Source organism: Demequina rhizosphaerae, from assembly GCF_000971255.1.
Classification (GTDB): Bacteria; Actinomycetota; Actinomycetes; order Actinomycetales; family Demequinaceae; genus Demequina; species Demequina rhizosphaerae.
In genome coordinates this window covers 170,329-226,717 of the sequence record NZ_BBMC01000004.1, presented here as the reverse complement: position 1 = coordinate 226,717, position 56,389 = coordinate 170,329, and the positions used below count along the sequence as shown (strand labels likewise).

General features: G+C 72.4%; 55 protein-coding genes and 1 tRNA gene (2 of these 56 running past the window's edge). 12 read left to right on the top strand and 44 right to left on the bottom strand.

Annotated elements, in window-relative coordinates; all coding sequences use genetic code 11:
* The 3 genes from AOM07_RS07255 to AOM07_RS07245 all read right to left on the bottom strand — a co-directional run.
* Positions 1-1,083: the 5' portion of an ABC transporter permease subunit gene (locus tag AOM07_RS07255; protein WP_062312302.1), read on the bottom strand. It extends 516 nt beyond the left edge of the window; 1,083 of the gene's 1,599 nt are visible here — the first part of the coding sequence; it begins with the start codon at positions 1,081-1,083; its stop codon lies off the left edge, out of view.
* 96 nt (positions 1,084-1,179) lie between these two features.
* Positions 1,180-2,439 (bottom strand): sugar ABC transporter substrate-binding protein, encoded by a 1,260-nt coding sequence (locus AOM07_RS07250; RefSeq protein WP_062312300.1) that lies wholly within the window; start codon positions 2,437-2,439, stop codon positions 1,180-1,182.
* Positions 2,440-2,603: 164 nt separating this feature from the next.
* Positions 2,604-4,637 carry a beta-galactosidase gene (locus AOM07_RS07245; protein ID WP_062312298.1) on the bottom strand — a complete coding sequence of 678 codons (2,034 nt, stop codon included), beginning with the start codon at positions 4,635-4,637 and terminating at the stop codon, positions 2,604-2,606.
* Between the two features lie 325 nt (positions 4,638-4,962).
* Here AOM07_RS07245 and AOM07_RS07240 point away from each other — a divergent pair, with 325 nt between their 5' ends.
* Both AOM07_RS07240 and glgB read left to right on the top strand, forming a co-directional pair.
* Positions 4,963-6,963 carry an alpha-1,4-glucan--maltose-1-phosphate maltosyltransferase gene (locus AOM07_RS07240; protein WP_062312295.1) on the top strand — a complete coding sequence of 667 codons (2,001 nt, stop codon included), beginning with the start codon at positions 4,963-4,965 and terminating at the stop codon, positions 6,961-6,963.
* A 34-nt stretch (positions 6,964-6,997) separates the two neighbouring features.
* Complete coding sequence (gene glgB, locus AOM07_RS07235) at positions 6,998-9,163, top strand: 1,4-alpha-glucan branching protein GlgB (protein ID WP_062312608.1); 2,166 nt, start codon at positions 6,998-7,000, stop codon at positions 9,161-9,163.
* Between the two features lie 129 nt (positions 9,164-9,292).
* Here glgB and AOM07_RS07230 read toward each other — a convergent pair whose 3' ends face one another.
* Genes AOM07_RS07230 through AOM07_RS07220 form a run of 3 tightly spaced genes read right to left on the bottom strand, consistent with a single transcriptional unit; the run spans position 9,293 to position 12,124 of the window.
* Positions 9,293-10,171, bottom strand: coding sequence for a tetratricopeptide repeat protein (locus AOM07_RS07230; RefSeq protein ID WP_062312293.1), 879 nt, complete (start codon positions 10,169-10,171; stop codon positions 9,293-9,295).
* A 25-nt stretch (positions 10,172-10,196) separates the two neighbouring features.
* Complete coding sequence (locus AOM07_RS07225) at positions 10,197-11,174, bottom strand: DUF8094 domain-containing protein (protein WP_062312291.1); 978 nt, start codon at positions 11,172-11,174, stop codon at positions 10,197-10,199.
* On the bottom strand, positions 11,171-12,124 hold the full coding sequence (locus tag AOM07_RS07220; protein ID WP_156171857.1) for a hypothetical protein: 954 nt from the start codon (positions 12,122-12,124) through the stop codon (positions 11,171-11,173). The genes AOM07_RS07225 and AOM07_RS07220 overlap by 4 nt, the downstream gene beginning before the upstream one ends.
* A gap of 147 nt (positions 12,125-12,271) precedes the next feature.
* On the opposite strand from AOM07_RS07220, the gene AOM07_RS07215 reads away from it, so the two are divergent.
* Positions 12,272-15,415, top strand: a complete 3,144-nt coding sequence (locus AOM07_RS07215) for a hypothetical protein (RefSeq protein ID WP_062312288.1) — start codon at positions 12,272-12,274, stop codon at positions 15,413-15,415.
* Positions 15,412-15,822 (top strand): hypothetical protein, encoded by a 411-nt coding sequence (locus AOM07_RS07210; RefSeq protein WP_062312286.1) that lies wholly within the window; start codon positions 15,412-15,414, stop codon positions 15,820-15,822. Before AOM07_RS07215 ends, AOM07_RS07210 begins: the two co-directional genes overlap by 4 nt.
* 264 nt (positions 15,823-16,086) lie before the next feature.
* Here AOM07_RS07210 and AOM07_RS07205 read toward each other — a convergent pair whose 3' ends face one another.
* The 4 genes from AOM07_RS07205 to AOM07_RS07190 form a co-directional block, all read right to left on the bottom strand.
* Positions 16,087-16,854: an alpha/beta fold hydrolase gene (locus AOM07_RS07205; RefSeq protein ID WP_062312284.1), complete on the bottom strand. Its 768-nt coding sequence runs from the start codon at positions 16,852-16,854 to the stop codon at positions 16,087-16,089.
* 39 nt (positions 16,855-16,893) lie between these two features.
* Positions 16,894-17,601 carry an alpha/beta hydrolase gene (locus AOM07_RS07200; protein ID WP_169748142.1) on the bottom strand — a complete coding sequence of 236 codons (708 nt, stop codon included), beginning with the start codon at positions 17,599-17,601 and terminating at the stop codon, positions 16,894-16,896.
* Between the two features lie 19 nt (positions 17,602-17,620).
* Positions 17,621-17,932 carry an Rv1322 family protein gene (locus tag AOM07_RS07195; RefSeq protein WP_062312280.1) on the bottom strand — a complete coding sequence of 104 codons (312 nt, stop codon included), beginning with the start codon at positions 17,930-17,932 and terminating at the stop codon, positions 17,621-17,623.
* Between the two features lie 125 nt (positions 17,933-18,057).
* Positions 18,058-19,509, bottom strand: a complete 1,452-nt coding sequence (locus tag AOM07_RS07190) for a glycoside hydrolase family 1 protein (RefSeq protein ID WP_062312278.1) — start codon at positions 19,507-19,509, stop codon at positions 18,058-18,060.
* A 107-nt stretch (positions 19,510-19,616) separates the two neighbouring features.
* On the opposite strand from AOM07_RS07190, the gene AOM07_RS07185 reads away from it, so the two are divergent.
* The gene (locus tag AOM07_RS07185; RefSeq protein WP_062312276.1) at positions 19,617-20,192 is read left to right on the top strand and encodes a GNAT family N-acetyltransferase; all 576 of its coding nucleotides are present in this window, start codon (positions 19,617-19,619) and stop codon (positions 20,190-20,192) included.
* Here the strand turns inward: AOM07_RS07185 and nucS are convergent.
* The 15 genes from nucS to rpmE form a co-directional block, all read right to left on the bottom strand.
* Positions 20,189-20,884: an endonuclease NucS gene (gene nucS, locus AOM07_RS07180; protein WP_062312275.1), complete on the bottom strand. Its 696-nt coding sequence runs from the start codon at positions 20,882-20,884 to the stop codon at positions 20,189-20,191. The two genes, AOM07_RS07185 and nucS, sit on opposite strands and share 4 nt — an antisense overlap.
* Positions 20,884-21,183 carry a F0F1 ATP synthase subunit epsilon gene (locus AOM07_RS07175; RefSeq protein ID WP_062312274.1) on the bottom strand — a complete coding sequence of 100 codons (300 nt, stop codon included), beginning with the start codon at positions 21,181-21,183 and terminating at the stop codon, positions 20,884-20,886. Before AOM07_RS07175 ends, nucS begins: the two co-directional genes overlap by 1 nt.
* A gap of 2 nt (positions 21,184-21,185) precedes the next feature.
* Complete coding sequence (atpD, locus tag AOM07_RS07170; RefSeq protein WP_062312273.1) at positions 21,186-22,664, bottom strand: F0F1 ATP synthase subunit beta; 1,479 nt, start codon at positions 22,662-22,664, stop codon at positions 21,186-21,188.
* Positions 22,665-22,681: 17 nt separating this feature from the next.
* A complete protein-coding gene (locus AOM07_RS07165) occupies positions 22,682-23,578 on the bottom strand; it encodes a F0F1 ATP synthase subunit gamma (RefSeq protein WP_062312271.1) in 897 nt (298 codons plus the stop codon).
* 3 nt (positions 23,579-23,581) lie between these two features.
* Positions 23,582-25,213, bottom strand: a complete 1,632-nt coding sequence (gene atpA / locus AOM07_RS07160) for a F0F1 ATP synthase subunit alpha (RefSeq protein WP_062312269.1) — start codon at positions 25,211-25,213, stop codon at positions 23,582-23,584.
* A 48-nt stretch (positions 25,214-25,261) separates the two neighbouring features.
* Entirely contained in the window at positions 25,262-26,074 is an 813-nt protein-coding gene (locus AOM07_RS07155; protein WP_084830168.1) for a F0F1 ATP synthase subunit delta, read from the bottom strand.
* 4 nt (positions 26,075-26,078) lie between these two features.
* Complete coding sequence (locus AOM07_RS07150) at positions 26,079-26,642, bottom strand: F0F1 ATP synthase subunit B (RefSeq protein ID WP_062312264.1); 564 nt, start codon at positions 26,640-26,642, stop codon at positions 26,079-26,081.
* Positions 26,642-26,872, bottom strand: coding sequence for an ATP synthase F0 subunit C (locus AOM07_RS07145; RefSeq protein ID WP_062312262.1), 231 nt, complete (start codon positions 26,870-26,872; stop codon positions 26,642-26,644). Before AOM07_RS07145 ends, AOM07_RS07150 begins: the two co-directional genes overlap by 1 nt.
* Positions 26,873-26,922: 50 nt before the next feature.
* Positions 26,923-27,699, bottom strand: coding sequence for a F0F1 ATP synthase subunit A (gene atpB / locus AOM07_RS07140; RefSeq protein WP_062312606.1), 777 nt, complete (start codon positions 27,697-27,699; stop codon positions 26,923-26,925).
* 162 nt (positions 27,700-27,861) lie between these two features.
* On the bottom strand, positions 27,862-28,269 hold the full coding sequence (locus AOM07_RS07135) for a Cg1360 family ATP-synthase-associated protein (protein ID WP_062312259.1): 408 nt from the start codon (positions 28,267-28,269) through the stop codon (positions 27,862-27,864).
* Positions 28,266-29,522 (bottom strand): MraY family glycosyltransferase, encoded by a 1,257-nt coding sequence (locus AOM07_RS07130; protein ID WP_062312255.1) that lies wholly within the window; start codon positions 29,520-29,522, stop codon positions 28,266-28,268. Before AOM07_RS07130 ends, AOM07_RS07135 begins: the two co-directional genes overlap by 4 nt.
* Positions 29,519-30,166, bottom strand: a complete 648-nt coding sequence (locus tag AOM07_RS07125) for an L-threonylcarbamoyladenylate synthase (protein WP_084830189.1) — start codon at positions 30,164-30,166, stop codon at positions 29,519-29,521. Before AOM07_RS07125 ends, AOM07_RS07130 begins: the two co-directional genes overlap by 4 nt.
* A gap of 16 nt (positions 30,167-30,182) precedes the next feature.
* Positions 30,183-31,073, bottom strand: coding sequence for a peptide chain release factor N(5)-glutamine methyltransferase (gene prmC, locus AOM07_RS07120; RefSeq protein WP_062312249.1), 891 nt, complete (start codon positions 31,071-31,073; stop codon positions 30,183-30,185).
* Positions 31,074-31,089: 16 nt separating this feature from the next.
* Positions 31,090-32,172 carry a peptide chain release factor 1 gene (gene prfA / locus AOM07_RS07115; protein ID WP_062312246.1) on the bottom strand — a complete coding sequence of 361 codons (1,083 nt, stop codon included), beginning with the start codon at positions 32,170-32,172 and terminating at the stop codon, positions 31,090-31,092.
* Between the two features lie 13 nt (positions 32,173-32,185).
* Positions 32,186-32,395: a 50S ribosomal protein L31 gene (rpmE, locus tag AOM07_RS07110; RefSeq protein ID WP_042213950.1), complete on the bottom strand. Its 210-nt coding sequence runs from the start codon at positions 32,393-32,395 to the stop codon at positions 32,186-32,188.
* 405 nt (positions 32,396-32,800) lie between these two features.
* Between rpmE and AOM07_RS07105 the strand changes: the two genes are divergently transcribed.
* A complete protein-coding gene (locus tag AOM07_RS07105) occupies positions 32,801-33,733 on the top strand; it encodes a DUF559 domain-containing protein (RefSeq protein WP_062312243.1) in 933 nt (310 codons plus the stop codon).
* Between the two features lie 186 nt (positions 33,734-33,919).
* On the opposite strand, the gene rho is transcribed toward AOM07_RS07105, so the two are convergent.
* Positions 33,920-35,704: a transcription termination factor Rho gene (rho, locus tag AOM07_RS07100; protein WP_228374410.1), complete on the bottom strand. Its 1,785-nt coding sequence runs from the start codon at positions 35,702-35,704 to the stop codon at positions 33,920-33,922.
* Between the two features lie 380 nt (positions 35,705-36,084).
* Between rho and AOM07_RS07095 the strand changes: the two genes are divergently transcribed.
* The 3 genes from AOM07_RS07095 to AOM07_RS07085 are packed head-to-tail and all read left to right on the top strand — an operon-like array spanning position 36,085 to position 37,948.
* Positions 36,085-36,513 carry a DUF6325 family protein gene (locus tag AOM07_RS07095; RefSeq protein ID WP_062312238.1) on the top strand — a complete coding sequence of 143 codons (429 nt, stop codon included), beginning with the start codon at positions 36,085-36,087 and terminating at the stop codon, positions 36,511-36,513.
* Between the two features lie 14 nt (positions 36,514-36,527).
* Entirely contained in the window at positions 36,528-36,908 is a 381-nt protein-coding gene (locus AOM07_RS07090; protein WP_369401204.1) for an SHOCT domain-containing protein, read from the top strand.
* Entirely contained in the window at positions 36,905-37,948 is a 1,044-nt protein-coding gene (locus AOM07_RS07085; RefSeq protein WP_062524809.1) for a TIGR00341 family protein, read from the top strand. The genes AOM07_RS07090 and AOM07_RS07085 overlap by 4 nt, the downstream gene beginning before the upstream one ends.
* A 27-nt stretch (positions 37,949-37,975) precedes the next feature.
* Here AOM07_RS07085 and AOM07_RS07080 read toward each other — a convergent pair whose 3' ends face one another.
* The 6 genes from AOM07_RS07080 to AOM07_RS07055 form a co-directional block, all read right to left on the bottom strand.
* Positions 37,976-38,437, bottom strand: coding sequence for a GyrI-like domain-containing protein (locus AOM07_RS07080; RefSeq protein ID WP_062312229.1), 462 nt, complete (start codon positions 38,435-38,437; stop codon positions 37,976-37,978).
* An 82-nt stretch (positions 38,438-38,519) separates the two neighbouring features.
* Positions 38,520-40,505 carry an ABC transporter ATP-binding protein gene (locus AOM07_RS07075; protein ID WP_084830166.1) on the bottom strand — a complete coding sequence of 662 codons (1,986 nt, stop codon included), beginning with the start codon at positions 40,503-40,505 and terminating at the stop codon, positions 38,520-38,522.
* On the bottom strand, positions 40,505-42,235 hold the full coding sequence (locus tag AOM07_RS07070) for an ABC transporter ATP-binding protein (protein ID WP_062312227.1): 1,731 nt from the start codon (positions 42,233-42,235) through the stop codon (positions 40,505-40,507). The genes AOM07_RS07075 and AOM07_RS07070 overlap by 1 nt, the downstream gene beginning before the upstream one ends.
* Before the next feature lie 4 nt (positions 42,236-42,239).
* A complete protein-coding gene (locus AOM07_RS07065; protein WP_156171856.1) occupies positions 42,240-42,839 on the bottom strand; it encodes a TetR/AcrR family transcriptional regulator in 600 nt (199 codons plus the stop codon).
* Positions 42,840-42,864: 25 nt separating this feature from the next.
* Positions 42,865-43,509, bottom strand: coding sequence for a GNAT family N-acetyltransferase (locus tag AOM07_RS07060; protein WP_062312221.1), 645 nt, complete (start codon positions 43,507-43,509; stop codon positions 42,865-42,867).
* Positions 43,506-44,459 (bottom strand): FUSC family protein, encoded by a 954-nt coding sequence (locus AOM07_RS07055; RefSeq protein ID WP_156171855.1) that lies wholly within the window; start codon positions 44,457-44,459, stop codon positions 43,506-43,508. The genes AOM07_RS07060 and AOM07_RS07055 overlap by 4 nt, the downstream gene beginning before the upstream one ends.
* A 36-nt stretch (positions 44,460-44,495) precedes the next feature.
* Between AOM07_RS07055 and AOM07_RS07050 the strand changes: the two genes are divergently transcribed.
* A complete protein-coding gene (locus AOM07_RS07050) occupies positions 44,496-45,434 on the top strand; it encodes a trimeric intracellular cation channel family protein (protein ID WP_156171854.1) in 939 nt (312 codons plus the stop codon).
* Here AOM07_RS07050 and thrB read toward each other — a convergent pair whose 3' ends face one another.
* From thrB to AOM07_RS07030, 4 genes are all read right to left on the bottom strand, one after another.
* The gene (thrB, locus tag AOM07_RS07045; protein WP_062312213.1) at positions 45,435-46,367 is read right to left on the bottom strand and encodes a homoserine kinase; all 933 of its coding nucleotides are present in this window, start codon (positions 46,365-46,367) and stop codon (positions 45,435-45,437) included.
* A gap of 5 nt (positions 46,368-46,372) precedes the next feature.
* Complete coding sequence (thrC, locus tag AOM07_RS07040) at positions 46,373-47,431, bottom strand: threonine synthase (protein WP_062312209.1); 1,059 nt, start codon at positions 47,429-47,431, stop codon at positions 46,373-46,375.
* Positions 47,431-48,726 carry a homoserine dehydrogenase gene (locus AOM07_RS07035; protein ID WP_439644916.1) on the bottom strand — a complete coding sequence of 432 codons (1,296 nt, stop codon included), beginning with the start codon at positions 48,724-48,726 and terminating at the stop codon, positions 47,431-47,433. Before AOM07_RS07035 ends, thrC begins: the two co-directional genes overlap by 1 nt.
* Before the next feature lie 75 nt (positions 48,727-48,801).
* A complete protein-coding gene (locus AOM07_RS07030; protein WP_062312203.1) occupies positions 48,802-49,191 on the bottom strand; it encodes a winged helix-turn-helix transcriptional regulator in 390 nt (129 codons plus the stop codon).
* A gap of 116 nt (positions 49,192-49,307) precedes the next feature.
* Here AOM07_RS07030 and AOM07_RS07025 point away from each other — a divergent pair, with 116 nt between their 5' ends.
* Complete coding sequence (locus tag AOM07_RS07025) at positions 49,308-50,165, top strand: NAD(P)H-binding protein (RefSeq protein WP_062312200.1); 858 nt, start codon at positions 49,308-49,310, stop codon at positions 50,163-50,165.
* Between the two features lie 37 nt (positions 50,166-50,202).
* On the opposite strand, the gene AOM07_RS14695 is transcribed toward AOM07_RS07025, so the two are convergent.
* From AOM07_RS14695 to AOM07_RS14685, 6 genes are all read right to left on the bottom strand, one after another.
* Positions 50,203-50,409, bottom strand: a complete 207-nt coding sequence (locus tag AOM07_RS14695; RefSeq protein WP_062312197.1) for a hypothetical protein — start codon at positions 50,407-50,409, stop codon at positions 50,203-50,205.
* Positions 50,410-50,527: 118 nt separating this feature from the next.
* The gene (locus AOM07_RS14690; RefSeq protein ID WP_156165240.1) at positions 50,528-50,683 is read right to left on the bottom strand and encodes a hypothetical protein; all 156 of its coding nucleotides are present in this window, start codon (positions 50,681-50,683) and stop codon (positions 50,528-50,530) included.
* Positions 50,684-50,769: 86 nt separating this feature from the next.
* Entirely contained in the window at positions 50,770-52,113 is a 1,344-nt protein-coding gene (lysA, locus tag AOM07_RS07015) for a diaminopimelate decarboxylase (RefSeq protein WP_156171853.1), read from the bottom strand.
* Entirely contained in the window at positions 52,113-53,786 is a 1,674-nt protein-coding gene (gene argS / locus AOM07_RS07010) for an arginine--tRNA ligase (RefSeq protein ID WP_062312191.1), read from the bottom strand. The genes lysA and argS overlap by 1 nt, the downstream gene beginning before the upstream one ends.
* A 9-nt stretch (positions 53,787-53,795) precedes the next feature.
* The gene (locus AOM07_RS07005) at positions 53,796-54,578 is read right to left on the bottom strand and encodes an MBL fold metallo-hydrolase (protein ID WP_062312188.1); all 783 of its coding nucleotides are present in this window, start codon (positions 54,576-54,578) and stop codon (positions 53,796-53,798) included.
* A gap of 32 nt (positions 54,579-54,610) precedes the next feature.
* On the bottom strand, positions 54,611-54,976 hold the full coding sequence (locus tag AOM07_RS14685; RefSeq protein ID WP_062312186.1) for a hypothetical protein: 366 nt from the start codon (positions 54,974-54,976) through the stop codon (positions 54,611-54,613).
* Between the two features lie 114 nt (positions 54,977-55,090).
* Here AOM07_RS14685 and AOM07_RS06995 point away from each other — a divergent pair.
* Positions 55,091-55,163 (top strand) — tRNA-Arg (locus AOM07_RS06995).
* Between the two features lie 48 nt (positions 55,164-55,211).
* On the opposite strand, the gene AOM07_RS06990 is transcribed toward AOM07_RS06995, so the two are convergent.
* Both AOM07_RS06990 and AOM07_RS06985 read right to left on the bottom strand, forming a co-directional pair.
* Positions 55,212-55,646, bottom strand: a complete 435-nt coding sequence (locus AOM07_RS06990; RefSeq protein ID WP_084830164.1) for an integrase core domain-containing protein — start codon at positions 55,644-55,646, stop codon at positions 55,212-55,214.
* A 45-nt stretch (positions 55,647-55,691) separates the two neighbouring features.
* A protein-coding gene (locus tag AOM07_RS06985) for an IS3 family transposase (RefSeq protein WP_062312181.1) crosses the window boundary here: on the bottom strand, positions 55,692-56,389 show its 3' portion. Its footprint extends 127 nt past the window's final position; 698 of the gene's 825 nt are visible here — the last part of the coding sequence; the start codon falls outside the window, past its right edge — the gene reads right to left on this strand; it ends in the stop codon at positions 55,692-55,694.

Here is a 56,389-nt window from a genome sequence, read left to right as displayed (position 1 = left end):
GGCGTTGAGCATGCCTCGCCACACCAGCGCGGTGAGGAACGAGATGAACGTGTACGGGAGGATGAACAGCGTCCTCAGCGTCTTCTGCCCGCGCACGCGGTCGTCGTTGAAGATCAGCGCGAAGAACAGGCCGAGCAGGAAGCTGGTCGCGACCGTGAGGAAGGCGAAGGCGAACGTCCACGCGGTGATGCGCAGCAGCGGCTTCGCGTAGTTGGGGTCGGTGACCGCCTTGGTGAAGTTCTCGAAGCCCACGCTCACGTACCACCCGGTGGGGAGGCTCGAGCCGTCGTCGCCGACGAAGGTGCCGCGGTCGTTGGGGCTGTACACGACGCCCGAGTCGGTGTCGGTGAGCGTATCCGCGTCGGGGTCCCACACCATCGAGGAGCGGTAGATCTTGGCGGTCGAGCCCTCGCGCGTGCGGAGGGAGCCCTCGTTCGCGTCGTCGGAGACGGGCACGCGGAGGTCCGTCACCTGCTTGGCGAGCGCCTGGTCGGACAGGAGGTCCCCGCGCGGGACGATCTCCCAGCCGTCGACCGCGGTGGGCCTGCCGCTGTCGTCGAGCGTGCCGCCGGTCTCCTCGAGCGGCTGGTCCTCGGTGCCGACCATGACCGCGCCGTCGTCGCCGATCGCGAAGCCGAGCGTCTCCCCGTCGCGGACCACCGCGAGGGGGTAGGTGGCCGAGCCCGAGACCTCGCGCTCGGCCTGGATGAGCGCGGCGTCGACGGCCTGCTGCTTGCTGCCGTTGTGGCCGGCGCCGTAGTTGGTGGTCGCCACGTAGGCCGTGTAGCCCATCGCGAAGACCTGGAAGATGAGGAGGAACACGAGGCCCGGGTAGACGTACTTCAGCGGCAGCAGCCGCCGCGAGAAGTACACCCAGTCCGCCGCGACGAGGAACAGGACCAGCACGCCGAGGATCACCCACGCCCGCGCATTCCAGGCGGACATGATGGCCGCGACGCCGAAGGCGTTGACCACCATCATGAGCAGCAGCTTCACGATGAAGCCCCAGCCCAGGCCCTTCCAGTTGCGCGCGTGCGCCTCCTTGTGCGGAGCCGGAGCCTGCGCGGCGGTGTCGGTCGACATCTGCTCTCCCCTTCCCATCAGCTATGCGGATCCTTGCGGGATCCGCCGGTGCGGGGCGGGACGCGCGTGGCGCCCCGCCCCACGAGGCGGAACCTCTTAGCCCTCCAGGGCCGCGGTGAGGTCGGTGATCATCTTGTTCCAGGTCTTGACGGGGTCAGCGCCCTTGATGATCTTGGACTCGGCAGCGTTCCAGTAGTCCCACACCGAGCCCATCTCGGGGATCGACGGCATCGGGACGCCCTGGTCGGCCGAGGCCTGGAAGCCCTCGATCGCCTCGGGGAAGGCGGCCGAGGAGGTGTCGACGCCCTCGTACGCGGGGAGGCGCGGGTCGGCGTCGTAGAGCGCCTGCATGGCCTCCGGGGTCGCGATGTAGTTGGTGAGGAACTCGTTGGCGAGCAGCGCGTTCTCCGACTGCGACGAGACGTAGAACGTCTGGACGCCCACGAACGGCGCGGCGGTCTCGCCGCCGGCCGACGGCACCGGGTTCACCTTGAAGTTGACGTCCGCGAAGTCACCGAGAGCCCAGGGACCCTGGATGGTGTACGCGCACTTGCCCGAGTTGAAGAGCTCGTTGTTGGTCGCGTAGTCGATCGTGGTCGAGAGGTAGCCCTCGCCCTTCTCGCCGTTGTCGGACAGCCACTGCGCGAAGGCCTCGCCGGCCTCGCCGCCCATGCCGACCTCGGAGGTGTACGAGCCGCCCTCCTGGACGAAGACCGGGGCGCCGAAGGAGGTCTGCAGCGGGTACATGGTGTAGCCGTCGCCGGTCTCGCCCGCGGTGTTGATGCAGAACGGACGGTCCGCGCCGGAGTCGAGACCCGCCTGGATCATGTCGTCCCACGTCGCGGGGGCGTCCTCGCCCACGAGGTCCGTGTTCTGGATGAGGGCGATGGCCTCGGTCGAGTACGGCATGCCGTAGATCTGGCCGTCGTAGGTGACCGCGTCCACGGCGACCTGCGAGAAGCTCGAGGCGTTCGCGCCGAGGTCGACGGTGTTGACCACGCCGTCGGTGACGAAGGCACCCAGCCAGTCGTGCGCGCCGATGGTGATGTCCGGGCCCTCGCCGGTGGGGACCTGGGAGAGGAAGTCGGACCGCAGGTCGTCGAAGTTCTTCTGGACGAGCTCGACGGTCGCGCCGGTCTCCTCCTCGAACGACGCGGCCGCGGCCTCGACGGCGGGCTGACGGTTCTCGTCGACCCAGACGGTGAGGCTGAGGCCGGTCGCGTCGATGCCGGCCGCGGCGGTCTCGGAGGCCGAGGCCTCGGGGCTGGTGGTCTCCTCCGTCGTGCCCGACGAGCACGCGGCGAGGAGTGCGACGGAGGTCGCGACAACGGCGACCTTGCCGATGGTGTTACGCATGGATATTCCTTCCAGAGTGGAGCCACATTGCGCGCCTCTGGTGAGATCGCGTCTCTGCGACAGGTTACTTCCGAGTGGGGGCCCCCGCCCGGGAGCCCTGGGTCTTCAGTTGGTATGTCTCGGTCTGGGTTCGGGACCGGCGCAGCCCGGTCCGTCCCCGCGGGTCAGACCTCTTCACCTCCGGACTCACGCGAGGTGCGGACGACGGCGACGCCGCCCCCCGGCACCTCGAGCTCGCCTTCGGTCTCGGCACCGGTGAGCAGGTCTGTTCCTGCCACCGGGAGCCGAGCTGCGTCGTCGCCGTGGTTGACGGCGACGACGAAGTCCTCAGCAGCGCCGTGACGCGTCACGACCTCGAGCGTCTCGGGAAGGCCCGAGGGCTCGACGCCGGCGTCGGCGTAGACCGCGTCGAACACGGTCTTCAGCGCATGCACGTCGAGGCGCGTGCCGACGTACCAGCCCACGCCCTCCCCGTGCTCGTTGCGGGTCACGGCCGGCTTGCCGGCGCCCGGGCCGGTCGCGTTCTCCGCGACCACCTCGGCGCCCGCGAGCGCGATGTCCTCCTGCCACACGTCGGACGGCAGCACCGCCTCGGCGCCGCGCGTCCAGCGCACCTCGGCGGTCTCGCCCTCGCGCAGCGGCAGGAACTCCTCGACGGTCAGCCCGAGCGCGTCGCGCAGCGGGGCGACGAAGCCGCCCTCGTGCACGGCGTCGTGCTCGTCGACGATCGCGGAGAAGAAGTTGACGAGCAGCGTGCCGCCGTTCTCGACGTAGCGCGTGAGGTTCGCGGCGGACGATGCGGTGAGCAGGTACGAGGCCGGCGCCACGACGAGCCTGTAGCGCGACAGGTCCTGGTCCGGGTGGGCGAAGTCGACGGTCACGCCGTCGCGCCACAGGCGCTCGTAGAAGGCGCGCATGCGCTCGCGGAACTGGACGTCGTCGGAGGGGCGCCACTCGAGGTCCTGGGCCCACAGGGACTCCCAGTCGTAGAGCACCGCGACGTCGGCCTCGACGACCGAGCCGCGGACCTGCGCGGCGTCCTGGAGGTGCCCGCCGAGCTCGACGACCTCGCGGAAGACGCGGGACGATGCGCCGGCGTGCGGGAGCATCGCCGAGTGGAACTTCTCCGCGCCGGAGCGGGAGGCGCGCCACTGGAAGAACATGATGGCGTCGGCGCCGCGGCCCAGGTGGGTGAGCGCGTTGCGGCGCATCTCGCCGGGACGCTTGGCGGTGTTGCGTCCCTGCCAGTTGACCGCGGACGTGGAGTGCTCCATGAGGATCCACGGCTTGCCGCCGGCGACCGAGCGCGTGAGGTCCGCGGACAGCGCAAGCCCCACGTGCGCGTCGGGGTCGGGCGACCACAGGTAGTGGTCGTCGGACACGACGTCGACGAGCTCGGCCCACTTCCACAGGTCGGTGTTCCACGACTGGTGGGCCATGAAGTTGGTGGTGATCGGCTGGTCCGCGTGCGCGCGGATCGCGTCGCGCTCGACCACGAAGCACTCGCGCAGCTGGTCGTCGGTGAACCGCGCCCAGTCGAGCTTCATCGCGGGGTTGACGATCGTGGGCGTCGCGGCGGGGGCGACCACGTGCTCCCACGCGCCGTAGCGCTGGCCCCAGAAGGCCGTGCCCCACGCGGCGTTGAGCGCGTCGAGCGAGCCGTAGCGCTCCTCGAGCCAGCGTCGCCACGAGGCGACGGCGCGCGGGCCGAAGTCCTCGGCGACGGGCACGCCGTACTCGTTGTGGATGTGCCACATCACGACGGCGGGGTGGTCGCCGTAGCGCTCCGCGAGCGCGCCCGCCATGCGCGCGATCGCCTCGCGGTACTCGGGCGAGGCGTGCGAGGCCATGCCGCGCGAGCCGAAGCCCATCACGGTGCCGTCCTTGTCGGTGACGCGGGCGTCCGGGTAGCGGTGGAAGAACCAGGCCGGCGGCGAGACGGAGGGCGTGCCGAGGTCCGCGGCGATGCCGTTCGCGTGGAGCAGGTCGAGCAGGTCGTCCATCCACGCGAAGTCGTAGACGCCCTCCTCGGGCTCGAGCATGGCCCACGAGAAGATGCCGACGGACACGATGTTCACGCCGGCCTCGCGCATGAGACGCACGTCGTCGTCCCACGTCTCGCGCGGCCACTGCTCGGGGTTGTAGTCGCCGCCGTAGGCGAGACCCTCGAGCCGGGGCCAGCTTGCTGCTGCCGTCATGACACTCCTCCGGCCCCCGGAGGGGCCTCGCAAAACCGTGGCGGCCGTCCTTGGCCGCCCATACTGGGACCGATCACAGTCTATGACCCGAGAACCGTGTCCCTACAAATCGAGCGCTGCGTCGTGACCCATTCGAGACACGTCGTTATCGATCCGTAACCGCGCACAACCTCCTTTGGATGCAAGCGGTTACATCAACCGCGTGCCACACATTACATGGTGTTCGGACGGGCGCACGACACCACAGGTCCCGGGGCGGGGACACCCCTGGCACGCGATGCCCTCCTGGTACCCATCGCCGCCCATTGCGAGTAGGTTCGGGGGCATGGCCCGCTCCCCTGAGACGTCCATCGGTCGCATCCCCGTCGTGGGGGTCCAGCCCTCGCTGGAGGAAGGACGGTGGCCGGCGCGCGCCGTCGTGGGCGAGGCCGTGCCGATCACCGCCACGATCTTCCGCGAGGGGCACGACTCCGAGGGCGCGACGGTCGTGGTGACGCGGCCGGACGGCCGCCACGAGCGCCTCCCCATGCCGCTGCACGACTGGGGCACGAGCCTCTACCGTGCGATCCTCACGCCGCGCCACGAGGGCCTGCACCGCTTCCGCGTCGAGGCGTGGTCCGACCCGGTGTCGACCTGGCGTCACGCCGCCGAGGTGAAGATCCACGCCGGCGTCGACGTGCAGCTCATGCTCGACGAGGGCGTCGCGGTCCTCACCCGCGCGCTGACCGAGGTCCGTCACACGCCGTCCCGCAAGGCGCTGCTCGAGGAGGCGATCGCCTCCCTCCAGGACGGCTCGCTCGCGCCCGAGGCGCGGCTCGCGCCCGCATCGTCCCCCGAGCTCAAGGCGGCACTCACCGCCGCGCCGCTGCGCGACTGGGTCACCACCTCGCCCGAGTACCCGCTGCTCGTCCAGCGCGAGAAGGCGCTCGTGTCGGCCTGGTACGAGATCTTCCCGCGCTCCGAGGGCGCGCGCATCGTCAAGCGCACCGGCGAGTGGACCTCGGGGACGTTCACCACGGCCGCGAAGCGCCTGCCCGCGATCGCCGAGATGGGCTTCGACGTCGTCTACCTCACGCCCATCCACCCCATCGGCCTCACGCACCGCAAGGGCCGCAACAACTCGCTCAAGGCCGAGCCGAGCGACCCCGGCAGCCCGTACGCGATCGGCGCCGCCGAGGGCGGCCACGACGCCATCCACCCGGACCTGGGGACGATGCGCGGGTTCAAGCAGTTCGTCAAGGCCGCCGGCAGCGTGGGCCTCGAGGTCGCGCTCGACGTCGCGCTGCAGTGCTCCCCCGATCACCCGTGGGTGACGGAGCACCCCGAGTGGTTCACGCAGCGGCTGGACGGCACCATCGCGTACGCGGAGAACCCGCCCAAGAAGTACCAGGACATCTACCCGCTCAACTTCGACAACGATCCCGAGGGCATCTACCACGCGATCCGCGACATGCTGCAGGTCTGGATCGACGCCGGCGTCACGCTGTTCCGCGTCGACAACCCCCACACCAAGCCGCTGACGTTCTGGGAGCGGCTGCTGCGCGACATCGCCGCGGACCACCCCGAGGTGATCTTCCTGTCGGAGGCGTTCACGCGCCCCGCGATGATGCACACGCTCGCGAAGATCGGCTTCCACCAGAGCTACACGTACTTCACGTGGCGCCAGAACGCCGAGGAGATGGGCGAGTACCTCGAGGAGGTGTCGGGCGACGCGTCGTTCTACATGCGCCCGAACTTCTGGCCCACCACGCACGACATCCTCACGCCGGACATGCAGCATGGCGGGCCGGCGATCTACCGGATGCGCGCGGTGCTCGCCGCGACGGGCTCCCCCTCGTACGGGATCTACACGGGTTACGAGTTCGTCGAGAACGTGCCCCGCCCCGGCGTCGAGGAGCAGATCGACAACGAGAAGTACGAGTTCAAGCAGCGCGACTGGGCCGACGCCGACCGCTACGGGATCCGGACGCTGCTCACGACCCTCAACCAGACGCGCGCCAAGCACCCCGCGCTGCGACGGCTGCGGGGCCTGCGGGTCCACCCCACGACGAACCCCGAGATCCTGTGCTTCTCGCGCCACCTGCCCGCGGAGGAGTCGCCCACCGGCAAGGCCGACACGGTCATCGTGGTCGCGAGCTTCGACCCCCACCACGTCCAGTCCGGGGTCGTCACGCTCGACCTGCCGTCGCTCGGCCTCGCGGACGACGCGCGGCTGGTCGTCGACGACGTCGTCGGCGGCGCCACGTACACGTGGGGCCGCGACTTCTACGTCAGGCTCGACCCCGCGGTCACCCTCGCCCACGTCGCCGTGGTGAGGCCCGCATGATGCCCACGCCCGCCCACCAGCAGAGAGGGTGCTGATGCCCCGCCGACTTGACCAGGCCGTGCTCGCCGACATCGCACGCGGCACGCACCACGACCCGCACGCCGTCCTGGGCCCGCACCCGGAGGCGGGCTCGGTGGTGATCCGCGTGCTGCGCCCGCTGGCCGACGCGGTCGAGATCGAGACGCTCGAGGGGAGGTTCGCCGCCGAGCACGAGCACCACGGCATCTGGTCCGTGGAGCTGCCGGGCGAGGAGATCCCCGACTACCGGATCCATACGACGTACGGCGAGGACACCTCGGCCGCGGACGACCCGTACCGCTTCATGCCGATGCTCGGCGAGCTCGACCTCCACCTCGTCCGCGAGGGCCGCCACGAGCGGCTGTGGGGCGTCCTGGGCGCCAACGTCCACCGCCTCGAGTCCGTGCTGGGAGAGGTGGTCGGCACCGACTTCGCGGTGTGGGCGCCCAACGCTCGCGCGGTCCGCGTCGTGGGCGACTTCAACCACTGGCAGGGCGCGACGCACGCGATGCGCACGCTGGGCGCGTCCGGCATCTGGGAGCTCTTCATCCCCGGGATCGCGGCGGGCACCGCCTACAAGTTCGAGATCCTCGACAAGAACGGCCACTGGCGCCAGAAGGCGGACCCGATGGCCCGCCGCACCGAGCTGCCGCCCGCGACCGCGTCGGTGGTCGAGGAGTCGTCCTACGAGTGGGGCGACGCCGCGTGGATCGAGCACCGCGCATCGTCCCAGCCGCACCGCAGCGCCATGAGCGTGTACGAGGTGCACCTCGGGTCGTGGCGCCAGGGCCTCGGCTACGTCGAGCTCGCGGACCAGCTCACCTCGTACGTCACCGAGATGGGCTTCACGCACGTCGAGTTCCTGCCCGTGATGGAGCACCCGTTCGGCGGCTCGTGGGGCTACCAGGTGTCGGGCTACTACGCCCCGACGTCGCGCTTCGGCTCCCCCGACGAGCTCCGCTACCTCATCGACACCCTCCACCGCGCCGGCATCGGCGTGCTGCTCGACTGGGTGCCCGGCCACTTCCCCAAGGACGAGTGGGCGCTCGGCCGCTTCGACGGCACCCCGCTGTACGAGCACCCGGACCCGCTGCGCGGCGAGCAGCCCGACTGGGGCACGTTCATCTTCGACTTCGGCCGCGCCGAGGTGCGCAACTTCCTCGTCGCGAACGCCGTCTACTGGCTCCAGGAGTTCCACGCGGACGGCCTGCGCGTCGACGCCGTCGCGTCGATGCTGTACCTCGACTACTCGCGCGAGGCCGGCCAGTGGCGCCCCAACGTCCACGGCGGCCGCGAGAACCTCGACGCGATCGCGTTCCTCCAGGAGACGAACGCGACGGCGTACCGCAGCGCCCCGGGCATCGTCATGATCGCCGAGGAGTCGACCGCGTGGCCCGGCGTCACCGCGCCCACGAGCGCGGGCGGCCTGGGCTTCGGGCTCAAGTGGAACATGGGCTGGATGAACGACACCCTGCGGTACGTGAGCGAGGAGCCCGTGCACCGCTCGTACCACCACCACACGGTGACGTTCTCGCTCATGTACGCCTTCTCGGAGCACTACATGCTGCCGCTGTCGCACGACGAGGTGGTGCACGGCAAGGGCTCGCTCGTCGACCGCTTCCCCGGCGACCACTGGCAGAAGATGGCGACGCTGCGCGCGCTGCTCGCGTACCAGTGGACGCACCCGGGCAAGACGCTCGTGTTCATGGGCTGCGAGTTCGGCCAGTACGCCGAGTGGTCCGAGGGCCGCTCGCTCGACTGGTGGCACCTCGAGGACCGCCTGCACGACGGCGTGCGCCGCATGCTCGGCGACCTCAACCGCCTCTACCGCGACACTCCCGCGCTGTTCGAGCGCGACTCCGACCCGGCGGGCTTCCGCTGGATCGACGCCGACGACACGCGCCGCAACACGCTCGCCTTCCTGCGCGTGGACGATGCGGGCGAGCCGGTCGCGGTGGTGGTGAACTTCGCGGGCGTGCCCCACGAGAACTACGCGCTGCCGCTCCCGCAGGCCGGGGGCTGGGACGAGGTCTTCAACACGGACTCCGAGACGTACGGCGGCTCGGGCGTGGGCAACCTCGGCCATGTCGACGCGGTCGCGCGCGAGATGCACGGGTTCCCGGCGGTCGCGCAGATCCGCGTGCCCCCGATGGGCGCGGTCATCCTGCGTCCGTCCGCCTAGCCGCTTCCCGCGAGCACCCCTCCACGCGGGCGGGGCACGGGGCCACCACGCGCGGCCCTCCACGCACCCGGAACGCCTCGAGAGACGTTCGCGTCCCGGGCGATGCGTGGAGGAGTGCTCGCGGGTCCGCTAGTACAGCGCGGAGGCGAGCGCCTGGCGCGCGCGCAGCACCCGCTGGTCCGCGGGGTCCACCACCTCGAACAGCTCGAGCAGCCGCGCGCGCACGCGCTCCCGCTCGTCGCCGGCGGTCGCGCGCACGAGGTCGACGAGGCGACCGAACGCGTCGTCGAGCTGGCCGCCGAGCACGTCCATGTCCGCGACGGCGAGCTGCGCGTCGACGTCGTCAGGTGCGGCGGCCGCGGCGGCGCGCACCGCGCCGAGGTCGGCCGTACGCGAGCGCGACATCAGCCGCACCTGGGCGCGGCCGGCACGGGCCTCGGCGTCCTTGGGGTTCTCCCGCAGCGCCTTGTCGAAGGCGGCCTCGGCCGCGTCGAGGTCACCGCGGTCGATCGCGTCGTGGGCCTCCTGGTGCAGCGGCGGCAACGGCTCGGGCGCGTCCTCCTGCGGGGCGGCGCCGGCGGGCATGTCCGCGGCCGCGCCCATCTGGCGCGCGGCCTCGACCACCTGGCCGATGACCTCGACCAGCTGCTCGCGGGTCGCGGCGCCCTGGAACAGCGGCGCGGGGCGGCCGCCGATGAGCGCCACGGCGGCCGGCACCGCGCGGATCTGGAACGCCTGCGCGATCGCCGGCTGCGCGTCGATGTCGCACGCCGCGGCGTTGACGCCGGCGTCGGCCGCGACCTGCTCGATCTCGCGTGCGAGCTCCTCGCTCTGCGGCGAGGAAGCGGAGACGAAGGCGATGACGACCGGGCGCTGCAGCGACTGCTGCGCGAGCTCCTGGAAGGCGGCCTCGTCGATGGTCGCGAGCCCCGAGTCGGCGCGGCGCGAGCGCGCCGCGAGCGCGCCCAGGTCGACGGCGCCGCGGAGGGCGGCGGGGGTGTCGGTCATGGGTGTCTGTCTCCTCCTGGCCCGGCTACTTGGCCGCGACCTTGATCAGGTGGTGGTCCGCCGCGACGACGGTGGGCTTGCCCTCGCCGTCCGCCGGCACGTGGATGACGACGAGGTCGTTGTACGTGTGCGTGACGCGGTCCTTGAGCTTGCCCTTGACGAGCGCCTTGTCCGCATCGGAGATCGACACGGTGGCGCCGCCCTTGACCCGCAACGACGACGTCACCACGAGGGGCGCGAACACGAGCGCGCCGCCGTCGGCCGTCGCCATCGCGTAGGTGTCGTCGAGCTGGGGCTGCACGGTGTCGACGTAGTCGCCGTCGCCCTTCTTCGCCGCCGCGGTGAGCACCTTGCGCGCCGCGAACAGGCGCGCGCGGTAGGTGTCCTTGCCGAACTCGGAGGCGAGGTCGCTCTTCGCGCCCTGGCGCAGGAGCTTGACGTAGTCCTTCACCACCTGCTCCGGCGTCGGGTCGACCGCGTCGGAGTCCAGCGGGAGCTGGTTCGAGCCCACGGCCGGGCCGGGCATGGCGGGCAGCGTCGCGCCGGGCACCATGTGCGCCCAGTTCTGCAGCACGTAGTCGGAGTCGATGTCCTCCTGGAGCCACACGAGCACGACCGGGGTCGCGTCCTCGGGCGCCTCGGACACGCCGACCATGACGCGCGGGAACACGCCCTCGGCGCTCACGTAGACCGCCTGCATCGTCGAGGGGATCTCCTCGATGGCCTGCTTGTCGCCCGCCTTCCGCAGCCGGTACTCCACGCCGCGCACGGTGACGGCGGTGCCGCCGACGCGCTCGCCGAGGAGCGAGGCGTCGCGCGCCTCGTCCGCCGCCTCGAGCTCCGCGAAGGTCGCGGGGACGATGCGGTCGATCTGGGTCTGCGTGATGGCGGAGGTCTCCTGGGCCGCGGGTGCGGCGACGGGCTCCGGCACGGCCGGCGTGCAGCCGGCGAGCAGGACGAGCCCGGCGACGGCCGCGGCCGCGAGGGTGGTCTGCCTTCTCATGCGCGCTCCTCTCCGTCGTGGTCGCCCGGTGCGGGCGCATCGTCCTCGTCCTCCGCCGTGGTCGCGGGTCCCTCGTCGGCGCGGGGCACCTCGCCCGTGGTCGGGTCGGCCTCGCCCTCGACGATCGGGATGCCGCCGGTCGCCGTCTGCGTCTCGCGACGCTCGCGCCGCCCGCCGGGCGTGGCCGGGGCGGTCGCCTTGCGGCCCGCGACCGCGGTCTCGACCTTCGAGCCGGCACCGCGGTGGTCGACCAGGAGCGACACGAGAGCGATGAGGCCCGCCACCGCGAGCACCCCGCCCCACCACTTGAGCGGGGTCACCCAGCCGTCGTTGACGACGCGGTCGATGGTCATGGTCACGCCGCTCAGCGGGGAGCCGTCGGCGGACTCGACCGCGATCGTGAGGCCCGAGTAGTCGGTCAGCAGCGCGTCCACCTCGAACTCGAGGGTGCCGTCGCCCTCCCAGGACGCGCGCCAGATGTCGGCGAGCTCGGGCTCGGGGGACGCGCTCGGCTCCGCGGAGGCGGAGGCGTCCGGCTCGGCCGTCGCCTCGGCCGACGCGCTGGCGCTCGGCTCCTCCGAGGCGGAGGCGGAGGCGTCCGGCGAGGCGCTGGGCTCGGCGGTCGCGGCCTCGTCGGCGACGAAGGGCTCGGTCGACAGCTCCTCCCAGGTGGGGACGCCCGTGAGGACGGTGGCGTCGCGGGAGGCGGCCCAGTCCTCGGCGTCCTCCGTGCGGCCCGCGTAGGCGACGATGCCGCCCGTGGCCTCGACGGTGATGGTCCCGCCCGGCGCCATGGCGACCATGGCGGGGCCGATCAGCAGGACGGGGGTGTCGACCGCGGCGCTCGGCGTGCCGAAGGACTCGGGGCGCATCGCATCGGCGATCAGACCGCCGATGAGAAGGAGCAGCCCGAGCGCCCCCGCGATGAGCGCGGTGGTGCGCAAAGTCACGTGATTCTCCGTTCGTCTCGCTGTTCACTCTACGAGACAAGGCTCGAACGCGGCTCACGGTGACTTTGTTCCACGCGGGGAACGGGCACTACCCTGAGGGGCGAATGCGCGACCCGCGCCTCCCCCGGCGCGCGATCTAGGAGAGCCATGGCCGAAGAGAACCTGCCGTTCCCGCTTGCGATGCGCGGCTACGACCGCGAGGCGGTCGCCGCACACATCGCTCGGCTCGAGGATGCGGTGCGCGAGCAGTCGGGCGCCGTCGAGGAGGCCCGTCGCGAGGCGCAGCAGGCCCGCTCGTCGCTCGATGAGGCGCAGAAGGCGCTCCGCGAGTCCGAGCAGCCCACCTACAAGGGCCTCGGCGCGCGCGTCGAGCAGCTGCTCCGCTCCGCGGAGGAGCAGTCCTCGGACGTCATCGCCCGCGCGAACACCCACGCGCAGGACACCGTCGCGCGCGCCAACGTCGCCGCGCAGCAGCTGCGGGCCCGCGCCGACAACGAGGTCGCCGAGATCCTCGCGCAGAGCCGTCGCGAGGCCGACGAGATCAAGACCCAGGCGGAGCACACCGCCGCCGCGCTCCGCGAGGCCGCCGAGCGCCAGGCCGGCGAGTCCGTCGAACGCGCCCAGCGCGATGCCGACCGCGTCCGCTCCGCCGCCGAGGCGGAGGCCGCCGAGGCCCGCGCGTCGGGCGAGCGCGAGGCGCACACGCTGCGCGCCTCCGTCGAGCGCGAGGCGACCGAGCTGCGCGTCACCAGCCAGCGCGAGGCCGCCGACCTCGTCGACGCCGCGCGCGCCGACTCGGAGCAGAAGCTCGCGCACGCCCACCAGGAGTCGAGCCGCCTGCGCGACGAGGCCGCGGCGTTCCTCGCCGCGTCGCACGCCGAGGCCGACGAGCTGACCGAGGCCACCCGCGTCGAGACCGAGCGCCTCAAGGCGGACGCCGCGCGCATCGTCGCGGAGGCCCGCGAGGAGGCAACCGCCACCCGCAAGGCCGCCGAGACCGCGGCGGGCCACTCGATCGGCGAGGCCGAGCGCGAGGCCGCCAACCTGCGCGCCGTCGCCGAGGCCGAGGCCTCGGACATGCGGATCTCCGCCGAGAGCGACGCCGCGACGCTGCGCAACGACGCGGCCGCCGCGCTGGCCCAGGCCAACGACGAGGCGCAGGAGATGCGCGAGGCCGCCGAGCACGACGCCGCCGAGTCGCGGCGCGTGGCCGACGAGGAGATCGCCCACCTGCGCGCGCTCGCCGAGCGCGAGACCGGCCAGCAGCGCCGCGAGGCCGACGCCTACGTGTCCGACCTGCGCCACACCGCCGAGCAGGACGTCGCGCAGCTGCGCCACACCGCCGACCAGGAGGTCGCCGAGCTCCGCGCCGTCGCGGGCCGCGACAGCGCCGCGCTGCGCACCGCCGCCCAGGCCGAGGCCACCGAGCTGCGCGACAGCGCCGACGCGTACGCCGCGGAGCTGCGTCAGGAGACCGAGGCGTGGGTCGCGCACCTGCGTCAGGAGACCGAGGCCTGGTCCGCGCACGAGCGCCGCGAGGCCGAGGGCTACGCCGCCGCGCTGCGCAAGGAGACGGACGCGTGGGCCGCGAACGAGCGCCGCGAGACGGACGCCACCGTGACCGCGCTGCGCGAGGCCACCGAGGCGTGGGTGACCGCCGAGCGCCGCGACGCCGAGGGCTACGCCGCCGGCCTCCGCGAGGAGACGGACGCGTGGGCCGCGAACGAGCGCCGCGAGGCCGAGCACTACGCCGCCGCCCAGCGCGAGGAGGCCGACGGCTACGCCGCCGCGCTCCGCAAGCGCGTCGAGGGGGAGGTCGCCGACCTACGCGAGGAGGCCGACACCTATGCCGCGACGCTGCGCAAGCAGGTCGACGGCGAGGTGGCCGCGCTCCGCGACGAGACCGAGGCGTGGGCCGCGGACGAGCGCCGCACGACCGACGCGGAAGTCGCCGCGCTGCGTGCCGCGACGGCCGCGTGGGTCGCCGAGCAGCGCCAGGCGACCGAGGACGACCTCGCCGCCCAGCGCCGCGAGCACGAGGAGCTCGTCGCCACGCAGCGCCAGGAGGCCGACGTCTACGACGCCGACACGCGCCGCGAGGCCGACGCGTACGCCGGCGAGACCCGTCGCGTGGCCGACGCCTACGCGACGCACGAGCGTCAGACCGCGGAGTCGTACGCCGCGGAGCAGCACCGCGCCGCGGACGTCTACGCGGCCCAGCAGCGCCGCGATGCGGACGCGTACGCCGCGCAGCAGCGCCGCGAGGCCGACAGCTACGCGACGCACGTGCGCGAGGCCGCGGACGAGGAGGTCACGCAGCTGCGCGACGCCGTCGCCGCGGAGATCGCCGAGCAGCGCCAGGCCGCGCAGGCGGAGGCCGACGCCCTCCACGCCGAGGCCGAGGCGTTCGTCAAGGACACCCGCCGCCAGGCGGCCGAGCTGCGCCGCGCGGCCGACGAGGAGGCCACCGCGGTGCGCGGCGCCGCCACGACGGACGCGCTCCAGATGCGCCAGGCGGCCGAGTCCGAGACCGCGGACCTGCGCGCCACGGTCAACGCCGAGCTCGCCGAGCTGCGCTCGACCGCGGACGCCGAGGCCGCGCGCCTCACCCGCGAGGCCGAGACGGCGCTCGCGCGCGCCCAGCAGCAGGCCTCCGACCTGCGCGCCACGAGCGACCGCGAGGCCAAGGACACCGTCGCAAACGGCCAGGCCGAGGCCAAGCGCCTGGTCGACACCGCGACCGTCGAGTCGACCCGCATGCGCGAGGAGGCCCAGGCCGCGGCCGAGGCCGCGCACGAGGACGCCCGCCGCACGCGCGAGGACCTCGAGCTCGAGGTCGTCACCACGCGCGAGCAGGCCGAGCGCGAGCTCACCCGCCGCCACGAGGAGGCCACGGCCGAGACGGCATCGATGGTCGCCGACGCCAAGCGCCGCACCGCCGAGGCCGAGGACCGCCTCAGCGCGACCCTCGAGCGCGCGGAGTCCGTCCGCCGCGAGGCCGAGGTCCACTCGCAGACCCTGCTCACCAACGCGCGCAACAACGCGGACGAGATCGTGTCCGAGGCCCGCGAGCACGCCGAGGCGATCATCTCCGAGGCCGTGAGCGACGCCGAGCGCGAGCGCACGATGGCCGCGCGCGAGGTCGACGAGCTCAACCGCCAGCGCGAGTCGATCACGACGTACCTCGACGACCTGCGCGGCCTGCTGTCCTCCGACCCGGTCGGCAACCTCGCCCGCGCGAGCCGTCTCCAGGCGGAGCACGAGGCCGAGGCGGAGCGCTCCGAGGCGTGACCGTGGACGCGCGCGACGATCACCAGCGCCGGGCCGACGCGCTCGACCGGCAGCGCCAGGCGGAGACCCGCCAGGCGGCCGCGCTGATCGAGGCGTTCGCGCGCGACGCGGCGGCGGCCGGCATCCGTCCCGAGCCGCTCACGGCGCGCACCTACAGCGGGACCGGGCGGGTGCGCACCCAGGTGAGCGGCTGGTACCTCAAGCGCGACCGCTCCGTGGGCGTGGGCACCGACGGCGCCTTCTACGTGCTGTCGACGCCCGGCGGCCTGCGCGAGCGGCTGCGCGGCGCGGCGCTCGTACCGTCGGAGCCGCCGCTCGAGCTCGGGCGCGGGGCCCGCGACGGCGAGTCGCTGCCCCTGACCGAGGCGCTGCGCAAGCGGCTCGCGGCCGGCAACGACTGGGCGTAGACCCGCACGCTTCCGGCGCTCTCGGCGCATCCGCGCGCGGGCGCAAGGGAGGGGGGCACCTCACGCCCCCCTCGTGGTGAGGTGCCCCCCGCATCGCCATGGTGACACGGGCGCTCGCCGTCACGCCACACTCCCGCGCAAGAATTCACAAATCGGAAACGCGGGACATCTCGCCCACGCACGAAGCGTCCACCAGGCCCGATACCGGGCGGGGCATCGAGGGCGCGTGGAGCCCTCGGTCCAGACTCCGGCCGGCCCGCCTGGTCAGCCCGCGGCGTCGGCGCGGTCGACCAGGTCCGCCACGAGCGCGGCGACGCGCTCCGGCGCCTCCCATGCGCTGAGGTGGCCCACGCCGTCGAGCACCACGGCCTCGACGCCCAGCGCGTCCGCCATCGCCCGCGCGGGCTCCACGCCCGCGATCGCATCGTGCTCCCCCACCGCGACCAGCGCGGGCACCTCGAGCGAGGCGAGGACCTCGGTGCGGCCGGGGCGCGCGGCCATGGCCCGCTGGCCCCACGCGATCCCGTCGCCGGCGTGGCGCGCGATGTTCGCCGCGACGGCCTCCACGAGCGCCTCGCGCGCCTCGCCCTGCGTCCCCACGAGCCCCTCGGCGGCGCCGCGCGGGTCGGGGTGGCCCGCGGCCCCGTCGACGGCGTCCGCGAGCGCGAGGCGCGCCTCACGGGCCTCCTCGGTGTCCTCGGCGGCCTTGGTGCCGAGCAGCCCGATGCCGGCGACCGCCTCGGGGTGCCGCTCGGCGACGGCCATCGCGATGTAGCCGCCCATCGAGCAGCCGACCCACACGGCCTTGTCGCGGCCGGTGACCTCCCGCATCGCGAGCACCGCGGCGTCCGCGATGAGCTCGAGCGAGGGCTCCTCGTCGGGCAGGGGCATGTCGCCGATGCCCGGCACGTCGAACGTGATGATGTCGCCCGGCAGCGCGGGCAGCGCGTCGATCAGCGGATCCCATTGGGACCGGTCGACGGGGAAGGCGTTGAGCAGGACCAGGGGCGTGCCGTCGGGTACGAGGCTCACGGGAGACTCCTTCGCGTCGTGCCAGGTCTTATCCCACGCTCATTCCACCATGGACGCGGGCACCGCGTCGGGAAGCGGCGCCCGCTCGGGCGCCACGCGCGCGACGATCGCGTCGAGGACGATGCGCACGAAGCGCTCCCCCACCCACAGGTGCTTCGCCTCGGGCACGGGGATCAGCTCGAGCTGCGTGAGGGGGGCGAAGCGCTCGCGCGCCTCGTCGGGCTGGAGGAAGTCGTCGAGCTCGGGCACGAGCGCGGTCACGGGCTTGCCGGTGGCCGCCCACGCGCGCATGTCGTCCGCGGTGGCACGATGCAGCGGCGGGGACAGCAGGATCGCGCCCTCGACGTCGAGGCCGCTGCCGTGCATGAGCGTGAGCTCGGTCCCGAAGCTCCAGCCCACGAGCCAGCGGTGCGGCAGGCCGCGGCTCACCGCGAAGTCGACCGCGGCGCGCACGTCGGCCGCCTCCGTGACGCCCTCGCCGAACTCGCCCTCGCTCGTGCCCCGCGGCGACGACGTGCCGCGCGTGTTGAAGCGCAGCACCGCGACGCCCGCGAGGGCCGGCAGGCGCCAGGCCGCCTTGCGGTAGACGTGCGAGTCCATGAAGCCGCCGTGCGTGGGCAGCGGGTGCAGCGTGATGAGGGTCGCGGTGATGGGCCCCTCGGCCGGCAGCGCGAGCTCGCCCACGAGCGTGAGCCCGTCCTCGGTGCGCAGCTCGATCTCCTCGCGGTCCGCCGCGAGGACCGTCATGGAGCGCAGCTCCTCCGTCTCAGCCACGCGACCTCCCGAAGCTCTCCCAGCACGCGGTGTGCCAGTGGCGGCGAGCCGCGGCGGCCGCCTCCTCGCCGAACAGCCCTCCCGTGGCCCACGCGACCACGTGCTGCTGGTCGCCGGGGATCTCCCGCGAGCAGCCGGGGCACGTGAACGTGCGGTCGCTCGGTCGCGGGATCGCGACGTAGTACTCCTCGCCGCCGGGGCCCGTCTCCACGCGCGCGTTGCCGCCGACGCGCAGCCGGTCGACGTCGAGCTCGGGATGGGGCTGGCCGTACGGGCGCTTGGAGGAGCGACGACCGGAAGGCATGCCGCCCAGTCTACGGAGTGATTCCCCCTGACGGATGTGACCCCTGTGACCGCGTGTGACGGATGAGGAAGGCCCGGCATCCACGCCGGTCCACCCGCGTCACAAGCGTCATCGGGAGTCCTCGGTCAGTACGTGCGTGCCGGGGTCTCCACGTGGGCCGCGAGCTCCGCGACCGGCAGCGGGTCCCGGCGCGCGATGGTCGCGCGGTACCAGTACGCCGAGTCCTTCCAGCGTCGCTCCTGCGTGCCGTAGTCGACGCGGACCAGCCCGAAGCGCTTGGCGTAGCCCTGCGCCCACTCGAAGTTGTCCATGAGGCTCCACGCCATGTAGCCGCGGACGTCGGCGCCCTCGGCGATCGCGGACTCCACCGCGCGCAGGTGGTCGTGGAGGTACGACACGCGGGCGGCGTCGCGCACCCGGCCGTCGCCGTCGAGCACGTCGTCCCACGCGCCGCCGTTCTCGGTGACGTAGAGCGGTCGGCCGGTCTCCCGGTGGATCTTCATGAGGTGCGCGTGCAGCGCGCCCGGATCGACGTTCCAGCCCATCGCCGTGAGCTCGCCGGGCGGCGTCATGAACTCGATCTCCTCGTCGCCGGGCCAGGGCGAGTTCGCGCCGGCCTTGTGGCCGTCCGCGAGGGTCGCGACCTCGGACGATGCGGCCGCTTTGCGCGGGTTGTGGCGCACCACGTGCGAGGCGTAGTAGTTCACGCCGAACCAGTCGACCGTGCCGCGCATCTCCGCGAGGTCGCCGTCGTGCACGAAGGACCAGTCGGTGAGGTGCGCGGTGTTGGGCCGGAGGATCGCGGGGTACGTGCCGTCGACCAGGGGCTGGTGGAACATCGTGTTGGCGAGCGCGTCGATGTGCGCGGCGGCGTCGCGGTCCTTCGGGTTCGAGGGATCCCACGGGCGCGGCGTGTGCGAGTTGTTGACGATGCCGACCTGCAGGTCGGGACGCACGGCCTTGATCGCGCGGTAGGCGCGGGCGTGGGCGAGGAGCAGGTGGTGGGCCGCGGTCAGCCCCTCGACGTCGTCGGCGTGCCCGGGGGCGTGCGCGCCCGCGCCGTAGCCGACGAAGGAGCTCACCCACGGCTCGTTGAACGTCGCCCACACGTCGACGTCGGCGCCGAGTTCCTCGACCATCCGCACCGCGTAGCCGACGAACGCGTCGACCGTCGCGCGGCTCAGCCATCCGCCCTCGTCCTCGAGCGCCTGCGGGAGGTCCCAGTGGTACAGCGTCGCGAGCGGCCGGATGCCCTTGTCCTTGAGGCGCGCGACGAGGCCCTTGTAGAAGGCGATGCCCTCGTCGTTGAACTCTCCCGTGCCGGTGGGCTGCACCCGGGGCCACGCGATCGAGAAGCGGTAGGCCTCGAGGCCCAGGTCCGCCATCATCTCGACGTCCCGCTCCCACCGGTGGTAGTGGTCGCAGGCCACGTCGCCGGTGTCGCCGCCGACCACCTTGTCGGGCGTGTGGGAGAACGTGTCCCAGATCGACGGGCCGCGGCCGCCCTCGTCGGCGGCCCCCTCGATCTGGTAGGCCGCCGTCGCGGCGCCGAAGATGAAGCTCTCGGGGAAGGTCATGCGGCGAGCCTAGCCGAAACGATTCGACCCGGACGATGCGGTGGGGACCGGGGACGTCCCGAGTCGGCCGCCCGGCCGCGCGACGACCGCGTGCCTACGCTGGAGCGATGGTTCGACCCGCGGCGGCGCCCGAGGTGCGCGAGGTCACGCCCGCCACGTGGGCGGACATGGAGCGCCTGTTCGCCGGGCGCGGCGGGCCGAGCGCGTGCTGGTGCATGGTGTGGCGGCGCGCTGCGGACGGGTCCCGCCCGCAGCGCGGGCCCGCACGGCACGAGGCGATGGCCGGGATCGTCGCCGCGGGCATCCCGGTGGGCCTGCTGGCCTACGACGGCGGCGAGCCCGTCGCGTGGTGCTCGGTCGCGCCGCGGGCCACCTTCGTCCCCACCATGGCGCCGACGGACCACGCCGCGGGACCCGTGTGGTCCGTGCCGTGCTTCTTCGTCCGTCGCGACCACCGCGGCGCGGGCGTGATGGCGGCGCTCCTGGATGCCGCCGAGGAGCTCGCGCACGCACGCGGCGCTGCGGTCCTCGAGGCCTATCCCGTGGACCCCGCGTCGCCGAGCTACGGCTTCGGCGGCCGGCTGCCGTTCTTCCTCGCGCGCGGGTACGTCGAGACCGCCCGCGCGGGCACCCGCCGGCACGTGGTGAGGAGGCCCCTCCCCCAGCGCACCCCGCGAGACTAGAAGAGGCGGCCGGAGAGGTCCTCGTCGCCTCGCATCGCCTCGTAGTCGAGGAGCACGCAGCGGATGCCGCGGTCCTCCGCGAGGACCCGCGCCTGGGGCTTGATCTCCTGCGCCGCGAACACGCCCTGGACGGGCGCGAGGAGAGGGTCGCGGTTCATGAGCTCGAGGTACCGGGTGAGCTGCTCGACGCCGTCGATCTCGCCGCGGCGCTTGATCTCGACGGCGACGGACGCGCCGCCCGAGTCGCGGGCGAGGATGTCGACCGGGCCGATCGCGGTCGGGTGCTCGCGCCGGACCAGGGTGTGGCCGTCGCCGAGGAGCGTGATCTGCGCGGCGAGGAGCTCCTGGAGGTGCGCCTCGACGCCGTCCTTGATGAGGCCGGGGTCGACGCCGAGCTCGTGCTCGGTGTCCGCGAGGACCTCGTGGAGCTCGATCTCGAGCCGGTCGTCGGTCTTGTCGTGCTGCACGACCCAGACCTCGGAGACGCCGCGCTCCGCGGCCTCCTCCGTGACGGAGGAGGACCGCAGAGTGCACGGCGGGCTCATCCAGTTGAGCGGCTTGTACGAGCCGCCGTCCGAATGGAGCAGCACCGAGCCGTCGGCCTTGACCATGATGGCTCGGGTCGCGAGCGGAAGATGCGCCGACAGCCGCCCGGTGTACCGGGCCGCGCAGCGCGCGATCACCACCCGCATCAGGAGGCGGCCGTCTCCTCGGCCTCGCCCGACGCCGCGAGCGGCGCGACGGGCTCCACGACGACGGTCACGACGTCGCGGTCGAAGGAGACGAAGCCCCCGTCGATGGGGAACTCGGCGTCCCCGTCGGCCCCGCCGCGCACGCGCACGGTGCCCGCCCGCAGGACGGACAGCACCGGCTCGTGCCCGGTCAGGAGGCCGATCTCGCCCTCGACGGTCGGGGCGACGAGACGCTCCGCCGTCCCCGACCAGAGGACCCGGTCGGGGGCGACGACGTCGACGGTGAGGGGACCGGCCATGATCAGCCGATCTCCTTCTGGATGCGGGCCCAGTTGCGCTCGAGGTCCTCGAGGCCACCGATGTTGAAGAACGCCTGCTCCGAGATGTGGTCGTACTTGCCGTTGACCAGGCCGGAGAAGGCCTCGACGGTCTCGGTCAGCGGGACCGTGGAGCCCTCGACGCCCGTGAACTGGGTGGCCATGTACGTGTTCTGCGAGAGGAACTGCTGGATCTTGCGCGCACGCGCCACGATGATCTTGTCCTCCTCGGAGAGCTCGTCCACACCGAGGATCGCGATGATGTCCTGCAGCTCCTTGTTGCGCTGGAGGATCGACTTCACGGCGTTCGCGGTCTCGTAGTGGTCGCGGCCCACGTAGCGCGGGTCGAGGATGCGCGAGGTCGACGCCAGCGGGTCCACCGCGGGGTACAGGCCGCGCGACGCGATCTCACGCGACAGCTCGGTGGTCGCGTCGAGGTGCGCGAACGTGGTGGCCGGCGCCGGGTCGGTGTAGTCGTCCGCGGGGACGTAGATCGCCTGCAGCGAGGTGATCGAGTGTCCACGGGTCGAGGTGATGCGCTCCTGGAGCTGGCCCATCTCGTCCGCGAGGTTGGGCTGGTAGCCCACCGCCGACGGCATGCGGCCCAGCAGGGTCGACACCTCGGAGCCCGCCTGCGTGAAGCGGAAGATGTTGTCGATGAACAGCAGCACGTCCTGCTTCTGCACGTCGCGGAAGTACTCCGCCATCGTCAGCGCCGACAGGGCGACGCGGAGACGCGTGCCCGGCGGCTCGTCCATCTGGCCGAAGACGAGGGCCGTCTGCTTGATGACGCCCGACTCGGTCATCTCCTCGATGAGGTCGTTGCCCTCACGAGTGCGCTCGCCGACGCCGGCGAACACCGACACGCCGTTGTGGTTGTTGGCGACGCGGTAGATCATCTCCTGGATGAGGACGGTCTTGCCGACGCCCGCACCACCGAAGAGGCCGATCTTTCCACCCTGCACGTACGGGGTGAGGAGGTCGATGACCTTGATGCCGGTCTCGAACATCTGGGTCTTCGACTCGAGCTGGTCGAAGGCCGGGGGCTTGCGGTGGATCGGCCAGGTCTCGGTGACCTCGACCTTCTCGCCCTCGGAGGCGTTGAGGATCTCGCCGGTCACGTTGAACACGTGGCCCTTGGTGACGTCGCCGACGGGCACCGAGATCGGCGCGCCGGTGTCGGTCACCTCGGCGCCGCGCACGAGGCCGTCGGTGGGCTTCAGCGCGATGGCGCGCACCAGGTTGTCGCCCAGGTGCTGCGCGACCTCGAGGGTCATGTGCAGCATGCCCTCGTCCTCGCCCTGCGCGGACAGGTCGATGTCGACCGTGAGGGCGTTGTAGATGTCGGGGATCGCGTCGGCCGGGAACTCGATGTCGACGACCGGGCCGACGACGCGCGAGACGCGACCGACGACGGGCGCGTCCGCGGCGTGGGCCGGGGTGGTCTCTGCGGTGGTGGTCATGGATCTCTCGCTTCTTGTCACGAGGCCGCGAGCGCATCGGCGCCCGAGACGATCTCGCTGATTTCCTGGGTGATCTCGGCCTGACGCGCCTGGTTGGCGAGCCTGGTGTAGTTGCGGATGATGTCCTCGGCGTTCGAGGTCGCGGTGTTCATCGCGCGCTGACGGCTGGCGAGCTCGGAGGCCGCGCAGTGGAGCAGGCTGCCGAAGATGCGCGACTCGATGTAGCGCGGGAGCAGCGCGTCGAGCACGAGCTCCGGCGACGGCTCGAAGTCGTACAGCGGCTGGACCTCGCCCTCCTCGACCTCCTCGACGCCCTCGACGATCTCGAGGGGCAGGAGGCGCAGGACCTGCGCCTGCTGGGTCACCATCGAGACGAAGCGGGTGCCGACGATGTAGATCTCGTCGACGCCGCCGTCCTCGGCGGGCGCCTGGAAGCGGCCGAAGAGCGCCGCCGCCATCTCGCGAGCGGTCTCGCGGGTGGGGGCGTCGGAGCCGCCCGTCCACTGGCCCGCGAGCTCGCGGCGGCGGAACGCGAAGTACGACACGGCGCGGCGGCCGGCAGCGAACTGCACGACCTCCTTGCCGTCCGCCATGAGACGGCCGCGGAGGCGCTCGGCCTCACGGATGACGTTCGCCGAGTAGGCGCCCGCCATGCCGCGGTCCGCGCTGATGACCAGCACGGCCGCGCGGCCGGTGTCCGTGCGCGGGGTCGTCAGCGGGTGGTCGACGCTCGAGTGCGTCGCCACCGCGCTGATCGCGCGCGTGATGGCCCGCGTGTACGGGGTGGCCTGCTCCACACGGAGCCGGGCCTTCCCGATGCGCGAGGCCGCGATGAGCTCCATCGCACGGAAGATCTTCTTGAGCGAGCTGGTCGCCCTGATCCTCTGGCGATAGACGCGCTGCTGTCCGGCCATCGGCTACTTCTTCTCCGCGACGATGCGCTCCTGCTCGACCGCCACGGCCTCGCCGTCGTCGACGGTCGAGTCGGTGGTGAGCGCCACGCTCTCGCCCTCGAGGAACGTCGAGACGTAGTCGTCGACGTTCTGCTCGAGCGCCGCCGCCGTCTCGTCCGAGAGCTTCCCGGTCGAGGCGATGTCCTCGAGGATCGAGGTGTTGCGGCGGAGGTGGTCGAGGAGCTCGCGCTCGAAGCGCAGCACGTCGCCCAGCGCGATCTTGTCGAGCTTGCCCTTGGTGCCGGCCCAGATGGACACGACCTGCTCCTCGACGGGGTACGGCGAGTACTGGGGCTGCTTGAGCAGCTCCATGAGGCGCGCGCCACGGGTGAGCTGCTGGCGGGAGGCCGCGTCGAGGTCGGACGCGAACATCGCGAACGCCTCGAGCGAGCGGTACTGGGCGAGGTCGATCTTCAGCGTTCCGGAGACCGCCTTCATCGCCTTGACCTGCGCCGAGCCGCCGACGCGGGACACCGAGATGCCGACGTCGATCGCGGGACGCTGGTTGGCGTTGAACAGGTCGGACTGGAGGAAGATCTGGCCGTCCGTGATGGAGATGACGTTGGTCGGGATGTACGCCGACACGTCGTTCGCCTTGGTCTCGATGACCGGGAGGCCCGTCATCGAGCCGGCGCCCATCTCGTCCGAGAGCTTCGCGCAGCGCTCGAGCAGGCGGGAGTGCAGGTAGAACACGTCGCCGGGGTACGCCTCGCGGCCCGGCGGGCGGCGCAGGAGGAGGGACACGGCGCGGTAGGCCTCGGCCTGCTTCGACAGGTCGTCGAAGATGATGAGGACGTGCTTGCCGTCGTACATCCAGTGCTGGCCGATGGCCGAGCCGGTGTAGGGCGCGAGGTACTTGAAGCCGGCCGGGTCGGACGCGGGGGCCGCGACGATGGTCGTGTACTCGAGCGCGCCGGCCTCCTCGAGGGCGCCACGCACCGAGGCGATGGTCGAGCCCTTCTGGCCGATGGCGACGTAGATGCAGCGGACCTGCTTCGTCGGGTCGCCGGTCTCCCAGTTCGCCTTCTGGTTGATGATCGTGTCGATCGCGATGGCGGTCTTGCCGGTCTGGCGGTCGCCGATGATCAGCTGGCGCTGGCCGCGGCCGATCGGGATCATCGCGTCGATGGCCTTGAGGCCGGTCTGCAGCGGCTCGTGGACCGACTTGCGCTGCATGACGCCGGGCGCCTGCAGCTCGAGGGCGCGGCGGCCCTCGGTCGCGATGTCGCCGAGGCCGTCGATCGGGTTGCCCAGCGGGTCCACGACGCGGCCGAGGTAGCCGTCGCCGACGGCGACCGAGAGCACCTCGCCGGTGCGCTGGACCGTCTGGCCCTCCTCGATGCCGGTGAACTCGCCGAGCACGACGACGCCGATCTCGCGGACGTCGAGGTTGAGCGCGAGGCCGAGCGTGCCGTCCTCGAAGCGCAGCAGCTCGTTGGCCATGCAGCCGGGCAGTCCCTCGACCTGCGCGATGCCGTCGGCCGCGAGCGTCACGCGGCCGACCTCGTCGACCACGGCGCCCTTCGGCTCGTAGGACTTCACGTAGCTGTCGAGTGCAGCCCGGATCTCGTCGGGGCTGATCGTCAACTCTGCCATGCCATCTCTCCTGTCAGTGCCGCTCACGCGGCCAATGGTGCGTCGGGGCTAGCCGACAAGTCGTCGTCGTGCTTCGTCGAGCCGGGACAGGACGGTGCCGTCCACCACCTCGGACCCGACCTGGACTCGGATGCCGCCCAGGACCTCGGGGTCCACGGCGACGTTGATGAGGATCTCGCGGCCGTACGCATCCGCGAGGATGCGCGCGAGGCGGGTGCGCTGGTCCGCGCTGAGCTCGACAGCGGCCGTGACGTGCGCCACGACCTTGTCGCGGTGCTCGGCAGCGGAGTCGAGGAGCGCGTCGATCGCCGGGATGAGCCGGCGGCCGCGCGGGTTGCCCACGACGCGACGCAGCAGCGCCTCCGTGGTCGGCAGCAGCTTCCCGCCGAGCACGCCGTGGAGCAGCGCGATGCGCGCCTCCTTCGTGGCGGCGCGGTTGCTGAGGGCCGACAGCAGCTCGCGGTTCGCGACCAGCTCGCGCTGGACCCGGAACAGCTGCTCCTGGACCTCGTCCAGCGTGCCCTCCTCCTGCGAGTACGCGAAGATCGCGCGCTCACCGGCGTCGTCGATCGCCTCAGCGAGGTCCTCGTCAGCCGACCAGCGGGAGCCGGCGAACGACGCGAGGACGTCCTTGACCCTCGCGTCGTACGCCGAGAACACCGCGGCGACCAGCCCGGACTTGGCCTCGGGCGAGCGGGCGGGGTCGGTCAGCGCACGGCGGAGCGAGCCCGACGCGTCGATGGCGTCGACCGCGGCGAAGAGCTGGTCCGCGAGGACCAGGCCCTCGCGTCCGCTCGCCGTCACCACGGGCTCGAACTGACGGAGCACGGCGTCACGCGACGTCTGGCTCGTTCCACGCATGTGCCTAGCCCTCCGCCTTCACCGTCGACTCGAGGTCGGTGAGGAACGCATCGATCACGCGCTGCTGGCGCGCGTCGTCCGCGAGCGACTCGCCCACGATGCGCGACGCGAGGTCGGTCGCGAGCGTGCCCACCTCGGTGCGCAGCGAGACCACGGCCTGGTGGCGCTCGGCGTCGATCTGGCGCTGGGCCGTCTCGACGATGCGCTCCGCGTCCGTGCCGGCCCGACGACGGGCCTCGGCCAGGATCTGGGCCGCCTCGACGCGCGCGTCCTCACGGATGCGCGCCGCCTCGGCGCGGGCCTCGGTGAGCTGAGCCGTGTACTCCTCGAGGGCGGCGGCGGCCTCGGCCTGAGCCTTCTCCGCCTTCTCGATACCGCCCTGGATGAGCTCGGCGCGCTCGTCGAGCACCTTCTGCAGCTTGGGGAGGATCACCCGCGCGAAGACCACCGCGATGATCGTGAAGATCACGATCGACCACAGCAGGTCGTACGGTGCGGGGAGGATGATGTTCCCCTCGGTCTCCGCGCCGTGCTCCTCCGCTGCCATGAGCAGCGTCTGGGCGGTCATCACGTGAAGAGGAAGCCGGTGATCAGGCCGAGGAGCGCGAGCACCTCGACGAACGCGACACCGATGAACATCGTGGTGCGCAGCTGGCCCGAGACCTCAGGCTGACGCGCCATGCCCTCGATGGTCTTGCCGATCAGGATGCCGAGGCCGATGCCGGGGCCGACGGCCGCGAGGCCGTAGCCGATGGTCGCGACGTTGCCGGAGACCTCCGCGAGAGTGGTGGTGTCCACTGTGTGTTTCCTTCCTTTGTGACGAGGCCAGGTCTGGCCCCGCAGGCTTGTTAGTGCTCCTCCTCCAGCGCCATGTTGAGGTACACGGCGGAGAGCATGGTGAAGACGTACGCCTGGAGCAGGGCGACGAAGATCTCGAACAGGACGAAGGCGAAGCCGGCCGCGAAGGTCACGGCGCTCATCGCCTTCATCGCGCCCGCGGCCTCGAAGAAGAAGTACTGGGTCGCGGCGAAGCAGAGCACGAGCAGCAGGTGGCCCGCGATCATGTTGGCCGCGAGTCGCAGCGCGAGGGTGGCGGGACGGAGGATGAACACCTGCAGGGCCTCGATGGGCGTCAGCAGGATGTAAATGGGCTTGGGCACGCCCGGCGGGAACAGGCTGTTCTTGAGGTAGCCGCCCAGGCCGTGCTTCTTGACGCCCTGGTACAGGTACATCACGTAGACCCACAGCGCCATGACGAGCGGCAGGCCGATGAGCGACGTTCCCGCGATGTTGAGGAACGGGATGACGCCCGTGATGTTGAAGAACACGATCGACAGGAACAGCGTCGTGAGGAAGGGCAGGAACTTCTTGCCCTCGGCGCCCATGACGGGCTCGACGATCTGGCCCTTGACGAAGTCGAGCATGAACTCGATGCCGCCCTGGAAGCGGTTGGGGACCACCTTGGCGCGCGAGGCCGCGATCCAGAAGATCGTCAGCAGCGCGATCGCCGCGATCACGCGGATGAGCATGATGCGGTTGAACTCGAAGATGGTGCCGTCGCCGAAGATGGCGGGCGGGAAGAACTCGGCGATGGACGGGGCGTGGAAGCCGTCCGAGCTGAACATCTGCTGGATGTAGCTCTTGGACTCTCCCGAGTCGGCGGCTTCAGCGCTGACGACCGCGGCCAGTAGGTTCCCCACGAAGTCTCCTGTGCGAATGGCTTCTTGGGCGCGGACTACCGTCCGGCGCCGTTGACTGGCCGTAAGCCTAACGCATCGAAGGCGGGACTAAGTACCCGGATCCGTGTACGGAATGCGCGCTTTGCGCAGCGTCGCCACGTCGACCACGAGCGACGCCACGATGCCCGTCACGGCGGTCGCCGCGAAGGCGCCGCGATGGAACGATTCGACCCCCTGGAGGACCAGCAGCGCGACGACGATGACGAGCATCTTGCCCAGCCACGAGAACGCCACGATGCCCGCCATCACGTGCGGCGGCTTGCGGTGCCCCACGAGCATCGCGACCTGGGTCGGGATCGCGCCGAGGGCGGCGACGAGGGCGCCGACCAGCGCCCCGACCGCGCCCTGCGGCCCGGCGACGGCCCACGCCACCGCTCCCCCGACGACGGCGATCGCGGCGAGCACGATCGACGTGAGACGGATGGCGCGGCGGTACAGCTGCTCCTCGGCGGTCACTTCTCCTCCTCGGGGCGGGTGACGGGGGACGATGCGGGGGTCGCGCCGGGCGCGGCGGCGACCGCGGGCGCGGTGCCCGGCTCCGCATCGTCCGGGTGGCGCCCCTCGGGCGTGATGCGCTGCAGCGCGAAGACCGCGTGGCCCGCGCGCCGCCACTGGCGCGAGAAGAACCGCGCGAGGCGCGGCGAGAACGTGATGGCGGCGGCGATCGCGATGCCGACGGCGGTCGCGACCGCGGCGCCCCACAGCGGCAGGAAGACCACGGAGATGGTGCCGAAGGACAGCACGGCGGTCCAGATGTAGAGCACCGTGACCGCCCACCGGTGCGAGTGCCCGCGGCGCAGCAGCAGGTGGTGGAGGTGGTGCTTGTCCGGCGAGAACGGCGAGTCGCCGCGCGCGGCGCGCCGGATCACCGCGGCCGTCATGTCGACCAGCGGCACCGCGAGCACCATGATCGGCAGCAGGATCGGGATGAACGCCGGGATGCGCTCGCGCTCGGACACCACGGCCGGGTCGATCTGGCCGGTCACGATGATCGCGGCGGCCGCGAGCATGAGGCCGAGCACCATCGACCCGGAGTCGCCCATGAAGATGCGCGCGGGGTGGACGTTGTGCGGCAGGAAGCCCAGGCACGCGCCCACGAGCAGCGCCACCACGATCGCGGCGAGCGACGAGTAGTCGCCGGGCGAGGCGGAGCGCGCGAGCATGTAGGTGTAGCTGAAGAACGCGAGCCCGCCGATGGCGATCATTCCGGCGGCGAGCCCGTCGAGGCCGTCCACGAAGTTGACCGCGTTCATCGCGATCACCACCACGAAGACCGTGGCGATGAGGGACACGTACGAGCTGCCGATCGTCACGCCCGCGATGGGGACCGTGACGAGCTGGACGCCGCCGGAGGCGAGCACGAGCCCCGCGAGGAACTGGCCCGCGAGCTTCGCCATCCAGTCGAGGTCGAAGATGTCGTCGATCATGCCGAGCGCGCACACGATCGCGGCGGCGCCGAGCACGGCCCACGCCTCGCGTCCGGCCTCGAAGACCGGGAAGAGGAACGGGATCGCTGACGCGACGACGCCGGCGACGGCGAGCCCGAGGAAGATCGCTATCCCGCCGAGGCGCGGGATCGGGGTCGTGTGGACGTCGCGCGCCCGCACCGCGGTGATGGCGCCGACGCGGAACGCGAGGTGGCGCATCGCCGGCGTCGCGACGTACGTGACGAGCGCCGCGATCGCCATGAGGGTGAGGTAGACCTTCACCCGTCGTCACCTGCGACGGCGTCCTCCCCGACGATCTCGACGATGCGGTCGCGGGTGATCCCGCCCTCGCGCACGATGCGCAGGCGGTCGCCCGTCGCGTCGACGATCGTGGAGGCGACGCCGAGCGGGCTGTCGCCCGCGTCGAGGTAGACGGCGACGGACTCGCCGAGCTGCTCCTGCGCGGCCGCCGCGGTGGTCGCGGCCGGCTCGCCGGTGCGGTTCGCGCTGGTGACCGCGAGCGGGCCGGTGCGGGTGAGCAGCGCGAGCGCGGCCTCGTGGTCGGGGACGCGCAGCGCCACGGTGCCGTGGGTCTCCCCCAGGTCCCACGCGAGCGAGGGCTGGGACCGCACGATGACGGTGAGCGCGCCGGGCCAGCACTCCTCCATGAGCGCGCGCGCGGGCGCGGACACCTCGCGCGCGAGGCCGTCGACGGTGCGCACGTTCGGGATGAGCACCGGCGGCGGCATCTGGCGGCCGCGGCCCTTGGCCTCGAGCAGGCGCGCGACGGAGGGCGGGCTGAACGCGTCGGCGCCCACGCCGTAGACGGTGTCGGTCGGGAGGACGATGACGGCGCCGCGGTTGACCGCGTCGACGGCGGCGTCGAGCGACGGCCCCCAGGTCGCGGGGTCGTGGGTGTCGAGGATCACGACGTCAAGTCTCTCAGACGCCTATCCGCGTCGCGACGAGCATGCGGTCGCGTCCGTTGAGGTCGGTGAGCGTGCGCACGTCGCCCCACCACTCCGACGACTCGGCGTACGCGCGCAGGGCCGGGCCCTGCTCGTCGCCGTGCTCCATGATGAGGACGCCGCCGACGCGCAGCAGCCGCTGCGCCTCGTCGAGGATCGCGCGCGGCACCTCGAGGCCGTCGTCGCCGAGGCCGTACAGCGCCTGCGGCGGGTCGTGGTGCGCGACCTCGGGGTCGCGCGGCACCGCGTCGACCGGCACGTACGGCGGGTTGGTCACCACGACGTCCGCGCAGGCGTCGAACTGGCGCAGGCAGTTGCGGGCGTCGCCGTACACCGAGCGCAGCCTGGTGCGGACGTCGGCGGGCTGGGCGCGCGAGTTGAGGCGCAGGTACACCAGCGCCTCCTCGCTCGCCTCGACCATCGCGACCTCGGCCTCGGGCACCTCGGTCGCGACCGAGATGCCGATCGCGCCGGAGCCCGCGCACAGGTCGGTGACCCGCACGGTGCCGCGCATCTCGAGCGCCTCGCGCGCCGCGGCGATGGCGACGCCGGCGACCACCTCGGTCTCGGGCCGCGGGATGAAGACGCCCGGCCCCACCTGCAGCTCGAGCGACCGGAAGTACGCCTTGCCGGTGATGTGCTGGAGCGGCTCGCGGTCGACGCGGCGCGTCACGCGCGCCTCGAGAAGGTCGAGGTCGGCGCCCGGCGGCCACTCGTCGTCGCGCGCGGCGGCGGTGCGGATGTACGACGGCTCGAGGCCCAGCGTGTGGGCGATCAGCACGATCGCGTCGTGGTACGGCGACGGCACCCCCGCCTCGGCGAGGCGCTGGGTGGTCGCGCGTAGACGCGTTCCTACGGTGGGCACGCTCGGATTCTAGGGCCTACTCGGCCGCGGAGAGGCGTGCGGCCTCGTCCGCGTCGATCGCGGACTGGATGACCGGCTGCAGGTCGCCCGCGAGCACCTGGTCGAGGTTGTACGCCTTGTACCCGGTGCGGTGGTCGGCGATGCGGTTCTCGGGGAAGTTGTACGTGCGGATGCGCTCGGAGCGGTCGACCGTGCGGATCTGCGACTTGCGCATGTCCTGGGCCTCGGCCTCGGCGGCCTCCTTCTGCGCCGCGAGGAGGCGGGCGCGCAGGATGCGCAGCGCCGACTCCTTGTTCTGCAGCTGGCTCTTCTCGTTCTGGCAGCTCACCACGATGCCGGTGGGCAGGTGCGTGAGGCGCACCGCCGAGTCCGTGGTGTTGACCGACTGGCCGCCGGGGCCGGACGAGCGGTACACGTCGACGCGCACCTCGTTCATGTCGATCTCGACCTCGGAGACCTCCTCGACCTCCGGGTACACGAGCACGCCGGCGGCGGAGGTGTGGATGCGGCCCTGCGACTCGGTCGCAGGCACGCGCTGCACGCGGTGCACGCCGCCCTCGTACTTGAGCTGGGCCCACACGCCGTCCTCGGGCTCGACGGAGCCGCGCGCCTTCACCGCGACGGAGACGTCCTTGTACCCGCCCATGTCGGTGTGCACGGCCTCGAGGACCTCGGCCTTCCAGCCCTTGGCCTCGGCGAACTTGAGGTACATCTTCAGCAGGTCGCCCGCGAACAGCGCGGACTCCTCGCCGCCCTCACCCGACTTGATCTCGAGGATCACGTCGCGCGCGTCGTCCGGGTCGCGCGGGATTAGGATGCGCCGGAGGTGCTCGGTGGCCTCCTCGACGGCGCCTTCGAGGGCCGGGACCTCCGCGGCCATCTCGGGGTCGAGCTCCGCCAGCTCCCTGGCGGCCTCGAGGTCGTCCTGGGCGGACTTCCAGGAACGATGCGCGGCGACGACGCGGCCGAGCTCCGCGAAGCGACGCCCGAGCGTGCGCGCCCGGCCCCCATCCGCGTGAACGGCGGGGTCGGCGAGCTGCTGCTCGATGTCGGCGTACTCGTCCAGCATGGGCTGGACGGCTGCGAAGGCCTCGGCCACGTCGTCGGGCGCGTTACTTCTTGTTGCCGTAGCGGCGCTCGAAGCGCGCCACGCGACCACCGGTGTCCATGATCTTCTGCTTGCCGGTGTAGAACGGGTGGCAGGCCGAGCAGACCTCGACGCTGATCGCGCCGGACTTCACGGTGGACTTGGTCTCGAACGTGTTACCGCAGGTGCACGTGACAGTGGTGGCCACGTACTCGGGGTGGATGTCCTTCTTCATGATCTCCCTTAGTACGTCACCGGGTCCGGCGCGTATCTCGCGGCGGTGAACCGGCAACCTGGGACCCCGTCCGCAGGCGGGGCCAACGCACTATTCTGCCATGCCTGTCAAGCCGGGCCGAATCCGCGCATCGTCCCCGCCCCCGCCCCCGGCAGCGCGCCCACTCCTGGCAGCGCCCCCGCCCCCGGCAGCGCGCTGCGAGGTGCTCAGTGCCCGATCTGATGCAATTCGAGCACCGAGCACCTCGCAGCACGCTCGCGACGGGGCAGAGCCGCGGCTCCGCCCCGCTCCGACCCAACCTCCGGACCGGGCGCGCGGTCTCCACAGCACGCCCTCGGCCTGCCGGCCTCCACAGACCGTGTCACCCCGCTGCGCGCGAGCCGCCTCCCACGGAAGCCTGCTCGCATGCGCCCGCTGCCCGACCCCGCATCGCGACGCACCGCGATCGGGGACTTCCTCGCCGAGAACCCCCACGCGTACACACGAGACGAGCTTGTCGACGCATGGTCGCGGCGTCAGCTCGATCGCGGCATCCGCGAGGGCACCGTGGCGCGCCTCGCCACGGGCGTCTACTGCGGTGCGACCCGCACGAGCGACCTGACGGTGCGGGGCGAGGCGCTCAACCTGTGGCAACCGACCGGGGCGGTCACCGGCGCGGGCGCGCTGCACCTCTACGACGAGTCCCTGCCGAAGCCCGAACGCCTCGACCTCCTCGTCCCCCACGGCCGTCGCCTCGAGGTGCCGCCGTGGGCCCGGTTGCGTCAGACCGGACCGATCCGCTCGACCACGCGTGCGAACGGCGTCGCGTGCGTTCCCATGGCGCGGGCGCTGCTCGACGCGTGGCGGTACGCGCCCGCGGCCGATCGACGCGACATCCTCTGGGAGGCACTCTGGGCGCGGGTCTGCACATGGCGGCAGCTCAGGCGCGAGCTCGACCGTGCGGCGCGGGTCGCCGGGCGCCGGGACCTCGAGCGCGTCCTGAGCTGGTTCGGATCCGGAGCGACGACCCCGCTGGAGGTGCGGGCCAAGCACGAGACCTTCGCCGACGCGCGGTTCCGCGAGTTCGAGTGGCAGGCACCTCTCGCGCTGCCCTCGCGCCGGGCCGTCCCCGACATGCTGCATCGTCGCGCCATGCTCGCGGTCGAGCTCGACGGCGACCGCGTCCACGCGACGCGCGAGGCACGCGACCGGGATCGCACGCGCCGGACGGACCTCGCCGCCGCGGGCTACGCCGTCGTGGGCTTCGGGTGGAACGACATCACGCGGCGCCCGGCGTGGTGCCGCGAACGCCTGCTCGCCGTCCTGGCGAGCCGGCTCAGCGCGCAGCGAGGTTCTTGATGCCCGAATCCGCCCCGATCGGGCACTGAGCACCTCACAGCAGACTCTTGCAGACACCCGCAGACACCGGCAGACACCGGCACCGTCCCCGCACACACCAGCGCCCCGCGAGGTGCTCGGTGCCCGTTCCACAGGGAATCGGGCACCGAGCACCTCGCGGGGCGCAAGTGGGAGGCGCCGGAGGCGCTACTTCTCCTCGTCCGAGCCCGGCGTGGTCTTGGCGACCTGCATGAGGAACTCGGCGTTGGTGCGGTTCTCCTTGAGCTTGCCCAGGAGCAGCTCGATGGCCTGCTGCTGCTCGAGCGCGGTGAGCACGCGGCGCAGCTTCCACATGACCTTGAGCTCCTCCTGGCTCATGAGGATCTCCTCGCGGCGCGTGCCGGACGCGTTGACGTCGACGGCCGGGAAGATGCGGCGGTCGGCGAGAGTGCGCGAGAGCTTGAGCTCCATGTTGCCGGTGCCCTTGAACTCCTCGAAGATCACCTCGTCGGCCTTCGAGCCGGTCTCCACGAGCGCGGTCGCGAGGATGGTGAGCGAGCCGCCGTTCTCGATGTTGCGCGCGGCGCCGAAGAAGCGCTTGGGCGGGTACAGCGCCGACGAGTCGACGCCGCCCGAGAGGATGCGGCCCGAGGCGGGCGCGGAGATGTTGTACGCGCGCCCGAGGCGCGTGATCGAGTCGAGCAGCACGACGACGTCGTGGCCCATCTCGACGAGGCGCTTGGCGCGCTCGATCGCGAGCTCGGCGACCGTGGTGTGGTCGTCGGCCGGGCGGTCGAAGGTCGAGGCGATGACCTCGCCCTTGACCGTGCGCTGCATGTCCGTGACCTCCTCGGGGCGCTCGTCGACGAGCACGACCATGAGGTGGACCTCGGGGTTGTTCGTGGTGATCGCGTTCGCGATCGACTGCAGCACGAGCGTCTTGCCGGCCTTCGGCGGGGAGACGATGAGGCCGCGCTGGCCCTTGCCGATCGGCGCCACGAGGTCGATGACCCGGTTGGTCATGTTGCGCGGCTCGGTCTCGAGGTGCAGGCGGTGCTGCGGGTACAGCGGCGTGAGGTCACCGAACGCGGGGCGGTGACGCGCCTCGTCCGGGCTCTGGCCGTTGACCTTGTCGACGCCGGCGAGGGCGTTGAACTTCTGGCGCTGGCCGCGCTCGCCCGGGCGGGGCGGGCGCACGGTGCCGGTGATGGCGTCGCCCTTGCGCAGGCCGTACTTCTTGATCTGGTTCATCGACACGTACACGTCCGACTTGCCGGGCAGGTAGCCGGTGGTGCGGATGAACGCGTAGTTGTCGAGGATGTCGACGATGCCGCCGACCGGGGTCAGCTCCTCGTCGTCGCGGATGTCATCGTCGTCGAGCTGCTGGCTCGCGCCCGTGGCGCCCTCGACGACGTCGCGCTCACGCCCGCGACCGCGACCGCGACCACGGCCGCGGCGACGGCGGCTGCCGCGCTCGTCGTCGTCCTGCGCCTGCTGCTGGCGCTGCTGGCCGCGCTGCTCGCCGTCGGCCTGCTCGCCCTGCTGGCGGTCGCCGCGGGGCAGGTCGAGGTTCACGGCCTCCTTGGCGCGGCGCGCGCGGGACTCGGCGTCCTCGGACTCCGACCTGTCGGCCGACGCGGCCTCGGCCTTGTCGCCGCCGGGCAGGTCGAGGCTGACCGCCTCCTTGGCGCGGCGCGCCCGCGACTCCGAGTCCTCCGACTCGGGGGCCGCCTGCGGGGACTCCGCTCGGCGGCGCTGGGGGCGCTGCGCCTTGGGCTTGTCGCCCGCGGCCTTGTCGTTCGCGGGCTTGTCGTTCGCGGGCTTGTCACCTGCGGGCTTGTCGTCGGAGCCGGCGGCCTTGGCGGCGCTCGGCTCCTTGGCGGGCACGACGCCGCCGTTCTTGATGGCCTCGACCAGGTCCTTCTTGCGCATACGGGCGGTGCCGGAGACGCCGAGCTCGGCGGCCAGCGCCTGGAGCTGCGGAAGCTTCATCGCGGAGAGGGTGGCGGTCTGGTCGGGCGCCACGGTCGTGTCTGTCACGTACTGTCCTTTCCTCGCACGAGCCCCTGTGGCTCCAGAAGTGCGAGATCGTCCACGTGGGTACGGCTGACGCGACATCATCGGCAGACGCCTGCAACGTGGATAGCGTTCGTCCGGGGCGCGGTGCGCCGAACCGGGGGAAGCGAAACCAGGCTATCACCGCAGGCTTCCCCGAACAATCACCCCTGGTGGTGATGCGCGTCACGTCGGCGGCACCGGGTGCCGCGGCATCGTCCCTCGTTCCTGTTGCCGCCCGCTTGCGGCGGGCCTAGCCTGCGAGGTGGGGGCGCGCGGGCGTCCCGGGCCCCGCCTTCGAGCCAAGGAGCAGCGCCATGATCGGTCCCGTCGAGATCGTCACCATAGCCTTCGCGGAGAGCCGGTTCGACGGCTCGATCCTCGCGGAGATCAAGAAGCTCGTCGAGACGGGGGTGATCTCGATCGTCGACGCCATCGTGGTCCACAAGAAGGACGACGAGTCCGTCGAGATCCTGGAGCTCGCCGAGATCACCGACGACCCGGAGGTGTCCGCGCTGAGCGAGCTGCTCGCGCGCCTCGACGGGCTCCTCAACGACGAGGACGCGGAGATCCTCGCCGACTCGCTGCCGCCCGGCGCGTCCGCCGCGATCCTGTGCTTCGAGCACTCGTGGGTGGTGCCGCTGCGCGACGCGATCGCCGCCGCCGGCGGCGAGCTGCTCGACACCGTCCGGGTGCCGGGCCCGGTGGTGCAGGAGGTCCTCGACGCGGTGCGCGCCGAGGCGTAGAGAGGAGCGGGACGATGCGCAGGATGGGACGGCCGGGACTGGTCGGGACGATGGCGCGGACGGCGGTCATCGCCGGCACCGCTCAGGCGGTCGGCGGACGCGTGTCGCGCCGCCAGAACCAGCGCTGGAGCGCGCAGGAGCAGCAGGCCCAGCAGGAGCAGTACGCACAGGAGCAGGCCGCCTACCAGCAGCAGCAGTCGCAGGCGCAGGTCGCCGCGATGCAGGCGGAGCTCGCGCAGCTCCAGCAGGCGCAGGCGGCGCCGCAGGTCGCCGCGGCCCCCGCCGCGGGCGGCACCGACCTCATGGGCGAGCTGCAGAAGCTCGCGCAGATGAAGGAGGCGGGCATCCTCTCGGACGCCGAGTTCGCGGCCGCCAAGGCGAAGCTCCTCGGGTGACCACCCCCGCGTCGACACCACGCGAGTCGCGCCGCGGCGCGAAGCTCAACTCTGTCGACTATATGCGGGAGGCGGTCCTCTTCGAGGGCGAGCGGGTCCGCGCGCAGCACACCCGCTTCTGGCTGCTGCTCATCCTCGCGTCGATCATCGCGACCGCGGGCGTGGTCGCGGACTCGACCGCGACGGTCATCGGCGCGATGATCGTCGCCCCGCTCATGCGGCCGATCCAGGGCACGATGCTGTCGACCGTGCTGGGCGACCACCGCAACCTCGTGCGGTCGATGTGGCTGATGATCGCGGGCGCCCTCGCGGCGATCGGCGTGGGCTTCGTGATCGGGCTCATCGTGATCCAGCCGATCACGGCGGCGACGAACGCGCAGGTTGCCGCCCGCGTCTCCCCCGGCGTCGTCGACCTCCTCGCGGCGCTCGCCACCGGCGTGGTCGGCTCGATCGCGCTGCTGCGCTCCGACATCTCCGACACCCTGCCCGGCGTCGCGATCGCGATCTCGCTCGTGCCGCCGCTCGTGGTGGTCGGGCTCACCTTCGAGTCGGGCGCGTGGTCGCAGGGCCTCGGCGCGCTGCTGCTCTTCGTCACGAACGTCGCGGCGATCCTCGCGACCGGGTCCGTGGTGATGGCGATCTACGGCTTCGCGAACGTCCGGATCGAGATGGCCGAGGACAAGGAGGCCGAGCGGCGCCGCCGCGCGCGCTCGTACCTCACGACGATCGTGCTCGTCGTCATCGTCGCGGTGCCGCTGTCGTACTCGACCGCGCACACCATCGAGTCGCGCTCGCGCATGGGCCGCGTGACGTCCTTCGTCGACGACGCGACGCAGGGCACGCGCTGGGACCTCGTGTCCGTCACGCCGCGCGAGGCCGGCCGCATCCACGTCATCGTGAAGGGCCAGCCGCCCCTGCCGGACATGGAGAAGGTGTACCAGGCGATGGAGGACGACGGGCTGGACACCACGCTCATCGAGATCGAGCTGGTGCCCACCTACACGTTCGACTCCGAGCACCTCGAGACCCCCGAGACCTGAGCCGGGCGGCAGGCCTCGGGCGGCTCCTCAGGCGGCGACGGGGAACTCGATGCGGGTGCGCAGCTCGTCCTGCGGCGTCACGTCGGGGTCGTCGACGTAGATCTCGCGCGGGCCGCCGGCGAGCCGGAGGCCGCGCTCGCCGATCGCCGCCGCGATCGCGCCGTAGGTGGCACCGAGCTCGGCGTACGGTCCCACGTGCGTCGCGGTCGCGACCATGCCGCCGGGCAGCGTCTGCACGTCGACGCCGTCGAGCTCGGCGACGTCGGGATCGATGGGCACCGCGATGACCATGAGGAGCGGCTGCCCCTCGACCATCGACTCGGGGTACCACGCGAGCGGCGGTCCCGCGGGGGTGAGCCCGCGGCTGTCGATCGCCGTCATGACGGCGCCGAAGGCCTCCGCCATCGCGGGCCCGATCTCCTCGACCGGCGTCCGCCGGGTCACGGATGCCACCGGCATCGGCTCCACCTCGACGACCTCGAGCTCCATGCGCGCCTCCCGCGCGGGCGACCCACGGCGGACCGGAACCGCGCTCCACGCCAGCCTACGACCGGCGGCGAGGCGACGCGCGTCAGCCCCGGTCGACCCCCAAATCGTCCAGCTCCTCGCCCCGGTGCGGCGGGGCGCCGGGGTGCGGCACCGACGGGTCGTCGAAGACGGTGGCGAGCTCGCCGGTGGTGGGGTCGACCGGGTCGATCGGCGGCTCCACCTCCTCGAGCGGCGCCGCGAACTGCGCCTCGTACAGGCGCGCGTACGCGCCCTTGGCCGCGAGCAACTGGTGGTGGTTCCCCTGCTCGACGATCGCCCCGTTCTCCATCACGAGGATGAGGTCAGCGTCGCGGATCGTGGACAGGCGGTGCGCGATGACGAAGGCCGTGCGGTCCTTGCGCAGCTCCGCCATCGCGCGCTGGACGAGCAGCTCGGTGCGGGTGTCGACCGAGCTGGTCGCCTCGTCGAGGATGAGCACCTGCGGCCGCGCGACGAACGCGCGCGCGATGGTGACGAGCTGGCGCTCGCCCGCGGACAGGTTGGTCGCGTCGTCGTCGAGCACGGTGTCGTAGCCGTCGGGCAGCGAGTGCACGAAGCGGTCGACGTAGGCGGCGCGCGCGGCGTCGAGGATCTCGTCCTCCGTCGCTCCCGGGCGTCCGTACGCGATGTTGTCGCGGATGGTGCCGCCGAACAGCCACGTGTCCTGGAGCACCATGCCTGTGCGCGAGCGCAGGTCCTGGCGGGACATCTGCGCGATGTCCGTGCCGTCGAGCGTGATGCGCCCGCCCTCGAGCTCGTAGAACCGCATGATGAGGTTGACCAGCGTGGTCTTGCCGGCGCCCGTGGGGCCCACGATCGCGACCGTGCGCCCGGGCTCGACCGTGAGGTCGAGGTCGTCGATGAGCGGCTTGTCCTGCACGTAGCGGAAGGACACGTCCTCGAACACGAGGCGGCCGTGGTCGTCCGCGGGCGTCGCGGCGGGGTCCGCGTCCGCGCCCTGCTCGTCGGCGTCGAGCAGCTCGAACACGCGCTCGGCGGACGCGACGCCCGACTGCAGCAGGTTCGCCATCGAGCCCAGCTGGCTGATGGGCTGCTGGAACTGGCGCGAGTACTGGATGAAGGCCTGGACGTCGCCGAGCGTCATGGTGCCGCTCGCGACGCGCAGCCCGCCGATGACGGCGATGGCGACGTAGACGAGGTTCCCGATGAACATCGCGCTCGGCATGATGATGCCGGAGATGAACTGGGCCCCGAAGCTCGCCTCGTACAGCTCCTCGTTCTTGCGGGCGAACTCGGCCTGCGACTCGCGCTTGCGCCCGAACACCTTGACGAGCCCGTGGCCGGTGTAGCCCTCCTCGATCTGGGAGTTGAGGTCGCCGGTGTGCTTCCACTGCGCGACGAACTTGGGCTGCGAGCGCTTCGCGATCTGGGCCACGAGCACCGCGGTGAGCGGGATCGACACCAACGCGACGAGCGCGAGCTCCCACGAGATCGAGAACATCATGCCGAGGATGCCGATCACGGTGAGGAGCGAGATGAACAGCTGGCTGAGCGTCTGCTGGAGCGTCTGCGAGATGTTGTCGATGTCGTTGGTGACGCGGCTCAGCAGGTCGCCACGCTGGTGGCGGTCGAAGTAGCTGAGCGGCAGGCGGTGGATCTTCTGCTCGACGCTCTCGCGGAGCCGGAACACGGTGCGCTGGGTGACGCCGTTGAGCAGGAAGCCCTGGAGCAGGCCCAGGATCGCCGAGCCGATGTAGATGACGACGACCCACAGCAGGATGCCGTGGAGCTTGGGGAAGTCGACGCCGCCGGCGAGGAAGCCCTCGAAGATCACGGTGGTCGCGTTGCCCAGGATCTTGGGGCCGACGACGGACAGGGCGACGGACCCGGCGCCCAGGACGACGACCACGATCACGAGCGCCATCTCGGGCTTGAGCAGCCCGGCGAGCCGCTTGCCCGACTCCTTGAAGTTCGACGCCTTCTCGGTGGGGGCGCCCATGCCGGGGCCCATGGGGCCGCCGTGCTGGCGCTGCGGGGGACGGTTCTTGGTCTCGGTGCGCTCGCTCATCAGGCCACCTCCTCCGCTCGCAGCTGGGTACTGACGATCTCCTGGTACGTGGGCGACGTCTCCAGGAGCTCGGCGTGCGTGCCGCGGTCGACGATGCGCCCGTCCTCCATCACCAGGATCTGGTCCGCGTCGACGATGCTCGAGACGCGCTGGGCGACGACGATCACGGTCGCGTCCGTGACGTCGCGGTCGAGGGCGGCGCGCAGGCGCGCGTCGGTCGCGGTGTCGAGCGCGCTGAACGAGTCGTCGAACACCAGCACGTCCGGCTGCCGCACCAGGGCGCGGGCGATGGACAGGCGCTGGCGCTGGCCGCCCGAGACGGTGGTGCCGCCCTGCGCGACGGGGGTGTCGAGCTGCTCGGGCATGGCCCGCACGAAGTCCTCGCCCTGGGCGATCGCGAGCGCCTCCCACAGCTCCTCGTCGGTGGCCTCCTCGCGGCCGTACCGGAGGTTGCTCGCCACGGTCCCCGCGAAGAGGTACGGGCGCTGCGGCACCACGCCGATGCGCGACCACAGGGACTCGAGGCGCGCGCCGCGCACGTCGACGCCGCCGACGAGGACGGAGCCGCCGGTCGCGTCGTACAGCCGCGGGATGAGGTTGACCAGGGTGGTCTTGCCCGCGCCGGTCGAGCCGATGATGGCGGTCGTGGTGCCGCGGCGCGCGGTGAACGAGATGTCGGCGAGCACCGGCTGCTCGGCGCCCGGGTACGTGAAGGTGACGTTGTCGAAGACCACGTCGCCGGTCGAGGGGACCTCGACCGCCGCATCGGCCTCCGTCACGGTCGACCGGGTCGCGAGCACCTCGCCGATGCGGTCCGCGGACACGGACGCGCGGGGCACGAGCACGAACAGGAACGTCGCCATGAGCACGGAGAACAGGATCTGGATGAGGTAGCTGAGGAACGCGGTGAGCGCGCCGACCTGCATCTCGCCCGAGTCGATGCGGTAGCCGCCGAACCAGATCACCGCGGCGGAGCCGAGGTTCACGACGAGCAGCACGAGCGGGAACATCGCGGCCATGAGGCGCCCGGCCTTGAGGGCGGACTCGGTGACGAGGTCGTTGGCCTCGGCGAAGCGCGTCTCCTCGACGGGCTCGCGGACGAAGGCGCGGATCACGCGGATGCCCGTGAGCTGCTCGCGCAGCACGCGGTTGATGCCGTCGATGCGGGTCTGCATGCGGCGGAAGTGGGGCACCATGCGCCACACGATGAGCAGCACGATGACGAGCAGCAACGGGATCGCGACCGCCATGATCCACGACAGCTCGGGGTCCTGGTCGATCGCGAGGATGACGCCGCCGATGAGCGTGAACGGCGTCGTCATGAGCATGGTGCAGGTCATGAGGACGAGCATCTGGACCTGCTGGACGTCGTTGCTCGTGCGGGTGATGAGCGACGGGGCGCCGAAGCGCTGGACCTCGGCCTCGGAGAACGACCCGACGCGCCCGAAGATGTCGCGGCGGAGGTCGCGGCCCACGCGCATCGCGAGCTTGGCGCCGAAGTACACGGCCGTGATGGTGACGGCGACGCCCACGAACGACAGCGCGAGCATCCAGCCGCCCATGCGCCAGATGTAGCCGGTGTCGCCGGTGGCCACGCCCTTGTCGATGATGTCGGCGTTGAGCGTGGGCAGGTACAGGTTCACCATCGCTTGCGCGAACTGGAACACGACGACGCCCACGAGGAGGCGCCAGTACGGCCTGACCGAGCTCACCAGGAGCTTCCAGAGCATGGGATCAGTCCCCTTCCTTGGCGATGCCGCGCAGGATGAAGTCGGCGAGCTCGGACGGGTCCGAGGTGCCTCCGTTGGTGAGGAACGGCATCGTGGTGCCGAACACCAGGATGCGCAGATAGTCGACGGCTGTCGCGACGGGGACGCGCAGCCGGTGCGCGTCGGGCTCGAGCAGGCGGGCCACGACGCCGGTGGTCTCCCCGAGCGGCGGATTGCGGTGCGGGTGGTCCTCGCCCGCGCGGTGACGGGCGTGGTCGCGCGGGCCGAGCGCCGTCATGAAGCGCACGACGGCCGACACACGCCGGTGCATGAGGGAGACGACGCGCTCGATCTTGTCGTCGAGCGGGAGCGCCGCGTCGATCGCGTCGAGGTCGGCGAGCAGCTCGGTGGGGTCCATCACGCGGGTGATCGCGGCATCGATGAGCTCGGTCTTGTCCGCGAAGGCGCGGAAGACGGTGCCCTCCGCGATGCCGGCGGCGTCCGCGATCTCGCGCGTGGTGACCTCGGCGCCGCGCTCGAGGATGAGCGGGATCGCGGCGTCGACGATCGAGGCGCGTCGCTGATCGGGGGCCATGGGGGCCGCCCGCCGGGTCCGGGTGGTCACCGGCTCACCCTAAGTGAGTGAGCACTCACTCCGCAAGCGGGGAGGCGTCTCCGGCGGCGGGTGCGGCACCGCCGCCCTCGTCCGCGCGAGCGGCGAGGCTGCGGGCGAACGTGACCGTCGCCTCGTCCCCGCCCACGGGCGCGAAGCCCACCCGCGGGTAGAACGCCTGGGCGCCCGCGTTGGCGCGCTCGGCGACGAGGTGGACGCCGGGCACGCCGCGCCCCGCGAGGAGGCGGCAGGCCGCGTCGACGAGGGCGCGCCCCGCTCCCCTGCCCTGCTGGTCGGGCAGGAGGTCGATGTGGAGGTGGGCGGGGTAGGCGGCGAGCTGCGGGATCAGCATGCGGCCGGGATCCGCGGCCGACGGCAGCAGCCACGCGTCGTCGGGAGTGCGCTCGGCGTGGGTCGGGCCGACGCGCGGCCACCACTCGTCGACGAACCACCGCTGGAACGCCCCGGTGTCGGACGTGCCGAGCACGTAGCCGCGGGCCTCGCCGCCGTCGTCCCACACGAGGCAGAAGCCGCCGGGGCCGTGGAGGTACGGCGTCGCGTAGACGTCCGTGAGGACCGTGTCGTCGCCGAAGCGGCCCGTCGCATCGTCCCCTTGCGCGCCCGTGAGGAGGCAGATGCGCGCGATCGCAGCGTGGTCCGCGGCGGTCGAGGGGCGGATCATGGCGACTCCTCGGCACGCTCGAGGCGCGCGATCAGCAGCGCCAGGGCGCTCGCGAGGACCACACCCACCACCGTGAGGCCGATCCGCTGCAGGGCGGCGTCCCACGCGCCGGCCGTCGACGCGGCGCCGGCCAGGAGGACGATGACGGCCGCGGTGAACGCCGCGCCGCGGATCTCGTCCTTGGCGATGCTCCACGCCAGCCCGCCCACCGCGGCGGCCACCGCGAGCGCGATCGCCAGCCACGTCGGCAGCACCGACGCGAGCACCGCGCCGACGAGCGTGCCGACCACCGTGCCGACCACCCTGCGCCGCGCGCGCGCCGTGGTCTCGCCGCGGACGGGCACCAGGACCGCGCTGAGGGCGACCACGAGCCACAGGGCGTGCGCGAGCTCGAGCGCGCGCCCGATCCCGATCGCAATCCCCGAGCCGGCGGCCAGGGCGGCCACGTAGGCGATGGTGGTGCGCCGCGGCAGCGCCGCCGCAGGAAGCTTCGCGAGCCCGAGCGCCGCGAGCGCGAGCGGCACCGCGACGGCGGCCGCCGCGACGCCGGCCGCCGCGGCCCATGGGCCGATGTCGGCGGCGACGGTGCCGGCAACCGCGAGCACCACCGGCGCCGTGCCGGTCACCGGGCCGTAGCGGAGCACGACGGGGTACGTCACGACGGCCGAGGCCGCCGTCAGGAGGCCCAGCACCAGCGCATCGTCCCGCGCGAGGGTCGCGCCCGCGGCCAGGACGGCGATCGCGACGCCGAGCGCGATCGCGTGCCACCGCGGCCCGCTCATCAGCGAGACCATCACGACGGTGAGACCGCCCAGCGCCGCACCGACGCCGGCGCCGACCCCGGCCACCACGCCGACCGCCACCGCCACCGCGACGAGGACCGCCACGACGACGCCTGCCAGCCGCAACGCCTTCCCGGGCGGCAGGATCGCCGCTCTTCCTGATCCCATGCGACGAGCCTAGGGGCACGCCCGTAGGCTCGTGCCGTGATCGTTGCAGCAGATCTCATCGACATGCCCCAGTGGATCTACGTGGCCGCCGTGTTCATCGGCGCGCTCGGCGGAGCGATCCGCGCCGGAGAGGACGAGCACACGGACCTCGTCGGGGTCCTGACGCTCTCCGCCGCCATGGGCTTCGGCGGCGCGATCATCCGCGACGTCCTGCTCGGGCGTCTCCCCCCGCAGTCGCTGCGCGACCCGTCGTACTTCGTCGCCGCCGGCGTCGCGGCGGGCATCGGGATGCTGTTCCTGTACTACCTCCGCAAGCTCGGCCAGCTGCTGTGGTGGCTCGACTCGATCATCATCGGCGTGTTCGCCGTCGTCGGCGTCAACACCGCTCTGCTCACCGGCGTCCGCTGGCTCCCGGCGATCGTCATCGGCATGATCGCCTCCGTCGGGGGGCTGATGCTGTGCGACGTGCTCCAAGGACGGCCGTCGTCGATCATGTACATGGGCCCGCCGAACGCCGTCGCCGGCCTCGGCGCCGGCGTCGCGTACGTGTTGCTCGCCCGGCCGACGGAACCGATCGTCACGCTCGTGCTCTCGACCGCCGTCGCCGTGCTGATCCGGCTGTCCGGGCAGGTGTTCCACGTGAGCGTGCCGCAGCCCCGCAAGCACGCGTACGAGCTCAAGATGCGGCGCGCGTTCCGGGTCGCACGCAAGGAGGGCACGCTCCCCGAGGGCATCGGCGAGCTTAGCCCCGCCACCGGCTCCCTCGCCGCGGTGACGCTCGCGCATCCGCAGCCGACCGCCGAGCCCGAGGTATGGGACGAGACCGACGATGCCGCGGACGCGGGCGCGGCCACCGAGACCCTGGTCATCGACGAGTACGGACCCGGGCTGGGGCACGCCTCGCCGTCGCAGGAGTGGGCCGCGGCCGTGGAGGCGGAGGACTCCGAGGAGCCCAAGGAGGACGGGACGGCCTAGCTAGAGCCGCACCCCGGTCGCGCCGGTCACCCGCTCGCGGGTGTGGATGCAGTGCCAGCGGTCGCCGCCGATGCCCTCGGCCCAGGTCAGCAGGCCGCTCTCCAGGCCCTCGGCCTGCAGCCCGGTGCCGAGCACCAGCACCGAGGGGCCGGCGCCGGAGACCACGGCCGCGAGCCCGCGCGCGCGCAGCTCGCGGACCATCGACGTCGCGGGCCCGAGCACGTCGGCCCGGTACGTCTGGTGGAGCTTGTCCTCGGTCGCGGCGAAGAGGTCCTCGGGGCGTCCGGCAAGCGAGTTCACGAGCAGCGCGGCGCGGCCGACGTTGAACGCCGCGTCCACGTGCGGCACCTTGGGAGGCAGGACCGCACGCGCCTCCTTGGTCGGCAGCGTCGAGCCGGGCACCAGCACCGCGGTCTCGATCTCGTCGGACACGAGGAGCGGGCGCGCGTGCACGCCCGACGCGTCCTTCCACGCCACCGTCGCGCCGCCGTAGATCGCGGGCGCGGCGTTGTCGGGGTGCCCCTCGAACGCGTTCGCGAGCCGCAGCACCTCCTCGGCCGGCAGCGCCTCGGGCTCCGCGATGAGCGAGCGCGCCGCGACGATGCCCGCCACGACGGCCGCCGCGGACGAGCCGAGGCCGCGGCCGTGCGGGATGCGGTTGACCGCGCGGATGTGCAGCCCGGTCTGCGAGGCGCCCACGTGGTCGAGCGCCGCGCGCAGCGCCTGCACCACGAGGTGGTTCTCGTCGCGCGGCAGCGACGCCGCGCCCTCGCCCTCGATCTCGACCTCCACGGAGGACGATGCGACGGCCCGCACCTCGAGGTCGTCGACCAGGCCCAGCGCCATGCCGAGCGCGTCGAAGCCGGGACCGAGATTGCCCGCGGTCGCGGGCACGGACACGCGGACGTGGTCCGCGGCGAGCCGCATCGCCATGGCGGCTACAGGCCGAGCGCCGCCGCGGCGGCCTCGACGTCGACGGGGATGACCGTCGGGTCGACCTCGCGGTCGCCCAGCGCGGTCGCGGTGTCCTTGAGCCCGTTGCCCGTCACGGTGCACGTGATGGTCGCGCCGCGCGGCACCTCGCCCAGCGCGGCCGCCGCGAGCAGGCCCGCGATCGGCGCCGCGGAGGCGGGCTCGACGAACACGCCGACGTCCGCGGCCAGGCGCGCCTGCGCGGACAGGATCTGGGCGTCGGAGACGGCGCGGATCCAGCCGCCGGACTCGTCGCGCGCGTTGATCGCGAGGTCCCACGAGGCGGGCTTGCCGATGCGGATCGCGGTCGCGACCGTCTCGGGGTCCTTGATGGGGTGGCCCGCGACGAACGGCGCGGCGCCGGCCGCCTGGACGCCCCAGATGCGCGGCGTGCGCGAGGCGATGCCGGCCTCGGCGTACTCGGTGAAGCCCATCCAGTACGCGGAGATGTTGCCCGCGTTGCCGACGGGGAGCATGTGGATGTCGGGGGCGTCGCCCAGCTGGTCGACGATCTCGAAGGCCCCGGTCTTCTGTCCCTGGAGGCGGTACGGGTTGACCGAGTTCACGAGCGCGATCGGGTAGTTCTCGGACAGCTCGCGCACGATGTCGAGGCACTCGTCGAAGTTGCCGTCGACCTGCACCAGGTCCGCGCCGTGCACGATGGCCTGCGCCATCTTGCCGGCCGCGATCTTGCCCTGCGGGATCATCACGACGCAGCGCAGGCCCGCGTGCGCGGCGTACGCCGCGGCGGAGGCGGAGGTGTTGCCGGTCGACGCGCACACCACGGTGTGGTCGCCGTCCTTGACGACCTGCGTGATCGCGGAGGTCATGCCGCGGTCCTTGAAGGAGCCGGTCGGGTTCATGCCCTCGACCTTGACGAAGACCTCGGCGCCGACCTCGGCGGAGATCGACTGGGCGTGCACGAGCGGCGTGCCGCCCTCGCCCAGGGAGACGATGCGGTCGCCCTCCTCGAACGGCATGCGGTCCAGGTACTCGCGGACGATGCCGCCCCACACGTGCGCCACTACTCCCCCTCGATCCTCAGCACGGACTTCACCTCGGCGACCGCGTCGCTCGCGCGCAGGTCCGCCACCGTCGCGCGCAGGTCGCGCTCGGGCGCCGCGTACGTCGACAGGATCAGCCCCGCGTGCGTCTGCCCCGGCACCTGCCGGACGATCTCGATGCCCACGCCGTGCTTCTGGAACACGGTCGCGACCGCCGCGAGCACGCCGGGGCGGTCCTCGACCGCCATCCGCACCGAGTAGCGCGTGAGCGCGGCGTCCATCGGCAGCACCTCGTGCACCGCGTAGTTCGACTCGCGCGGGCCCTTGCCGCCGATCGCCTTGTGGCGCGCGACGGACACGATGTCGCCGAGCACGGCGGACGCGGTGGGCGTGCCGCCGGCGCCCTGGCCGTAGAACATCAGCCCGCCCGCGGACTCGGCCTCGATGAAGACCGCGTTGAACGCGCCGTGGACGCCCGCGAGCGGGTGGTCCTCGGACACGAGCGCCGGGTGGACGCGCACGGTGACGCCGCCCTCGGTGCGCTCGGCGATCGCGAGCAGCTTGATGACCTGGTGCGTCTCGCGCGCCGCGATCACGTCGTCCGCGGTGACGGCGGAGATGCCCTCGCAGTAGACGTCGGACAGCGCGACCCGCTGGTGGAACGCGAGGGACGCGAGGATCGCGGCCTTGGCCGCCGCATCGTGCCCCTCGACGTCCGCGGTCGGGTCGGCCTCGGCGTAGCCGAGCTCCTGCGCCTGCTTGAGCGCGACGTCGTAGGACAGCCCGCGCCGCGTCATCTCGTCGAGGATGTAGTTGGTGGTGCCGTTGACGATGCCGAGGATGCGCGTGATGTGGTCGCCCGCGAGCGACTCGCGCACGGGCCGGACGAGCGGGATCGCGCCGGCGACGGCGGCCTCGAAGTAGAGGTCCACGTTCGCGGCGTCGGCGGCCTCGTACAGCTCGGGGCCGTGGGCCGCGACGAGGGCCTTGTTCGCGGTGACGACGGAGGCGCCGCCCGCGATGGCCTCGAGGATGAGCGTGCGGGCCGGCTCGATGCCGCCCATGAGCTCGACCACCACGTCGGCGTCCGCGACGAGCGCGGAGGCGTCGGACGTGAGGAGCTCGCGCGGCACGTGGGGGCCGCGGTCCTTGGACGTGTCGCGCACGTGGATGCCGATGATCTCGAGCGGCGCGCCCACGCGCGCGGCGAGGTCCTCGGCCTCCTGCGTCAGCAGGCGCACGACCTCCGAGCCGACGGTTCCGGGGCCGAGGATGGCGACCTTGACGGGGGTGAGGGGGCTGGGCACGGCTCCCACTTTAGCGTGAGGGCAGGCACGTCCCGGGCGGCCCGGGCGGAGGGACGATGCGGCGGCCGGGCGGTCCGGACCTCGTCACCGGGAGTCGTACTCGAGCCGCGCGCGGTCGATGTCCGGCACGGCCCCCTCGAGCACGTCCGCGAGCCCGCGCAGGCCGTCCGCCACGCGCGCCCCGAGCGGGGTGAGCGCGTAGTCGACCCGCGGCGGGATGGTGCCGGCGACGTCGCGGGTGAGCAGGCCGTCGCGCTCGAGACCGCGCAGCGACTGGGCGAGCATCCGCTCGCTCACGCCCTCGACGCGACGCCGCAGCTCGCCGAAGCGGTGCGGCCCCTCCGCGAGCGCGAGCAGCACCAGCGACGACCAGCGCGAGGTGACGTCCTCGAACGCGGCGCGCGACGTGCAGGCGCGCGCGAAGACGTCCGTCACCAGCGCCGGCGACGGATCGAGAGCCTCGGGGTCGTCCACACCCCCACTGTACGACCGGCCCGTCACCAACAGACGGAATAGGGGGTACTTACTTATCGTTAGTGTTCGCGGAAGGCGCGGCAACGGGCCCCGCCGCCGAACGGAAGGACCTCCCCATGACCACCTACGCCGTCACCGGCGCCAGCGGCCACCTCGGCCGGCTCATCGTCGAGAGCCTCCTCTCCCGCGGCGCCGCCCCCGCCGACGTGATCGCGATCGCCCGCACGACCGCCAAGGTCGAGGACCTGGCCGAGCGCGGCGTCACAGTGCGCTTCGGCGACTACACGGACGGCGCGTCGCTCGACGCGGCGCTCGCGGGCGTCGACCGCCTCGCGCTGGTGTCCGGCTCCGAGGTGGGACAGCGCGTCGCGCAGCACCGGGCGGTCATCGACGCCGCCGAGCGCGCCGGCGTCTCGCGCCTGGTGTACACGTCGATCCTGGGCGCCGACACCACGAGCAACCCCCTCGCGGCGGAGCACCTCGCGACCGAGGAGGCGCTCGCCGCCTCGTCGATCCCCGCGACCGTGCTGCGCAACGGCTGGTACCTCGAGAACTACACCGGCCAGCTCGCGACCTACGCGGAGACCGGCACGGTGCTGGGCGCGACCGGCGGCGCGACGATCGCGGCGGCCTCACGCGCCGACTACGCGGAGGCGGCCGCCGTCGCCCTGCTGCAGGACACCGAGGGCGAGGTCTACGAGCTCGGCGGCACCCGCTTCACGCTCGCCGACCTGGCCGCCGAGGCCGCGACCGCGACCGGCGCGCAGATCGCGCACTCGGACGTCTCGGTCGAGCGGCTCGCGACCACCTTCGAGGAGGTGGGCATGGACCCGGGCGCGGCGCGCTTCTGGGCCGCGATCGACGCCTCGATCGCCAAGGGCGAGCTCGACACGACCAGCACCGCGCTCGCCGACCTCATCGGCCGGCCCACGACCCCGCTCGCCGACGCGGTCGCGGCGGCCGCGCGCGGCTGATCCCGCTCCCCGGCGCCGGCCGGGTCCGTCGCGCCGCCTAGAGGTACCTCGCCTCGTCGCCGCCCTCGTCCTCGGGGCCGTCGTCGAGGGGCTCGACGGGCCCGTCCGCGGGCGCCTCCTCGTCGATCTCGTCCTCGGGGTCCACGGAGCTGTCGTACTCCGTCGACTCCGCCTCGCGCTCGCGCTCGACCTCGGCGGCCAGCTCGACCAGCGCCTCGGTGTCCGCGTCGTACTGCTCGGTCATCACGCACCTCCTTGGGCTCCCGGTCAGTGCTCCCGGTTCGCGAGGGCCTCGTCGCCCTCCCTCGGGTGAACGCGCGCGGGGCGCCGGGACGTTCCTGCGCGCCGGCCTCGGACGAGGCTCAGTCGCTGTGCCGCTCGATCGGGTGGAGGATCTCCATCTCGACCGCGGCGGGCGGGATCACGTCGCCCGCGTCGTCGTCGGGCATCTCGTCCCATTCGCTCGTCGGCGCGGGGTCGAAGACACCGAGGTGGGGCTTGTCCTGACCGGTGGGCATGGCGGCTCCCTTCGTCGCTGGCGGGGACTCCCCACCAGTCAACCGCGCATCCCTCGGGCGCGCGAGGCGAGCGACGATGCGGCTCCTCAGTCGGGCGCGACGTCCCAGCTGAAGAGGTCCTCGAGGGTGTCGCGACGGACCAGCAGCTCGGCCTCGCCGTCGCGCACCGCGACCACGGCGGGGCGGAGAACGGAGTTGTAGTTCGAGGCCATCACGCGGCCGTACGCGCCGGTCGCGGGCACCGCGAGCAGGTCGCCGCGGGCGGTGTCGTGCGGCAGGTCGACGTCGCGCACGACGATATCGCCGCTCTCGCAGTGCTTGCCGACCACGCGGCTCAGCGCCGGCTCCGCGTCGGACAGCCGCGACGCGACGGTCGCCGTGTACTCGGCCTCGTACGTGATGGTGCGCATGTTGTCGCTCATGCCGCCGTCGACCGCGACGTACTGGCGCTCGCCGCCCTCGTCGAGGTCCACGCGCTTGACGACCCCGACCCGGTAGAGGGTCATGCCCGCCGGCCCGGCGATGGCCCGGCCGGGCTCGATCGACAGGTGCGGCCACGAGCCGCCGACCTTCTCGACGGCGGCGGCCACGGCCTCGGCCATGCCGGCCGCCGCGTCCTGCGGGGTGAGCTCCTCGCCGTGCGGCGTGTAGCGGATCGCGTAGCCGCCGCCGAGGTCCACCTCGGGCAGGTCGACGCCGACCTCGGCGCGGAACGCCGCGCGCAGGCCCAGCATCCGCTCCGCGCTCTCCTGGAAGGCCGCGAGCGACAGGATCTGGCTGCCGATGTGCGTGTGGATGCCGCGCAGGTCGATGCCCTCAGCGTCGTGGCACTCGACCAGCGCCTCGAAGGCGGCGCCGGCCGCGAGCGACAGCCCGAACTTCTGGTCCTCGTGCGAGGTCGCGATGTACTCGTGGCCGCCTGCGTGGACGCCGGTGGTGACGCGCACGAGCACGGGCGCGACCGTGCCCATCTCGCGGGCGATCGCGTCGAGCGTCTCGATCTCGGTGAACGAGTCGACGATGATGCGGCCCACGCCCACCTCGAGCGCGCGGCGCAGCTCCGCGTCCGACTTGTTGTTGCCGTGGAGGCCGATGTGCGAGGCGGGCATGCCGCCGCGCAGCGCGAGCTCGAGCTCGCCGCCGGACGCGACGTCCATGCACAGGTCCTCGGCGCGCATCCAGCGCGCGACCTTGGACGACAGGAACGCCTTGGACGCGTAGTACACGTCCACCTTGGCGCCGTGCCGGCCGAACGCGGTGGTGAAGGAGTCGCGGAACGCGGCGGCGCGCGCCCGCATGTCCTCCTCGTCGACCACGTACAGCGGCGTGCCGAAGCGCCCGGCGAGCTCGCGCACGTCGACGCCGCCCACGGACAGGGCGCCGTCCTCGCCGCGCGTGACGGTCCTCGAGAACACGGCGGCGGTCATCATCACATCCTCTCGGGGGCGGAGACGCCGAGCAGGTGCAGGCCGTTGCGCAGCACCTGGCCGGTCGCATCGTTCACCCACAGACGGGTGCGGTGGAGGTCGGTGACCTCCTCGTCGCCCTGCGGGGTGACGCGGGTGCGGTCGTACCACTGGTTGAACGCGGCGGCGACGTCCTCGAGGTAGCGCGCGACGCGGTGCTGCTCGCGGAACTCGACGGCCTGCGCGACGACGCGCGGGAACTCGCCGAGGATGCCGAGGAGCTTGGCCTCGGACTCGTGCGTGAGCAGCGACGGGTCGAAGCCGTCCTCGCGGCGGATGCCGTACTCGGCGGCGTTGCGGGCGACGCCGGCCGTGCGGGCGTGCGCGTACTGGACGTAGAACACCGGGTTCGCGTTCGACTGCGACGCGAGCAGGTCGAGGTCGACGTCGATCGGGGTGTCCGCGCTGGAGCGGGCCAGCGCGTAGCGGGCGGCGTCGACGCCGACGGCCTCGACGAGGTCCTCGATCGTCACGACGGTGCCCGCGCGCTTGGACATGCGGACCGGCTTGCCGTCCTTGACGAGGTTGACCAGCTGGCCGATCTTCACCTCGACGGTGTCGGCGTCGTCACCGAAGGCAGCCGCGGCCGCCTTGAGGCGCGCGATGTAGCCGTGGTGGTCCGCGCCGAGCAGGTAGATGCACAGGTCCGCGCCGCGGTGGCGCTTGTCCTTGAAGTACGCGAGGTCGCCCGCGATGTACGCCGGTCGGCCGTCGGACTTGATGACGACGCGGTCCTTGTCGTCGCCGTAGTCGGTCGAGCGGAGCCACCAGGCGCCGTCCTTCTCGTACAGCGCACCGGTGGACTTCAGCTGCTCGATCGCCTTGTCGACGGCGCCCGAGTGGTGCAGCGAGTCCTCGTGGAAGTAGACGTCGAAGTCGACGCCGAACGCGTGGAGCTGGTCCTTGATCTGCTGGAACATCAGCGCGACGCCGTGCTTGCGGAAGAACTCCAGCTGCTCGTCGCGGGGCAGCTCGAGCGGGTCACTGTAGCCGCCCGCGGCGGCCTCGGCCATGACCTCGTTGGCGATGTCCTGGATGTACTCGCCGCCGTAGCCGTCCTCGGGCGCGTCCTCGCCGCGCACGACCGCGAGCAGCGAGGCCGCGAAGCGGTCGATCTGCGCGCCGTGGTCGTTGAAGTAGTACTCGCGCACCACCTCCGCGCCGTGGAACTCGAGCAGGCGCGCGAGGGAGTCGCCGACGGCCGCCCAGCGGGTGCCGCCGATGTGGACGGGGCCGGTGGGGTTCGCGGACACGAACTCGACGTTGACGACCTTGCCCGTGAGGGACTCGCCGCGGCCGTAGTCGTCGCCGTACTCGACGATGCCCTTGGCGAGCAGGCCGGCGGCGTCCGCGTCGAGGCGGATATTGATGAAGCCCGGGCCCGCGACCTCGGCCGTCGCGATGCCGTCGACCTGCGCGAGGCGCTCGACGAGCGTGTCGGCGAGCTCGCGGGGGTTCGTGCCGGCCTTCTTCGCGAGCTGCATGGCGACGTTGGTGGCCCAGTCGCCATGATCGCGCTGACGCGGTCGCTCGACGCGCACCTCCGGGACGTCGAACGGGGACAGCTGGAAGTCGCTGTCGTCGATGCCGGCCAGGATGGCGGCGCGGATGGTCGCGGAGAGCTCTTCGGGGGTCACCAGGCCATTCTAGGCGTGGGCCGGGGTGCTCCACGCGCGCGGGAGGCTGACCGCCGCTCCCCTCTCCAGGAGGACGATGCGGTCGCGGGCCGGATCGTCCGCGAGCGCCCTCCTCAGGGCGGGCCGGGGCTCGGAGAAGTGGGCCCAGTCGTCGATGTGGACGGGCACCACCGCGGCGGCCGGCCACAGCTCCGCGATCGCGGCGGTGCGGGCGGCGTCCGCGGTGAGCAGCGCATCGTCCAGCCGCGCCACCCGCGCCGCGCCGGCGCACACGAGCGCGACCTCGACGTCGGGGAAGCGGTGGGCGACCCGCGCGGCCACCTCGACCTCGGAGTTGTCGCCGGAGAAGTACAGCGTGGGCCAGCCGGCGGCCTCGACGACGAAGCCGGTGACCTCCGCCAGCCGGTCGAGCAGCGCCGTCGGGCCGTGCTGCGCGGGCACGGCGGTCACCCGCACCGGCGCGTGCGCGCCGTACACCGTGACGCTGTGCCACGGCTTGAGCCCCACGACGCCGGGGATGCGGGACGAGGCGCCGGGCGTGGAGAGCACGTGGCCCGCGGCGGCGAGCGCGGCGCGGCCCGCGTGGTCGAGGTTGTCCGCGTGTTCGTCGTGCGAGAGCAGCACGAGGTGGACGTGCCCGATGTGCTCGGGGCCGAACGCGGGCCCGGCGAGCTTGGTGAGGTTGCCGTACGCGCCCGGCGGGTCGAACGTCGGGTCCGTGAGGAGCGCGAGGCCGGCGTACCCGACGACCACGGTGGGGCCGCCGACCAGGGCGAGCTCGACGGCGGGCATGGGATCAGTGTGGACCGCCCGGCGCCGCTCCGCTACGGGAGCACGCGCCCGACGGGATCCGGGCACTGGACGGGGAAGGACTCGGCGCACGCCTCGACCCACACCTCGAGCCGGTCCCCCACCGCCACGTCCGAGCCTGTGAGCGCCTCGCCGTCGGGGCCCTCGAGCCCGCCCTGCTCGGCGAAGTCGAACGTGGTGCCCTCGAAGTACTCGTACCCGGGATCGGGCGCGAAGCCCACCGCGATGACGTCGGCCGCGTCCTCGACGCGCGTCACGGTGCCGACCGCGTCCGGGTCGCGGCTGTCGCGGACGTCGTCGCCCCCGCGGGGCTCGCAGGCCGCGAGCGCGAACGCCAGCACCACGGTCGGGACGGCGACGACGGCGGGGCGGATGCGCACGCCTCAGCATCCCACGCGCGTGGCCGGCGCGGCGGGCCCGACGCGGGCCGGCACGGGGGTCCCGCGCCGCGGCGACCTGCTGATATCCTCGTTCGGCCCGGCCAGTCCGGGCGGGCCCCCGTAGCTCAGCGGATAGAGCGCCGGTTTCCGGTACCGTAGGTCGCAGGTTCGATTCCTGTCGGGGGCGCTTCTGTGATGTGTCGGGACATCGTTCACAGATGTCTCGGGTCATCGTTCACAAAGGCCCCTCCTTCGGGAGGGGCCTTTGGTGTTTCTTGGGCTGGTAGTCGCGGGTTTCGTCGAGGTGGTGTTCTGCGATGATCTCGCCGGTGGTGCGGTCGATGACGAGGGTGTCGCGGCCGGCCATGAGGAGCACGATGTCGGTTCCGCGGTGGGCGCGTCCGATGCCGAGGTGGCGTAGCTTGCCGGCCCAGCGCACGGTGATGGTGCCGCCGGGGTCGACGATGTCGTGGCGGACGCGCCAGTGGCGCTCGAGGAGCTCGATCGAGGGCTGGTCCTTGGGTAGCGCGGTGTAGGCCTCGGCGGGGGTGCGCCGTGCGAGCGACCGGTGGGGGCGTTCGTGGTTGTAGACATGCTGGAAGGTGTGCAACACGTGTTGCATCGCGTCGATCGTGTCGGTGTCGGGCCTGGCCGCGAGCCACTTCTTCAGGGTCTGGAGCCTGACCCGGTCTCGTGGACACGGGTGGTGTGTTGATCATGCCGCGATGGCGGCACGGGTGTGAAGGGCTTCGTACTCGACTGGGCTGAGGTCGCCGAGCGAGGTGTGCCGGCGGCGGGGGTTGTAGAAGCCCTCGATCCATTCGAACATCGCGGATGCGAGCTCGGTGCGGGAGTCCCAGTCGTGGCGGTCGAGCAGCTCGCGTTGCATGGTCGACCAGAACGACTCGATGAGGGCGTTGTCCACGCTCGAGGCGACTCGCCCCATCGATCCCAGCAGCCCGGCCTGGCGTAGCCGGTGCCCGAAGACCCAGGACGTGTACTGCGCTCCTCGATCGGCGTGCACGATGGTGCCCGGGGCTGGTCGACGTTGCCAGCGGGCCATGTCGAGAGCGTCGACGACGATGTCCGCGGTGATGCGGTCCGAGATCGACCAGCCCACGATCCGACGGGAGTAGGCGTCGATGACGCCGGCGCAGTAGACCCAGCCGTCCTTCGCGCGGTGCTGCGTGATGTCGCAGAACCACAGCCGGTTGGGGCGGTCGGCCCGGAACTGGCGTTGGACGAGATCGTCGTGCGCGGCCGGGGCCGGCTTCCAGCCTCGACGTTTCCTGCGGTGGCATACGCCCTGCAACTCGGCTTGCCGCATGAGCCTGGCGACGCGCTTGCGCCCCACCCGTACCCCCAGGCCGAGCCGCAGCTCGGCGTGGACGCGGGGCGCGCCATACGTGCCGC

Coding starts and splice junctions, on each gene's coding strand:
- rpmE (WP_042213950.1), bottom strand. CDS start 32,395: ATGAAGAAGGACATCCACCCCGAGTACGTGGCCACCACTGTCACGTGC.
- AOM07_RS07025 (WP_062312200.1), top strand. CDS start 49,308: ATGACCACCTACGCCGTCACCGGCGCCAGCGGCCACCTCGGCCGGCTC.
- AOM07_RS07245 (WP_062312298.1), bottom strand. CDS start 4,637: ATGACGGCAGCAGCAAGCTGGCCCCGGCTCGAGGGTCTCGCCTACGGC.
- AOM07_RS07240 (WP_062312295.1), top strand. CDS start 4,963: ATGGCCCGCTCCCCTGAGACGTCCATCGGTCGCATCCCCGTCGTGGGG.
- AOM07_RS14690 (WP_156165240.1), bottom strand. CDS start 50,683: ATGCCCACCGGTCAGGACAAGCCCCACCTCGGTGTCTTCGACCCCGCG.
- AOM07_RS07250 (WP_062312300.1), bottom strand. CDS start 2,439: ATGCGTAACACCATCGGCAAGGTCGCCGTTGTCGCGACCTCCGTCGCA.
- AOM07_RS07005 (WP_062312188.1), bottom strand. CDS start 54,578: ATGCCCGCCGTCGAGCTCGCCCTGGTCGGCGGCCCCACCGTGGTCGTC.
- atpB (WP_062312606.1), bottom strand. CDS start 27,699: ATGTTCAGCTCGGACGGCTTCCACGCCCCGTCCATCGCCGAGTTCTTC.
- AOM07_RS07190 (WP_062312278.1), bottom strand. CDS start 19,509: ATGACCTTCCCCGAGAGCTTCATCTTCGGCGCCGCGACGGCGGCCTAC.
- lysA (WP_156171853.1), bottom strand. CDS start 52,113: ATGATGACCGCCGCCGTGTTCTCGAGGACCGTCACGCGCGGCGAGGAC.
- AOM07_RS07150 (WP_062312264.1), bottom strand. CDS start 26,642: ATGACCGCCCAGACGCTGCTCATGGCAGCGGAGGAGCACGGCGCGGAG.
- AOM07_RS07225 (WP_062312291.1), bottom strand. CDS start 11,174: ATGAGAAGGCAGACCACCCTCGCGGCCGCGGCCGTCGCCGGGCTCGTC.
- AOM07_RS07090 (WP_369401204.1), top strand. CDS start 36,528: ATGCGCAGGATGGGACGGCCGGGACTGGTCGGGACGATGGCGCGGACG.
- nucS (WP_062312275.1), bottom strand. CDS start 20,884: ATGCGGGTGGTGATCGCGCGCTGCGCGGCCCGGTACACCGGGCGGCTG.
- AOM07_RS07055 (WP_156171855.1), bottom strand. CDS start 44,459: ATGGGATCAGGAAGAGCGGCGATCCTGCCGCCCGGGAAGGCGTTGCGG.
- AOM07_RS07215 (WP_062312288.1), top strand. CDS start 12,272: ATGGCCGAAGAGAACCTGCCGTTCCCGCTTGCGATGCGCGGCTACGAC.
- AOM07_RS07185 (WP_062312276.1), top strand. CDS start 19,617: ATGGTTCGACCCGCGGCGGCGCCCGAGGTGCGCGAGGTCACGCCCGCC.
- AOM07_RS07075 (WP_084830166.1), bottom strand. CDS start 40,505: ATGAGCGAGCGCACCGAGACCAAGAACCGTCCCCCGCAGCGCCAGCAC.
- AOM07_RS07200 (WP_169748142.1), bottom strand. CDS start 17,601: ATGACGGTCCTCGCGGCGGACCGCGAGGAGATCGAGCTGCGCACCGAG.
- AOM07_RS07195 (WP_062312280.1), bottom strand. CDS start 17,932: ATGCCTTCCGGTCGTCGCTCCTCCAAGCGCCCGTACGGCCAGCCCCAT.
- AOM07_RS14695 (WP_062312197.1), bottom strand. CDS start 50,409: ATGACCGAGCAGTACGACGCGGACACCGAGGCGCTGGTCGAGCTGGCC.
- glgB (WP_062312608.1), top strand. CDS start 6,998: ATGCCCCGCCGACTTGACCAGGCCGTGCTCGCCGACATCGCACGCGGC.
- atpD (WP_062312273.1), bottom strand. CDS start 22,664: ATGACCACCACCGCAGAGACCACCCCGGCCCACGCCGCGGACGCGCCC.
- AOM07_RS07070 (WP_062312227.1), bottom strand. CDS start 42,235: ATGCTCTGGAAGCTCCTGGTGAGCTCGGTCAGGCCGTACTGGCGCCTC.
- rho (WP_228374410.1), bottom strand. CDS start 35,704: ATGAAGCTTCCGCAGCTCCAGGCGCTGGCCGCCGAGCTCGGCGTCTCC.
- AOM07_RS07230 (WP_062312293.1), bottom strand. CDS start 10,171: ATGACCGACACCCCCGCCGCCCTCCGCGGCGCCGTCGACCTGGGCGCG.
- AOM07_RS07165 (WP_062312271.1), bottom strand. CDS start 23,578: ATGGCCGGACAGCAGCGCGTCTATCGCCAGAGGATCAGGGCGACCAGC.
- AOM07_RS07105 (WP_062312243.1), top strand. CDS start 32,801: ATGCGCCCGCTGCCCGACCCCGCATCGCGACGCACCGCGATCGGGGAC.
- AOM07_RS07095 (WP_062312238.1), top strand. CDS start 36,085: ATGATCGGTCCCGTCGAGATCGTCACCATAGCCTTCGCGGAGAGCCGG.
- atpA (WP_062312269.1), bottom strand. CDS start 25,213: ATGGCAGAGTTGACGATCAGCCCCGACGAGATCCGGGCTGCACTCGAC.
- AOM07_RS07175 (WP_062312274.1), bottom strand. CDS start 21,183: ATGGCCGGTCCCCTCACCGTCGACGTCGTCGCCCCCGACCGGGTCCTC.
- AOM07_RS07155 (WP_084830168.1), bottom strand. CDS start 26,074: ATGCGTGGAACGAGCCAGACGTCGCGTGACGCCGTGCTCCGTCAGTTC.
- AOM07_RS07080 (WP_062312229.1), bottom strand. CDS start 38,437: ATGGAGCTCGAGGTCGTCGAGGTGGAGCCGATGCCGGTGGCATCCGTG.
- thrB (WP_062312213.1), bottom strand. CDS start 46,367: ATGGCGATGCGGCTCGCCGCGGACCACGTCCGCGTGTCCGTGCCCGCG.
- AOM07_RS07060 (WP_062312221.1), bottom strand. CDS start 43,509: ATGATCCGCCCCTCGACCGCCGCGGACCACGCTGCGATCGCGCGCATC.